A 57,671-nucleotide genomic window follows, 5' to 3' on the forward strand; every position below is an offset into this window, starting at 1 on the left:
ATCACCTGTATATCTCAGCCATGCAGAGTTTAAATCTCTTACATCGCTGTTAAGTAAAAAAAAGTCATTTCTCACTACAAATCTCTTTCCCAGCTCTTGATTCCATTTGGCCAAATGCTGGGTACCTGCAAGAATATCGCCCCGGTTTCTAAGATTGAAACGATAGCTGAAACTGTTTTTGATATCCTTGATAAGCTCCACTTGGGAAGTCAAAATCCTTTCCTCTCCGGATTGCTGCATGTCCTCCTGGGTCAAACTCCAATCTCTGTCAAATTCTATATACCTGAGCCGGTCTATAAAACTAAAATGATTGGAATTGTATTCCAATTCTGTCAGAGCTCCAAACTTATAGCCGTTTAACTTATCAAAAGACCTGTTTGCTGACAAGACTCCTGATTTGATGGCAAAGCCATTATTGTCTAGATTGTCTATAGTAGAAAAAAGATTTTGATCTACGTTGGAAAATGCCACCTCGGTGTAAACCTGCTCATAATCACTTAGCTTGACTCTAGTTCCTGCAGTAAACATTTGTTTTTTGTTGGGTGCGGGTATCGGAGAGAGAATGGAATAATTACCCTGAGGTTCACCATTTACCATGGGTATGAAGACGTACACTGGCCCATTTGCAATCTGTCTGTCCCTGATGTAATTGCCATTTCCCTGCCCGACCTCGCTGAAAGATACTGCAAAATGAGCTACTTCAGGATCCGTACTGTATTCAAAATAGGTGATGGGATTACCATTACCATCCAAATCCTGGACTTTCCTGTATAGAATCCTATTTGGATCAAAAGCAATACTATCGACTCTTGGGACGGAGGCGGCATCTAAGTCATCCCCTACAGATGCCAGCAATTGTTTGTCTGCATCAGAAAACTCAAAGAAAAGTGGTCTGTTTCTGTTATCCTGTTCCCTGTAAAAATTCATATACACAGACACATGATCTGTCTCCTGAATATGATTGGCAGTGAGAATAGACCTTGAAAAATTTCTTTCAGCATATTCAAAATCAATCCTGATCCGGGTATATTGGGTGATGAGAACATTGGGTGTAAAAGTAATTTCTCCTTGATTGTAGTCAATCACATAATCATAATTGAACCCCCTTTGCAGCTGTCTACCATCATAAAACACCCTTTCGGAGTTTGCCATTACAATGACAAAACGCTCATTTTGTGGTCCTGGTATCCGATAAGGCCCTAACGTCCCCTCACTGACTTCCAAAACAATTGAAGCAAATTTACCTTTTGCCACGGAGGCAGCCCCTTGGGTGGAAGCTTTCCATTTTTCTCCTAATTTGTATTTTGTTGTCACCTGAGCACCTTGCACGTTTTTGTAATAACGCAAAAACTCCGATTGCCTTTGCTGTAACACGACATCTCCCGCTGCTAGATTAAAATCATCATTGTATAATTCCACCAAAACATTATCAAAATCTTGCAACTGTTGGGTATTTCCTTCTGGTTGAAAAGGTACATTCTGGTCAGAAATGCTCGCACGGATATTTAGGTTTTCAGCCAACTGTCCGTTCATTTGAAGGTTGAGAGAAGAATTCACAAAAAGATTTTGGGTATTTCCGAATGATATTCCCCTGGTCAGGTTCCCGGATTTATTCAGGTTGGTACTCGGGAAAAGCTCCTCTCTAAAATCAAAGGTAGGAAGGGCCTTGACTCGATTGTCTCTAAATAATGCCATTGAATCATAATCTTCCAATAAGGTCCTATTTGATATTGTCTGATGAAAACTATAGGGGAAAGTCCTATAACAAACCAAAATGGAATCCGTAAATGTGGAATTTTCAAATTGAATGCTGAGATACCCCGAACTGAGATGGTATGAAAAAGAATAGGTTTTTTGATTTTTGTCCATCACCCTGATACTTTCTTCCAATACACTCAGTGAATCAAGTAGAAATGGCTCGTGAAAAACATCCGCTTGTACCCACCTGCAGGTTTCAGATTGCGCATAAGTGCTTATCCTAAAACCAGTTGTCAAAAACAATAGAACAACCAAGTATCCAAACCTATACATATTGAACTGCATATAACCTTGCTAAGGTAATATTTTAAGCAAAAAGATTATCTATAGGCAGATGTTTCTAAAAAAAGACAGGAACTCTTTTTATAAGACCAAATTAAAAGCCAGGAAAAAAGAAGTTCCTTTTCCCTCAACGGTTTCAAACCATATTCTTCCTCCTTCTGTTTCCACCCCCCTTTTAGCAATGGCCAAACCAAGTCCTGAACCTTCTGATTTTGTACTGAAGTTTGGCATGAATATTTTGTCTCTCAGTTCCATTGGAATTCCTTTGCCATTGTCCCGGATTTCAAGCACCACTTGATCTTCAATTATTCTAAGAAAGACATGAATAATCGATTTTTTCTGATGGTCTGAGGCTTGAAAACCATTGATGATCAAATTGGCTATGATCCTGCCGAAAAGTTGCTTATCTCCCAATACAGTCAAAGACGTTTCTTCCGTCAAATCCCCAAAGATGATTTTCTCATTTTCCCTGTTCTTGAAAAGCTCCAAGGTGCCCAAAACCACTGCCTTGAAATCCATCAGTTCTTTTTTAGGCTGTGGCATCTTGGCAAAATTAGAAAAAGATGTGGCAATATCGCTCAGTGTGTCTACCTGATGGATTAAAGTCTCAATGGGCTGTTTGAGTTTTATGGGATCATTCAAATTTCCTTCTGCCTGAAGTCTCAACAAATGCTGAAGGGTCAATTTCATTGGTGTTAAAGGGTTTTTGATTTCGTGGGCGACCTGCTTGGCCATTTCCCTCCATGCAGATTCCTTCTCGGTATCTGCCAGTTCTTTTTTACTGGCCTCCAATTTAAAGAGCATGTTGTTGTATTCATTTACCAAAAGGCCGATTTCATCATTGGCAGGCCAGTACATGGGCTCGTTGTTTTCCAAGCCTGTTACTTTCAACTTTTGAGTAAGCAGCTTAAAAGGAAACGTAAGGTTTTTGGAAACGAAGTAAGAAATAAACAGAAACAATATAAAAACCAGCACAAAAATATTGATGATATTACTCAATACATCTGCAATCAACAGGTCAAGTTCGGTTTCTGATTCGAAAAAAGGCACCGCTAAAATAGCCTGTACTTCTTGCCCATCATTAGATCGAATAGCCGCATATACAGATTTAAAATTGAGGGTTCCAATGGTTTCTTCCAATAGGATCAGGTTATTTTGACCTTCTACCAATTCCACCATCGCTTTGGGATTGATATAAGGGGTCATCACTTTTTTATCAAAAATATTGGGTTGAGAGGTACTGATGAGAAAACCCTTGTTGTTATATAAGTTGATATCTGTATTGGCATTTCCCGATAAATTATTCATGGATTCCTCTAACTCATCCCTCCCCAAAAGACCGGTCAATTGCTTTTCAATCACATTGGAAAGATTGTCCTTGACAAGTGATGCCTTTTGTAGGTATTGCCTATGTAGCTCCTCCTGATAAGAATTGGTAAACAAACCGACAATGATCAGACTTATAATCAGAATAGGAAAAAAGAAAGCAAAGTTGAGATAGAGTTGAAGTTTGGTGGCATAGGTGAAATCAAAAGACCCCATCTTTCGAGAAAAGGTAACGATCAAAAGGCTTATTAGCGTAAAGGCTATAAATCCCAAAAAAAACAGGGAAATATCTGCTAGGATATAATAAAAAGGATAAACAGGTGAGGAAACAATGATTGCCCTATCATTTTCTCTTACCCCAATATGATGGAATTTATTTCGGTAGACACCCTTCACATATAATCCGGGTTGCTCTAAGACATTTTTCAGATCAGCAGCCCTATAATTGAACAATCCAACACCATACTGCAACTCGCCTTCCTCATAAACTGCAAAATCATATTTTTTTTGATTTAAGCTCCCTACATATTTCTCATCCATCAATAGCTTAGGAAAAACAGAACCTGCCAGAACCCTTAATTGTTGTAATTCCAAAAACACAGTCCCTATATAAACACCTTCTTTTGACAATGGAATAAAAGCAAAATACTGATTTCCATTTCCTTCTTTTCCTTGATGGATAAAATAAAGATTCCTGACTGAGGTTACGTAATCACTTTTTATATAATTTTTTCTTAATTCATCCAATTCATTTACTTCACCTCTATCCAGCACATTGTCTCCTTTTGCATTGAATACTCTTATTTTGAGCGCGTATTGGTCAAAATAATTATCCATGTGAATCTTGCGAATCTTTTTTTCAATAGATTCTTTCTGCAATAAAGGTTCCACTAGTGATGTTTTAATGAAAATATCTTCACTTACCCTTTCCATTATATCGGCAAGGAAAAATTCGGCAAGTATGTCGTTCTCTATCATTTGCTGAGATCCAAAACTTAGTTTGGACTGAAAATTCCTGCTTAAATAAACTTGATGTGATGCAATGCCTGTAATGATTGCAGCAATCAAACATCCAAAAAAGAAGGTCAGAAATGTGTTCAGACCAATTTTAAAAATATGTCGGTATAAATTAAAATGGATAGCTGCAACCAGTAAAATAAAGTGTGCCATATAAGCAGCTGCCCACATCCAGTTCAAATAGCCAAGTATAGCCAAAAACGGTATAGAAAAGTATATCAGTGTTAGAATAGCTTTAGTTTTGGAAACAGAATTATCATAAAAAATAAGACTCAGAATCAATACAGTAAACATAAAATAACCCGCACCTCCAATAAATACTATCAATAAACTTATGAATTTGAACCAATCCAAGGTTGGGAGACTCAAAATATTTAGGTCCCATTGAGAATTGCTCAGAATGTCAATATACAAACCGTAAAACACCAACAACAAGGCGGTGGAAGCCAAATAGGACAGAATTAAAAACCAAAGGCTATTATAACGGATTTTTCTTGCTCCCAACCAGATTTTAAATTCTTGTCCAGTAATATAAGTCAATAACATCCCAAAAATAATGGCAAGGCAGATAATGTTGATAAAGAGATCTCCGAGACTGGGATTAAAATATGAAGAAGCATAGCCTGTTGGATCAAATAGATCAAAATCAAAATAGTCCCTAGGAAAACGAAATAAAAGCATCAAAGCCCTTACAATGAACAATACAAGGCCAGCATAAAAAATTGATCTTAATTTCTCTCCTTTCCGCCAAAACACCAACACTATTTCTCTGGTCAAAATCAGGACCAAGATCAATAAAGAAAAGAAAAATATCAGAATCGCTAATTTGTTAGATTGTTCTATCGGTAGGTAATCCGGATCAAAATAAACTGAAAAAAGAAATTCCCCTTTTGATCCCAAGACTTCTTTGAACCCTTCCTCTCTATTTTCAGATAAATCAACCAGACCATTGCCAAAAACGAATTTGTTGAATCCGGATTGTAAAAATTCATTTTGAATATCTCTTTTAAAGTATAGAGGGTATAGATGTACCAGCCAATAGCCTCTATTATTTCTGGAAAACCTCCTGATTTTGGAATAATAAATACCAAAGCGGTCTTCAAGAATATGTTGATTCATCTTTGGATCTACAAGTTCAAAATCCGGCATAAAAGAAAAATCAGACCAATATACCAATTCACCTGATTCAGTAAAAATGTAGTAAGGTTGGTTGGATGCAATGTTAAGGTTGGTGAATGAAACTGCCTCATCGGGCCTGTTGGCCATTAAAAGGTCAATATAATCTTCATTAAACTGAAAATCGATTTTTTGGATTTTTTCGGAAATGGGCTGAACAAATTTTTCAGTGTCATCCTGCCTTGAAAATATAAAATTTGCAGCCAAAAAAACTCCAAGACTGATTAAGGCAATAAAAAGAGGAACACGTTTTATTTTATGCATAACCATAAGTTAAGCAAAAAGCAAAATCCATACCCAGACTTGGCATTTATTTTAATATTTTTCTCCGTGGAAAATGAACTTGGATTTTCTTTTTTTAGCATTTCTGTACCAGAAAAATCCAATAATTGCTGCAATCAAATATGGCATAGAAAAAAGATACAAAATTCCCAAGTTTAATCCCGCTCCAATGCTTGTTTCTCCGTTGCTGACATTATTTTCAATGGATGCCCGGCACATGGCACATTGCGCATATATAGGTACCTCAACAACAATAAATAAAACAATAATAAGAATGGATTTTAAGATCAGTTTCATACTTAGGAAAACGTCAGGTTTTCTTGAATAGTTTAGAAATTGTAGTAAGGACTTATCATCAGGTACACCAGCACACCAGTAACCGTTACATACAACCAAATAGGAAATGCAAACTTAACAACTTTTCTGTGTTTTTCCCTTTGATCAGTATGTCCATAATAATAGGCAAGAAGTATCGGAAACAAAGCGACGGCAGCTAAGATGATATGGGTAATCAAAATAAAATAATATATATTTTTAATCAAGCCCTCACCTCCAAATGAAGTGCTTTCTGCGGTAGCATGGTAAATCACATATGAAACCAAGAAAATCGCTCCCAATCCAAATGCCGTGGTCATCGATGCTCTGTGAAGTTCAATATTCCCCTTTTTTATGAAAATCACCCCAAAGATCAAGGCAATAGTAGCAGCCGTATTGATTACGGCATTTAGATGAGGTAAAAAATAAACCCAATCACTTGCCACATCAAATTTAGAAGGCATGAAAAGTAGTACGGCAACGACAACAGGTACTGCGACTGCTATTAAAGTTATCCATCTGATGATGCCCTTATCAGCTGTTTGAGCAAAGGAACTATTCTTTTCCATGTAATAATATTTTTGTTTCTAAAATCAATTTATCAACTTCTTCTCTATTGGTCCCACTATAATATCCCCTGATCCGCCCTACTTCGTCAACCAACACAAATTTATCACTATGAATAAATTCTTCCGGATCGCCCATACCATCCAATGTAGGGAGTATAAATCCACATCGAGCCAGATTATATATTTCTGATTTATCACCTGTCAGGAAAAACCATTTATCGGGTGTGGCTAAGTGCTTTTGTGCATAAGATGCAAGTACCTCAGGTGTGTCAAATTCAGGATCTATGGAAATCGAATAAATCTGAACATCCTCTTCATTTCTGAAAGCGTCATCTACCCTTTCCATTTCGGTAGACATCACAGGGCAGATGCTTGGGCAGGAAGTAAAAAAGAAATCAACGATAGTTATTTTACCTTCCATTTCAGATTTACCTCTTTCTTTGTTTTCTTGGGTGACCAACCTAAATTCAGGAATATAATGTTGACCTGACGCTTCAACCACACACTCACTGAACGGGTTTTCAATGCCATTCTCATACAGTATTGGTATATCATATCTGTTACTGCCAAATGTTTTCAGGAAAACAATAATCAGAACAGGCACCATCAGGATACATAACAATACCAAACCTTGTAAAATCCTAACTTCTTTCATCTTTCTTTTAATATAAACAAAAAAGTAGGCCAGAGTTCTCGACTCGGACCTACTTTTTTTAATTGAATCAATAATTTTTTACCATCTCAAAAGGAAGATATCACTTCCTTCTCTCATCAATGCGATGACCAACCACACTAAGAATATCAATGGGACTATGATGGAATAAAACAAAGGCTTTGCTTCGTCTCCAAGGTGCATAAATTCCATCATGATATATTTTGCCTTCCAAATGGTAAGCGCAATAAAGATCGCATATAGTAAAATACCTCTTGGAAGTGTGAAAGCAAAAACAAATTCAACAAGAGTCAATAACAACAGAATTCCTGCTGTTTTCCAAATTTTCTTTATTTTCGCTTCATCGCGCGGTTCAACCTCAAGTGCAGATTTATTTTCTTGCATTGCCATATTTTAAGACTTTTAATTTTAAATCAAATAGAAAAGGGTAAATACAAACACCCAAACCAGGTCCACAAAGTGCCAATATAGACCAATTTTTTCAACCATCTCATAGTGGCCTCTTTTTTCATAAACTCCTACTGCCGCTTGATAAAAACATAAAAAGAGAAGGAAAACACCAAGTGTTACGTGGAAACCATGGAAACCTGTAATGAAAAAGAATAATTGGGCAAAAGCAGCTGGTCCATATTCATTGACTGAAAGATTGGCGCCATATACAGCTTCTGTAACAACTCTTCCTAAATTATTGACATAAGTAATCACAGAACCACCATCAGTACCGTGGATAAAGTGGGACCATTCCCAGGCCTGACAACTTAAAAAAGTAATACCTCCTAAAAGTGTCCAAAGCAACCATTTGACTACATCGTTTTTATCATTTCTATGTCCAGCCTCTACAGCCAAAACCATGGTTACAGAACTCATGATCAAAATAAATGTCATTAATCCTACAAAGGCCAGTGGAATATGGACACCATGAATAAATGGAATCGCATCAAATACCAATTCCGGAACAGGCCAATATTCATTTGAACCAACGAAGGATTCAACAGGACCTGCATATACAGGAAAACTCACCCTTATTGATATGTAGGTAATCAATAATGCAGCAAAAGTAAAGATATCAGAAAGTAGGAAAAACCACATCATTAGTTTTCCATAACTTGCCTTGAGCGGTTCATTTCCACCTCCCCAGACACCTCTTTTGGGGCTTACCCCGATAGCAGTTGCAGACGTTGACATATAGTTTATTTAATTAAAATTTAATTTAATGATTCAATAATAAGAACATAAACAGGTAAAGCCAAAGCCCACCAAGAAAATGCCAGTAGGTCACGCACATTTCCATGGTATGCATGTTTTTGGAATGTACCTGATATCTAAAGGACGAAATTAATACAATAATTAGAAATATCACACCACTGACCAAGTGTAATCCATGCAATCCAGTGAAAACATAAAGAAATGAACCTGCAGGGTTACCTACAAAGAAAACATCTCTATCTACCAAAGCTGCCCAACTGTACCACTGACCTATGAGAAATGCTACTCCAAGTATTGAGGTAAGAATCATTCCAAGCCTAATTTTTGAAAGATCATCTTTTTTTGCAGCCATGTAGGCCCAATGTAATGTTATACTGCTCAGAATTATAATGGCTGAATTATACCAGAATATGTCAGGCAAATCAAATTCCAACCAATTCCCCTCTGACTGTCTCACTATGTATGCACTCGTCAATGATGCAAAGATCATAACGACTGTAACAATAAAGAGCCATAAGGCAAATTTCTTGGGGTGCATAGCAATTGGTTGCTCAGCGCCCTCTATATATGCATATTTTTCTTCCATGACTAAACTTTATCTAATAAATAAGCTATTTGAACAATCGGAAGATACAAGAATGATCCAAACATAATCTTTAAGGCTGACTTTCTCGAACAATCTTTCATCAATGAGAAAGTCTGTGCCAAGAACAAAACCCCGCATATTGTAGCAACAATTCCTGAATTCAAACCCGTTAATCCAAAATAGGTAGGTAACAAACCCAATGGGATTAAAAACAAGGTATATATCATTATTTGAATAGCTGTATTCAAATCTTTCTTCCCTCCGCTAGGAAGCAATTTGAAGCCGGCTCTTTTGTAATCTTCATCACTCACCCATGCAATTGCCCAAAAATGAGGAAATTGCCATATAAATTGAATTCCAAATATTATTAATGCTTCATGCGAAATTGCACCAGTTGCAGCAGTCCATCCTAATAATGGTGGCATGGCACCAGGAATGGCGCCAACAAACACTGCTATAGGTCCGACTCTTTTGAGCGGCGTGTAAACAAATACATAGAGTATCATGCTCACAATCCCAAGTATTGTGGTTAAGGGATTGGTAAAAATCCATAAAATGGAAATACCTAAGAAAGCAATCAGAGAAGTAAACCAGTATGCTTCTTTTAGGGATATCTGATTTAAAGGCAAGGGACGGTTTTCTGTCCTTTTCATTAATTTATCATAATCACGCTCCCATATTTCATTTGCAGCTCCAGATGCTCCACTGATTAGGAAGCCCCCGACCATCAAGGCAAAAAACTTGCCCCATGAAAAGACTACTCCGGAATCACCTAATATAAAACCAAAAACAGCGGAGAAAGTCACCAAAGCTGAAAGTCGAAACTTAATCAACTCAAAGTAAATCTTAGATCTTAAGACCAAGAAATCCAGTAATGTGTCTTCTGTTAAATTTAAAGTTCTCATGAACCTATTTTTTCAATTTTTAACTTTTTTTGATCACTCAATTGAAGTAGTATGACAAATTGAATCCCAATGATCAATGTTCCCATAAGTAGATGGATCGGCTGAAGGAAAGCAGGTATGGCAAAATATGCCATTCCGACGCCGCTCATTATTTCAATCACCAAAACCAAGATCAATATTTGCGACCATTTGAATACCCTAGCTTGTCTCATTGAGTATTTGTATATTTTATAGATAAACAACAAATGTACACCAAGTATTAACAATGAATATGACCTGTGAATAAGAAAAGGCAATCCCAAATGACTCACCCATTCGCCTCTTAGCAAATTACCAAATTCAAATGCTATTCTATCTACACCTTCTCTTACTTGCGTCCCCAATACAATTTGAATAACCATCAACAAGAATGCAAATAGTAGTATTCCAAAGAGTCTATTTGGCTTTTCTGTCATCTTTTGCACCGTGTAAGCCAAACGATGGGATCGGTAATGGACATATAATAAGAGACAGACAATCAACAATGCAAGCACCATGTGCAGGGTAATCATCCATGTCAACAAATTGGTCGAAACCACAATTGAGCCTATCCATGCCTGAAACAGGACAAGAACCATATTGAAGAAGGCAAGAATTGGAATAACTTTATCTTGATTCCACAATGATATTGATCTGAATAAAGTAAGAAACACCAATATTCCAATCACAGCACCAATCAGCCTATTGATATATTCAATCCAAGTTTTTACAGGGTTAAATTCCTCTTCAATGAGAATACTTTTATCATTTTGGATTTCTGAAGCCTTTTCATGAAACCCTAAACTTTCCAATTGAGCTATAAACTTTTCATTTTTCTCAATCCTTTTGGCCAAGTAGATGTCCTGATAATCATTTGGGAGCTGATTCACACTTGTAGGTGGAATCCAGCTCCCAAAGCATTTAGGCCAGTCAGGACATCCCATTCCGGAACCTGTACTACGTACAATCCCTCCGACCAGTATCAGAAAATAAACAGCTATCACAGTGATCAATGAGATCCTGCGAAAGCTGTTTATAGCATTAAGATTCTTTTGATTCATCGGCTACTAATACGGCCTCTTCATCTGCAATGATTTCTTTTTCAAGTTTTACCAATTCCTGTTCATGTGGCAAATTAGATTCAGGAGTAGCAGATAGGGGTACTGTTTGTGGAATGAAATCATCCTTAGCACCTGGCTTTGAATAATCATAAGGCCATCTGTAAACGGCAGGTATTTCTCCAGGCCAGTTTCCATGTCCAGGATGAAGTGGTGTAGTCCATTCAAGCGTATTGGATCTCCAAGGATTTAGAGACGCCACCCTTCCCTTGTACATGGAATAAAAGAAATTGAAAAGGAAAATAAGCTGTGCACCAAAAGTAATTATTGCTGCTACAGATACAAACATATTCAAGTCCGTATACATATTTGAGAATTCGAACCCAGTCCAAGAGTAATATCTCCTTGGAAATCCTGCAATACCTATATAATGCATTGGAAAGAATACTAGGTATACTCCAATAAAGGTCAACCAGAAGTGGACATAACCAAGTCTGGCATCCATCATTCGACCAAACATTTTTGGGAACCAATGATAAACTCCTGCCATCAGACCAAAGAAGGATGCAGAACCCATTACCAAGTGAAAGTGGGCCACTACGAAATATGTATCGTGCAGTTGAATATCAATGGCAGAATTACCCAGAAATATACCTGTCAAACCACCCGAAATAAAGAAAGATACCAAACCAATAGAGAACAACATACCAGGAGTAAATATTAAGTTACCTCTCCATAGGGTAGTAAGATAGTTGAATACTTTTACTGCTGAGGGAATCGCGATAATCAATGTCAAAAACATAAAGATTGAACCCAAGAAAGGATTTAATCCTGATACAAACATGTGGTGCGCCCAAACTACAAAGGATAAAATGGTGATGCCCAACATAGAGATAATCATCGCCTTGTACCCAAATATTGGTTTTCTGGAATTGGTTGCTATGACTTCAGATGTAATACCCAACGCAGGTAACAAAACTATATAAACTTCAGGGTGGCCCAAGAACCAGAATAGGTGCTGATATAAAACCGGACTACCACCTGTATTTGGTAAAGCTTCGCCTCCTATGTATATGTCAGATAGGTAAAAACTCGTACCGAAACTCCTATCAAACACCAAAAGAAGAGCGGCAGAGAATAATACTGGGAAAGACAAAAGACCAATAACGGCAGTTAAGAAAAATGCCCAAATTGTCAAAGGAAGTTTTGAAAAGGACATTCCTTTAGTTCTTAAATTGATTACCGTAGTAATGTAATTAATGCCTCCCAATAAAGAAGAAGCGATAAAGAATGTCATAGCAATCAACCACAGAGTCATCCCAAGACCAGATCCTGGCATGGCTTGTTCTAATGCTGAAAGAGGTGGATACACTACCCATCCGCCTGAGGCAGGGCCTGTTTCAATAAACAGAGAGATGAACATGATCAGACCTGACAGAAAAAAGAACCAGTAAGACAACATATTCATAAAACCCGATGCCATGTCTCTAGCTCCAATCTGAAGTGGAATCAAGAAATTGGAAAACGTACCACTTAAACCTGCAGTCAACACAAAAAATACCATTATGGTACCATGCATTGTAACTAGGGCCAAGTAAAATTCAGGATCTAGTCTCCCATCCGGAGTAATCCAACCTCTTAAGATAGGTCTCAGCCATTCTAGATCCATATCAGGAAACCCAAGCTGAAGCCTGAAAATAAGAGATAAGAGCCCACCTATAATAGCCCAAAACATCCCGGTAATCAAAAATTGTTTACCGATCATTTTATGGTCTTGTGAGAAAATATACTTAGTGATGAAATTTTCGTGGTGTTCATGATCATGGTGATCATGCGAAGCTTCATTGTGTGTAGCTGTGTGAGCTGTTGCCATAATAATGATAATTTAATTACTTATGTTCGCTGATGGTAATGTCAGCTAATTCTTTTAGTTCAATTGGAAGGTCTGCAACAAGAGATGGGTTATTAACAATATAAGGTTTTTGTTCTGATAGCCATTTCTTGAATTCAGCAGGCTCAACAACCCTTAATTCCTTTCGCATTGCGTTGTGGCCACGACCGCATATTTCTGTACATGCAATTTCATAGACAAATTCAGGATCGTTAAGTTCTGCCCTCATTTCTTCTGTCGTTTTAGTGGGGGTAAACCAAAATCTCGTCGGCATACCTGGAACTGCGTCCATTTTCAAACGCATGTGAGGTGCAAAGACTGAATGCAGCACATCTCTGGCTCTTATTCTGAACAAAACAGGCTCTCCTTTTGGAATAACGACTACAGGGGATGAGAAATCATCAAATGAATTTTTGTCAGTAAAATCTATACCTGAAATATTGGATGCATTAGTCAGACGATAGTCATTTTCACCCAAAACATTATCCAAACCAGGATATCTCACTTCCCAAGCAAATTGATATCCCATCAATTCAACTACATGTGAATTTTCAGGTGCGGGTTTTGTAATGTCTGACCATGCCTTCCATCCACCAATAACCAATGCAGCAAGAACAAAAGCAGGAACAATCGTCCATATGAGCTCAAGCTTGTTATTATCAGGATAGAAATCTGCTTTCCTGCCCTCTTTAAATTGATACTTATAAGGAAACCAAAATAAAAGCACGTGTGTAATCAAAAAAACGATTCCGGTAATCGCCATAGTAATCCAGAATAACTGATCTGTAATGACACCATGCTCTGATGCAATTGGCAGCTGATAATTGTTATATTCTTTTATCGAATACCAAATCATCCATGTACCAGCTACAACCATGAAAACAATAAACAAGAAGGCATTCACTTTATTACTTCCTGATGCAATTTTTTTGTCACTGCCTTTGACTACAGAAACAAGTGTTTGGATCCTGTATACCATCCATATGATGAATAGTAATAAGACAATACCTACTATAATTAGAAATCCGTACATAACTTTAAACTTTTCGGATAATTAAATGTGATGATGATAACTTTCCTCCAACATTGGATGATTTTTGGCAATCAGATTACCTTTTGCAAGATTACTCATGAGAACAAAAGCAAAGGCTGAGGCATAAACCAGTAACATTCCTATTTCCATTAACCCAAATCCTCCATTCTGACCTAGCGTACCTGGCTGAACCATCAAGAAGAAATCGAACCAGTGACCTAAGATAATCAATGAACAAACTAATTTCAGGAATACACCCAACCTTTTTGCATCTCTAGTCATAAGAACAAGGAAAGGTAATACAAAGTTTAACCCTAGATTTACAAAAATGTACGGGCTGTACACATCACTCTGAAGTCTTTCTACAAAGTAAAATGTCTCTTCAGGAATGTGGGCGTAATAAATCAAAAGGAACTGTGAAAACCAGATATAAGTCCAGAAGATTGAGAAGGCAAAAACGAATTTACCTAAATCATGGATATGATTTTCATTCACCATTTCAAGATAACCCTGACCTTTCAAATACAAGGTGACAAGTGTGATTGCAGATAAACCAGCTACAAACCAAGAAGCAAATACATACCAGCCAAACATGGTTGAGAACCAGTGAGTATCTATGGAAAGAACCCAATCCCAAGCAGCAATAGAAGATGAAACCGCAAAGAAAATAAGAAACAGTGCAGACCATTTTCTCATTCTATAGAAATACTCGTTACCTCCCTGAATATCCTGCTCGAAGGAAAGTGTTTTCAATTTGTTGAAAAAGAAAACCCAAAAACCAAAGAACGCTACCATTCTGACAATAAAGAACAAAGGAAATGTTCCTTTTTCCATTGGCCAATAGAAATATGAGCCTTTACCATCGATGATCGGATCGTACTCAGGTCCTGTTTTGTCAAATAAATAACTGTGAGTCCAATGAAATAAATCATGATTGAACAGAAAAAAACTAACGAGCATCAAAACAGCAGCAATTGGAAGCCAATTCCCGAAAGCCAAGAATACTCTAAGCAAAGGTGTTGACCATCCTGCCTGTGCAGCATATTGGATTGCGAAGAAGAAAACTCCGATGACTGCAATTCCTGTGAAATAGACATTATTGATCCAGATATTGGCATATAACCTATGGTACCAATGAAAGGCATGACCTGCTTCATCACCATGACCTTGGTCATGTCCACCGAACATGGCAGCAATGATTCCTGCTATAAGAATCACAGCACCTATGCCTAAAACAATAAATATAGATTTTTTCAGCCCCGCTGAAAACTCATATTTTTGATCCAAATTATAATTTGTGTTACTGTGTGCCATGTTTATTGTTTCTGAATTTCTTGTTTAACATAGTGAACAATCTTCCAGATTCTTTCTTGGGGAATCTGTGAACCATGAGCACCCATCCTTCCTTTGCCTTTCATGATTACATGAAAGATGTGTCCTTCAGGTAAGTTTATATATGCGCCACCCTTCAGGTTGGCAACACCACCAATAACCTCTCCTGCTTTACCATCACCCTCACCCCCGGCACCATGACAAGCGACACAATATTGGGCGTATAATACCTTACCTTCACCCAAGACCTTATCTGAAAATTCGACCGGATTTTCTATTTCGGCCGCTGCTTCCAGTTCAAAGGCTTTAAGTCTGTAAGGTAAATAACCATCCTTGGTTCTAGGAACTGTGTTGGCAACAGGTTCCCTCATATTCATTCTATGAGGATTATTTGAATTACTGTTGTAAAATTCGCCTCTACCGTCCTCTCTGGAAGAAAGCCAGCTTCCCTCATCTTCATTGATGATTTGGGTCAAAGGCTCATAAGGGACAGAATTGTACATTTGAGGAGCAAACTCGTAACCAGGATCATCTCCTGAGGCTCCACAGGATGCCAATCCAAATGAAAGCCCTGCTATAGCAATGATATATATCGAATGTCTGATTTTCATATCTTTCATTTTCCTATTCGAAACTTTTTTTATTAATCTCAGATGCATCGGCAGACTTCAGCACATCACTTAACATTTCTTCGCCGAAATTAGCGTTTACAGCTAGATCAATGGCAATTACATGCTTATCATCGGTAATTCTAAGGTCAAAGATTTTAGGTTGTCCCCAAGGCTTAAGATTACTTGAAACCAAAAAGACACCCACCATTCCAAATGCGGACAACAAAACTGTCATCTCAAATGTGACAGGAATAAAAGATGGGAAAGCGGCAAAATCTTTACCACCTATAATCATTGGCCAATCAAATTTCATCATGTAAAACTGCATGGTCAGCGCCAAGATGGTTCCAAGCAATCCAAAAATGAATGCTGCAATCGGTAACTTACTTCTATTGTATCCCAAGACCTCATCTAACCCGTGAACAGGGAATGGTGAATAAACTTCATGAATCTTGACTCCTGCTTTTCTGATTTTGCTCACTGCATTCATCAAAACATCCTCATCTTCATAGACACCTAGGATAAAATTTTTATCTCTTTCCATGTTATTAATTATTTACTTTTTTAGAAGATGATTTTAAGATTGATTTCACTTCAAACATGTTGATTACCGGGAAAAACTTCGCAAAAAGGAAGAATAAGGTAAAGAACAATCCGAAAGTGAAAAGATAAACTCCAACATCTGCCCAAGTCGGATAGAACATCGCCCATGATGATGGTAGGAAATCTCTATGCAGGGACGTCACTATAATTACAAATCTTTCAAACCACATTCCTATGTTCACAACCAATGAAAGTATAAAGGTAGCCACAATAGAAGTTCTGATTTTTTTGAACCAGAAAAGCTGTGGAGAGATCACATTACAAGTCATCATAGTCCAATAAGCCCAGAAATAAGGACCGAAAGCCCTATTGACAAATGCATACTGTTCAGCAGCAACTCCTGAGTACCAAGCCATAAAAAACTCAGTAATGTAGGCAATACCTACTATGGAACCTGTGATGATGATTACAATATTCATCAGTTCAATATGGCCAATTGTGATATAATCCTCTAAGTGAAATACCTTTCTTGTAACGATCATGAGTGTCAACACCATGGCGAAACCGGAGAAAATTGCTCCCGCTACAAAGTATGGCGGGAAAATTGTCGTGTGCCAACCTGGAATAACCGATGTAGCAAAGTCAAAAGATACAATTGTATGCACTGAAAGCACTAGTGGGGTAGCCAAACCTGCCAAAATTAATGCAACTGATTCAAATCTACTCCAAGTTCTTGCAGCCCCGTCCCATCCAAGAGCCAAAGCACCATAAATTGACTTTCTAATCCCTGTGGCACGGTCTCTAATAGTAGCGAAGTCAGGTACTAAACTGACATACCAGAAAACCAGCGAAACAGAGAAATAGGTAGAAATTGCAAAAACGTCCCATAACAGAGGTGAGTTAAAATTAACCCATAATGAACCAAAGGTATTTGGCAAGGGAAGCGCCCAATAAGCTCCCAACCAAGGCCTTCCCATGTGAATAATTGGGAAAATTGCAGCACAGATAACCGCAAATATGGTCATCGCCTCTGCAGCCCTGTTAATCGCCATTCTCCATTTTTGTCTGAACAATAATAGTACTGCTGAAATCAAAGTACCGGCGTGACCGATACCCACCCACCAAACAAAATTAGTAATGTCCCATGCCCAACCAACTGTTTTGTTAAGACCCCACATTCCAATGCCTTCCCAGAGTGTTGCTGCCAAGGCAATGAATCCCAATGCCAATGCTCCAACGGAAACAAGGAAAGCGAGCAACCAAGACATACTTGGCTTGCCCTCCACTTGTCTGGAAATGTCATGTGTGACGTCTTTTAAGGTTTTACCGCCGGTAATCAGCGGATCGCGTACGGATGAAGTAACCTGCATATCTTATAAAATTATTTTATTTACGCTTCTGATTTATCCTTATTTCTAATTTTGGTGAAGTACCACACATTCGGGCTCACATTAAGATACTCTATCACATGGTAAGCTCTTTCTTCATTGACTTCTTTCAAAGCTGAGATAGTTTCTTCCTGGATTTTAAGCATCTTGGTAATCTTACTGCTGGTATCATTCATATCTCCAAATACTATGGCATCTGTTGGACATGCTGCAGCACAAGCGGTGTTGATTTCACCATCCTGAACTTTCCTGCCCTCTCTTTTTGCAGTAAGTTTTCCAGATTGAATCCTTTGAACACACATAGAGCATTTTTCAATAACCCCTCTTGCTCTAACAGTAACATCCGGATTCAAGACCATTTTACCCATATCATCATTTTGAGCGACGTTGACGGCTGCAAAATCCTTGTTGTCATGGTATTTGAACCAGTTGAATCTTCTTACTTTATAAGGACAGTTGTTGGCACAATACCTTGTTCCAATACACCTGTTATAGGTCATTTGATTTAGACCTTCTGATGAATGTGTAGTTGCGGCAACCGGGCACACCGTCTCACATGGTGCATTATTACAATGCTGACACATCATAGGTTGAAAAGTCACCTCGGGATTTTCAGCAGCGACTTCCAATTCTTTATTAGAAGAAGCTCCTTCAGGTGAACTGTAATAACGGTCTATCCTGATCCAGGCCATTTCTCTTCTGTTCAGCACTTCCTGCTTACCAACAACAGCCACATTATTTTCAACTTGACAAGCCACAGTACATGCGCCACAGCCAATACAAGAATTCATATCTATAGCCAAGCCCCAATGATGCTGACTATATTGGTGGCCTTTCCATAAAGAAATTTTGGAAGGCTTTACAAATTCACCTTCAAAATAAACTTCAGGATGATGTCTTCCCGCAGAAGCATTTTTCTGATATTCTCCCAAAGTAGCTTCTTGGATAACAAATTCTCTACCCATGTAAGTCTCATGGGTCTGAGTTTGGGCTATTTTATATGTATCTGACAACAATTCAACTCCGATATTTTCTGTGAGGTTGAAGTCGACAAAGCCTTTAGAGCTATCCAATAATTCATAAGCATTCACACCAACACCATTTCCAACTCTACCTGCATTGGTACGTCCATAGCCCAATGCCAATCCAACTGTACCATATGCTTGCCCAGGTTGAACCATAATTGGAACTACGATGGACTTATTGCCTACAGTTACCTTTGCCTTTCTTGTTGCCCCTTCGGACATCTTAAGTTCATTTTCATGTGCCCATTTCTGGGAAACAGTCAAATAATTATCCCAGGTTGCTTTCGAGATGGGGTCAGACATTTCCTGCAACCATGGGTTGTTGGCAAATGTACCGTTTCCAATACCTACTTTTGCATAGACGGATAATTCAATTTGATCATTGGAAGCTTTGTATGTTTTGGCTACGGCTGAAGCCGCTGATGAGATATCAGCAAAACCTGTGACAGCTGAAGATTCTGAAGAAACAGAATAAACACCATTGAAAAGCGACCTGTCCCAGAATTCCTGAAAATTAGTGATCTCAGATTGTGTTGCAAAAAAATTGGATTCCCAGTTTCCCTGTAGGAAGTCGTAGTAGTTTGTACCTGCATCCGCCCAAGCCAAGAAAGAATCTTGTGCCTGCCTTGTGTCAAATAATGGTGAAATTACAGGTTGGGACAAACTATATTCTCCAGTTTTTGGATTAAAATCATTCCAGGATTCCAAATAGTGATGATCCGGGGCAATGTATTGTACCAAAGATGCTGTTTCGTCCTTGGTACCATTGGTAGCAACAGAAACCTTTACTTTTGATAAACCTTCTGCTATTTCTGCACCTCTCGGAAAATCATAAACAGGATTACAATTATAGAAAATCACTCCTCCAACTCTTCCTCCATTAAGATCGGACACGAATTGATTCATCCTGGTATCGTCTCCTTTTCTAAAATAAGATGGCTTAGAAAAATCTACTGTTGTACCATTGTTTTGAAGCAAATCATTGATCGCATTGATGACAATCTGAACATTCGGATCATTTGATCCTGAAACCACAAGAGACTTTCCTCTATTGGCCCAAAGCTCTTTCGCAGCTCTATCCAGGTTTTCAATTTCAACAGCTGCTGCTGAAACTGTAGGTCCCCCTGCTAGTTTTGCCAAAGCATTATATAAGGATAAGACTGCCAAACCACTTTGAGATGGTTTGATCGGTGTCCTGTAATCAGCGTTGGCGCCTGTCAATGATAGCGTAGATTCAAATTGGAAATGACGGGACATGACCGGTTTCTCCTTTGAGATTTTCCTTCCTTTACTGTATTGCTTGGCGAACTCAATCGGGGAGATCCAGGTACCCAAGAAGTCAGCAGCAAAACTGACGATGACGCTTGCCTTATCAAAATTGTAACTTGGAAGTCCGTCAACCCCGTAGGTAGTTTTAGCAGCACTGATGATTCCGAAATTGGACATCGGATCATAGGTTACGATCTCAGCTCCAAAAATTTCGGAAAATTGATCTAAGGCCTGCTGAGTTGAAGGAGAAAGGATAGTATTGCTTACAACCCTGATAGAACCTGCTGAAGCCAATTTGGATTTCAAATCAGCATCAAATGCAGACCATTCCACTTTCTCACCATTAATATGAGGACCAGTTAACCTTTCCCTATCATAAAGTGTAAGTACAGACGCTTCTACAATTGCACTGACGCCTCCTTTGTTGATAGGTGAAAGCTCATTTCCATCAATTTTTATAGGTCTGCCTTCACGTGTCTTGACTACTACTGATGCGTAGTCACCACCCGATGAAAAGGTTGATGCATAATAATTAGGTATGGAGGGATTGATATCTACCGGTTTGTTGACATAGGGAATGGCTTTTCGCACCGGAGCTTCACAGGCAGCCAAAGAAGCTGCTGCCAAACTGAATCCCATTAACTTCAGAAAATCCCTTCTTGAAGGCCCTTCTTCTCCATTGAGAGAGGATGGCATTTCGGGAAATTCTCTATCTGCATTTTTGACAAACTCAGGATCGTTGGTTAGTTCTTCCAACCCTTTCCAGTAGGTCTTTTTATTTTCTTTCATTGTATATTCAAGAAAAGTAAGTTCTGAATTGATTTAAATTAATAGTGGCACTTTGCACATTCCAAACCGCCAATGTCTTTGACTTTCAAAGCATTTTTTGATTCTGAATGAAGCTGAACCAATTTATCATAATATTCATTGCCTTGCGATTTGATATCAGTCTGTCTGTGACAGTCGATACACCAGCCCATTGTCAGAGAACTGTGTTGATAGACAACTTCCATTTCTTCAATTGGACCATGACAAGTCTGGCACTCCAACCCTCCAACAGCTACGTGTTGGGCATGATTAAAGTATGCCAAGTCAGGAAGATTATGGATTCTTACCCATTCTATAGGTTGGTTGTTATCAACAGCATTATAAATTTTCTGGATTTCGGTAGAAATACCTTCTTTGCCTCCAACATTTTGAATATGAGCGTGACAGTTCATACAAATATTTGCAGATGGGATATTAGCAGATTTTCCAATCTCCACCCCAGTGTGGCAATATTGACAGGCTACCTCATATTGACCTGCATGAAGTTGATGTGAGAAAGCAATAGGTTGTGCAGGTGCATATCCTTGCTGAACTCCAATTGTATATAATTGATCTATTCCCGACTTGGCAACAAAAGCAATAACCAGAGTTGTCATAATAATAATAAAAGCGTCAGAGCGCAATATTTTTTTAAAATCAAATTTCTGATTGACAAATTCCTCATCAACTTCATCCAATTTTTGACTTGAAAGATATTTGGTCAGGATTGAAATGATCAAACCTAATACGACCAAAATCAATAGTAAAACAATTACAAGGACAGCCAAGATGATGGTAAGGTATTCACTTGGAATTCCTCCTCCTGTCCCAACTTGTCCACCTTCAACGCCACCTGCTGCTGCGGCGGCTGCAGGGTCAGCTTTATCACCATATTCAATGTAAGACAATAAATTCATTACGTCATCATCAGATAGAAACTCATGCGCAGGCATGGCCAACTGATTGAATTCATTGTAAATAGCAACTGCTTCAGCATCACCGGTTGCGATGAATGCCTGTGAATTTCTTATAAACTTCTTGTTCCATTCAATGGAATGCCTGTCCGTAACTCCTCTAAGCGCAGGACCTATATTCTTTTGGTCAAGTCTGTGACAGGTCCTACAGTTGGCATTGAAAATAGATTTTCCTGCCGCTATTGCCTCTTCACTGTCAGAAACATCGGGATTAACCGCATAGACCTGTGTACTCATCGAAAGGAGAAACACAAGTAACAATGTGCTTAACCTTAAAGGAACACTTAATAATGAGCGTTTGATCGTCATATTTATTACTTATTAAACAGTTTATTGCACGTTTTTTGATAAACATTGCAAATGTACTACCCCAATTCTATTTTTCAAACTTGAAGTAAATAGATGAACTTATGCTATTAATGGTTTCCATTTAATTGTAAATGATTGTTTTACAAGTTATTATACAACCAATCATCCGTCTATTTTTAATTTAGAATCAATATAAATAAAGGAATGTTTGGGTTAGTTTTAATTTAATAGAAATGTGTATTTGAAACCAAAGCAAAATTAGGTGGTTCAAAGGATTTCAATTCAGTTCAAAATCAATTTTTTGTTCGAAAAATAATTAAAGAGATTTTTGAAATAGGGAAAATTTAGTTTACTTTGCTGATCAAATGGTCGAGTGACCGAGTGCTAGGTAGGGGTTCGCAAGACCTTTTACGGTGGTTCAAGTCCACCCTCGACCTCAAGATTGAGAACGCTTAATATCACCCCATATCCAACGTTCTTATTTTAAAGTAATCACAATTGCCTATTATTCATAAGGTAATTGGATTAATAGTTGTTCAAAATATCTTTGGCCCAAGATAATTTTGTTAATAAAATCTAGATAGCGAGTTAGGGGATGACAATTAAGAGTTCCTCTTGCATTGTTTTGAACATTGTTGGTACTGAGGACCGGTTTATTCTAGATCTTTAAATTCAGGATCGTCTCAAACCGGTAAAAGGTGAAATACTTTAGAATCTTAAAACTGCATATGAAAAATAAACGTATGGCATTAGAGTTATTAGATTAAAAAGATAGTGTTCCAGTCATAGGAATATCCTCATGGTCGGGTGGCCGAGTGTAAGGCGAGGGTTCGCAAGACCCTTTACGGTGGTTCGAATCCACCCCCGACCTCTAAAGCGCTTTTTTTAAAGCGCTTTTTTTATGTCCTACATAATCCATTTCAGGATAATTGATTGTTAAAAAGGAGTTGAATCAAAATTTAGTCTTATTACGTTTGCTTAAAAACTGAATATACCTACATTTGCATTCCGATTTCAAAAGGTCGCGTGGCCGAGTGGCTAGGCAGAGGTCTGCAAAACCTTGTACAGCGGTTCGAATCCGCTCGCGACCTCAATAAAAACAAAGAAACCCTCTTCTCATTCTTCAAAGAGGGTTTCTTTGTTTTTAAATGGTATTTAAATAAAATCTTATTTTTTAATATTCACGTGTTGTTCAATGCAAGTCCGTCTATCCCTTGCTATGCTCCATTAAAAATTGATCGATTTGAAATTAGGGGGATAAACGGTATTTTAATTTTTCACTGGATACAAAACAATATGACTGTAAAAGCCCAACTTGATTTAAATGGAAAGCGTGTACAGGTGGAAGTGGATGAAGATGAACCGCTTTTGTATGTGTTGAGGGAAGAGTTTGGACTTAATGGTCCAAAATTTGGTTGTGGCTTGCAACAGTGCGGAAGTTGTATGGTGTTGGTGGATGGGGAAGCTGTTCCTTCATGCATCCAACCATGTAAATCATTTGAAGGAAAAAAAATCGAAACCATTGAAGGGTTAAACACAATCAATGGCCTGCACCCTTTACAGGAAGCATTTTTTGAAGAACAGGCAGCCCAATGTGGCTATTGCCTTAATGGCATGATGATAGCCGGATTGGGATTGTTACGATCCAATCCCAAACCTAGCGACAATGAAATAAGGGAAGCCCTTGAGCCTGTAATCTGTCGCTGTGGCACACATACCCGATTCATTTCTGCTATTAAAAAAGCCTCCCAGAAATCCGCCAAATTTTAAAATATGAAACTGACCACGACCAATAGAAGGACATTTCTCAAAACTTCCGGTCAGCTGCTGATTGGATTCAATCTTTTACCTTTGGCCTTTTGTCAAACCAAGGAGACAGAGAATATTTTGATCGATAATTATAGCGGTATCCCTGAAAGACCACATATTGACAGAAACCTGATCGATTCCTGGATAAGATTGGATGCGGATGGCCATGTAACTATTCTGACCGGCAAACAGGAATTGGGGCAAGGGATAAGAACCGCCTTGATACAGATCGCAGCTGAGGAATTGGATGTTGACCTCGAAATATGCCATATCATCAATGGGGATACAGGGCAGACTGCCAATGAAGGTTATACAGCAGGAAGCAATTCAGTAGAAGGCAGCGGCAAAGCCATCCGGCAGGCTGCAGCGGAGGCAAGGCTGGTTTTATTGAAATTGGCAAGCGAAAAATGGGGGACGGAAATCACAGGCTTACAGGTCAAAAACGGTGTTATTCAAGGTGGCCCTGATCAAAAAATATCCTATTGGGAATTGTTGGAGGGAAAATACTTGGAAGAAAAGATAAGCAGTGAAGCTCCCGTGAAAGATCATAAAGACCATGTGCATGTAGGAAAAGCAATTCGCAGAGATGATATCAGTAAATTGGTAAAAGGAGAACCACACTTTGTCCATGACCTGAGATTGCCTGATATGGTTCATGCCCGTGTTCTTCACCCTCCGGTCTACAATGCAAAGCTAGTTTCTATAGACCTTGACAATATAAAAGATCAAGTAGGGATTTTGAAGGTAATTGAAGATGGGAGTTTTGTAGCCATTATCGCAAAAAGAGACTTTCAGGCAGTCAAAGCATGGCAGCAGCTGAAGGAAAGCAGTAAATGGGACAGCTCGAAATTAGGTCCTTTGTCAGAAGCACTTTTTGAAGATATGAAAGCAAATGCCAATCCTCCCCAAATGGTTGAAGACAGCCCGGGAATTTTAGGAAAAATCAATTCCTCTTCGAAAAAAATAAAAGCTGATTATCAAAGGCCTTACCACATGCATGCTTCCACTGGTCCCTCCTGCGCAGTGGCAAAATGGGATGATGATTACTTGACTGTTTGGTCCCCAACCCAGGGAGTTTATCCCCTCCAAAATTCCCTAGCTGATCTTTTTGGGTTGGAAAAAGAAAAAATCAGATGTATTGGCATGCCCGGATCGGGCTGCTACGGCCATAACGGTGCCGATGATGTCTCGGCAGAAGCAGCACTGATTGCCAAACATTATCCCGGGAGACCTGTTCGCCTGCAATGGATGCGGGAGGATGAACACCAATGGGAACCCTATGGTTCTGCCATGGCCATTCAGTTGGAAGCAGGTATGGATGAAAGTGGTAAGATTCTGGCTTGGGATACAAATATTTGGTCTGATACGCACAGCACCAGACCAAATGGCAAGGCGGGTCATTATGTTTCAGCAAGGCATTTAAAAGATCCTTTTGAATTTCAAAAAGGAGGTTTTTCGGGAGGATCCTACCGAAATGCTACACCATTATATAATATCCCTGATAAAAGATTGCAGTTGCACAATTATGATGGGCCATTACGGACTTCTGCCTTAAGGGGACTTGGAGCTTATGGGAATATTTTTGCTTTGGAATCCTTTATGGATGAACTGGCCACTGAGGTAGAAATCGATCCTATTGCCTTTAGAATCAAAAACCTGGACGATGACCGGGCTATAGCTGTCCTTGAAACTTTAGCCTCCAAAACAGGATGGGATTCCAAAGGGAAAAAACCAGGTAAAGGTTATGGCGTGGCTTTTTCAAAATACAAAAATTCAGCCTCATATTTTGCTGTTTTGGCTGAGGTGGAAATCAACAAAGCTGAAAAATCATTTAAACTGACCAAAATGACCGGAGTGATAGATTCCGGGCAGTGCATCAATCCGGATGGGTTGAAAAACCAAACCGAAGGCGGCATGGTCCAATCCGCAAGTTGGACCTTGTTGGAATCTGTTCAGTTTGATGAAAATGGCATTTTGAGCAAGGATTGGAGTTCCTATCCCATCATGAGGTTTATGGAGGTGCCCGAAATTGAAGTCCATATCATCAACAGACCTGAACTTCCGCCAATGGGCGCAGGGGAAGCGGCACAGGGACCGGTGGCTGCGGCGATAGCGAATGCGGTTTTTGATGGGACTGAGACAAGGGTAAGGGAATTGCCAATAAAAGCAGAAAAAGTGGATTGGGGGAATGTATAAGAATTTATATAAAGATCTAAAACTTATACCCCACACCAAATTGAACACCAAGTTCTGTCAAAATATGCTTAGAATTTTCAGGCCTGATAAAGGGAATAGCTGAATGCTTTTTAAAATTCGGAAAAAGGGAAAATGAAAGATTGCCGGTTCCGTATTTGCCTCCCAACTCCAATAAGTATCCTATTCCACTTTGATCAGAAAAGTTGTTTTCTGTAAGCTGAAAATCCACCAATGGTCCCCCGGATAAAAACAGATAATTGAAGAAATTGTATTCCAATAAAACAGGAACTGATATCAATTGAAACCTTTGGGAATACTGTGTTAAAGTATGATTGGCAGGATTGGCATTGAAGTCAATCAGACTATTGGAATAATTAAACCCTAATCCCACTCTGGTATTTTCTAAAACCTGACTATAAAAAATGACACCACATTCAACAAAATTCCTTGTTTGGATGCTACCTTCTCCAAACATCGGGACTTGTCTATTGATGAAAGCCTTTGATGTACCCGCAAACACTTTTAGTTCATTTACATTTTGGCAATACGTCCCTAAACTGGTTAAAAACAATCCTATAGACAATATGTACTTTTTAGTCATATAGAAAGAAATTTATGTTTCATTTGCCTATACGCAAGTCGAATGAGAAACGCGACAATTCTAAATATTTACTAAACTAATCCTTCGAGGTTTTAAAAAACTTAAAGGATTGGACAAAAAAGCATCAAATAGATGATATTTATCTTTTGACCAATTGAAGTTTAAAAAAGGTGATGTAATCATGTTCTTCTCCAAGATAATCATCATCTCTTAAGGCATAGAATGGCTTGTCTAGTTCTTCTATATTGAGTATTAATTTGATTTTTGAAGGAACAATCATCTCATTGGACCAACCATATCCATACCTGTAGATTTTGAGATAATTGGTAATGAATTCCGGATACCGGAAAAAATTTTCTCTTTCCTTTAAGTTGTTGTTCGTAAAAGTATCTTCGTCAATTCCACCATGATATGTGACAATGATATGGTTCGAATCTGAATATATGCCTCGGATTTGTGCTTCAAACATTTTTATCATTTCTCGATATGTCACAGGAGTGTTTTGTCCTGGGAATAATTTAAAATCGGTTGGCTCCATATCAATACTTCTTTGCCAGGTAATACTATCCCCTAAAGCATATACATGCAAAATGGGCTCATTGGAAAAGGTGAAATACAAGCTGTCGTTTTCTATGGTGAAATTTATGTTGGGCCGATTAAAAAAATCATCACTGCTAAATTTTGATGTCGGAGGTGTATTAACAACTGGTTTTGATGTTTCTGTATTTAAATCATACAATTCCAAAAGAGGGTAATCTCTATAAAAATGGTCAATATAAGGACTGATACCATTGCGTCCTGGATACCATAACAGCAATTTTTCTTTCCAAACAGCAATATTTCTTCTGTTGTAGGCACCGCCTCTAGCTTCACCCATAAAGGGCATTTCCAAACTTTCTTTTAAATTAAGGTCGCCATCGAAATGATAAATATTATTAAATGAAGTCGTTCCAAAGAATTCTCCTTTATGTTCAAGTAAAGTCTCCAAGCGCATTACTGACCCAGGTCCTTCTTTAGGAAATTCTTTTTTTACAAGAATATTTCCTGTTGAGTCAAACTTAATCAAAGTACTATTTGAAATGTCTTTAATCAGACCTATTCCATTATTAAAAATCCCTTCTCTGATATCAGCCAAATAATCCACCTGAATAGAATCCAATATCACAAGTTCCCACTCGTTTGAGTCAGCTGTGTTTTGGGAATATATTTCTCGCTCTGAGCAACTAAAGATTAATGCTCCAATCAATAATATTATAATCCGAATTTTCATACCTGATTTTTAACCTAATTCATAAGTGTAATTTCAAATTGCAGATTAATTTACTTTTTTTTAGTTTTTCAAAAAAACTTCAGGGCTGTTAAAAAGGCAAAATCCTTCGAGGTTTTAAAAACCTCAAAGGATAAAAAAAAGTGCCCACCTACCGGCAGACACTTTTCTTATTTTTCATTGACGCTACCCAATCTTATGTCTCACGTCTTATATCTCACGTCTTACTTCTTCCCGCCTTCCATCTTTTCCTTCAACTCAGCCAAAGCGCCGATATCACCCAAAGTGGATTTATCAGCTGCGGCATCAGCAGCAGGTGCAGCAGCTTTCTTGGCAGCTTTTTTAGGAGCAGCAGCCGGTTTGGCTTCTTCTCTAAATGTAGCAGTATGGGAAAGGACAATTCTCTTGTCATCTTTGGAGAATTCAGTTACCCTGAAATCCAAAGACTCACCAACTTCTACTGAAGAACCGTCTGCTTTTTCCAAATTCTTGGAAGTTGCAAATCCTTCCAATCCGTAAGGGAGTTCAAGAACAGCACCTTTGTCGTTTTTGGAAACCACGGTACACTTGTGGTCAGAACCTACGGGGAATACAGTTTCGAAAGTATCCCATGGATTTTCTTCCAATTGCTTGTGACCAAGGGCCAATCTTCTGTTGTCCACATCAAGTTCCAATACAGCAACATCCAATTCATCACCTACTTTTACAAATTCAGCAGGATGTTTGATTTTCTTGGTCCAAGAAAGGTCAGATACGTGAACCAAGCCATCGATACCTTCTTCCAATTCCAGGAACAAGCCAAAGTTGGTCAGGTTTCTTACCACTCCTTTGTGTTTGGTCCCAATGCCGTATTTAGAAGACATATCACCCTTAGTCCAAGGATCTTCAGTCAATTGCTTGATACCCAAAGACATTTTTCTTTCGTCTTTGTCCAAAGTCAATACAACAGCTTCGATCTCATCACCTACTTTCACAAAGTCAGCAGGATTTCTCAAGTGCTGTGACCAGCTCATTTCAGAAACGTGGATCAAACCTTCAACACCGGCTGCCAATTCAAGGAATGCTCCGTAATCTGCTACGTTTACAATCTTGCCTTTAACTTTAGAACCGATTTCAAGGTCAGCAGAAAGCGCATCCCAAGGATGAGAAGTCAACTGCTTCATACCCAAGGAAATTCTCTTTTTGTCATCATCGAAATCAAGTACAACAATCTGAACTTTGTCGTCAAGGTTAAGTACTTCTTCCGGATGATTGATTCTTCCCCACGAGATATCAGTAATGTGAAGCAAACCATCTACACCACCCAAATCGATGAATACACCGAAGTTGGTCATGTTTTTGATCACACCTTCCAATACCTGACCTTTCTCAAGGTTGTTCAATATTTCAGCTTTTTGTTTCTCAAGATCTTTTTCGATCAAGACTTTGTGAGAAACAACTACGTTATCATTGGTGTGGTTGATTTTAACCACTTTCACTTCCATTTTCTTACCTACATAGATATCAAAATCCCTGATAGGCTTCACGTCAATCTGGGAACCCGGCAAGAAGGCTTCAACACCGTAGATATCTACGATCAGACCACCTTTGGTTCTTCTTTTGACAAGACCTTCGATGACACTGTCATTTGCCAAAGCATCTTCGATATCGCTCCATGCACGGACCATTCTGGCTTTCTTTCTTGAAAGCACCAATTGACCCAATGAATTTTCCTGCTCTTCGATGAACAATTCCACTTCATCACCGATTTTAAGATCAGGAAGATCACGGAATTCGGATACTGGCACCAAACCATCGGATTTGAAACCGATATTGATGATCACGTCCTTGTCATTGATACCTACTACAGTTCCTTTGATGACTTCTTTTTCGGTGATTTCATTCAAAGTGCCGGCATACATGGCTTCCATTTCAGCACGCTGATCTTTGGAATAGCCTTCGCCAAAACCTTTAGTGGAGAAATTGTCCCAGTTAAACTCTTTTTGATTAGACATATTGTGTAATGACCCTGTTTATCAACAACCCTAGGATCATGTGGGCTGAGGTTTTTAGTATTAGATAAAATCCCTGAGAATCAGTCCCTGAGACCCCGTTCACCCGAACGGACTGCAAAGGTAGGGTTTTTTGGGAAAAGTGAAATATTTAGATTGAAAAATACATATTTAATAGTAACCTCTACTTCGCCAATTATCCTATTTTCTATAATTGGCAGGACGGGAGACCGAAGTCGGAAGACCTATGAACCGGACATTAAAGTCTCCTACAAATAATTATATCGTACTACCATTTTATTGGCATATCTGCCTACTTACTTATTCATTTATCTTTTAATCCTTGAATGAAGTCAATAATATTGCAAAAAAAGAAACCCCTGAAATCGCTCCAGGGGTTGTTTGCAAACAGAGAGTTAGTAAATTGATTTAAAATTGCCCAAAATTAATCAATTAATCAGATTATGAAAATCTTCCAGTGGATTTATACGCTGTATGCAGCTTTGTTATTTATTGTTCTGATGCTGATTTTAGGATTGTTTATTGTTTTCCCTCTTTTGGTAAGTTCAAGAGGAGGGAAAATCTCTTTTATATTTATTCGAATGTGGGCGGCTTTTTGGTCTTTTTTGGCAGGAATAAGATATCAAGTTCACGGGAGGGAATATATCGAACCAAATCAGCCTTATATCTACATTTTCAATCATCGGTCATTTATCGATGCGCCAGTCATTCCCATGGCCATCCACCAAGAAGTCCGGGCTATAGGCAAAAAAGAACTTTCCAAAATCCCCATTTTTGGTTTTATCGTATCCCGTGTGGCTGTTTGGGTGGACAGAAAAGATGCAGCATCAAGAAAAGCATCAGTAGAGAAACTATTAAAAATTTTAGAAAAAGGCATTTCAATAGTAGTAGCACCTGAAGGAACAAGAAACGATTCCGGTCAGGCCCTATTATCTTTTCAAAAAGGTGCTTTTAGGATTGCAGCTGAAACCGGCATACCCATCATGCCTATGGCAGTGATCGGTGCGGATAGGGTAATGAAACGAGGCTCTATATTAATGAGACCAGGAATAATCCATATTTATTTTTCCTCACCCATCAAAACGACCTCGTACTCGGGAGAGGAAGGATACAATAGATTGGCTGAAAAATGTTTTAATAGGTTGGAGGCTATGATTTTGACGCACGAGTAAGAAGCAATTAATTTTCACCCATTCGGGTGTATTTTCCAGGTTACTAATTGCGGACTTTTGGTTTATTCAATAACCAAAAAAATAAATAAAATGGAAACTGCAATTATTCTTCAAAAAAGCCAAGTGGCAACTTCAGTAGAAAAAGCCGAAACGAAAGTTACCAAAACAAAAAAATATGGTTTCTACGCCAAAAAAAGATGCTTCCTGCTTTACGGATTGATGATAGGCGGAATTGGTCTTATATTGTTAAGCAAATTTATCCTCGGTACTTTAATCTTACTTTTTTCCGCAGGATTACTTTTCTTATTAAAAGACCTTGATGAAGCGCTAACTTTAGATCTGAATTTTAGTCCAAGTGATGAGGTAAACCATGATTTAAAAAAGGATCTGGATTTTTAAAAACCTAATCTCAACGTAAGGTAAAGAAATCTCAAAAGTCTAACTCAGCTATTCATAATGCCTCTGGTTGGTTAATCGGAACTGTTTATGCATGAAAAAAAACAACAAAAAAGCAGATGTTAATGCTTTTGTAAACATTGCTATCAATCAGCATTTAAATCTCTGGGAAATTTCATCAGAATTGATCTCTATGGAATGTCAGCTTAGGGAATCTTTTGAAAAAAACAGCGAATTGAAGAAAGTTGATTCTAAAATCCAATGGAATGGATTTTGGCAAAATTTGAAAAATTGGTTAAAATGAAAGTAAAATTATCATTCCCAATATAAATTTAAACAATTCATTAATTAAATTTATACATCATGCTTTTCTGAGATATGAGATATGTTTTTTCACTTTTCTTTTCATGTATATATTTTGTTGGATATAGCCAGGACAATTCTAAATTGGATAGTCTGATCAATCAACTTGATGGTACTTTAAATTCTTTTGAAAGGATAGAAATACTATGGGAAGCCGCCGAGCTTTCCTTGGAAGTAGATGTTACTCAAACCAAAAGATTCACATCTGAATTGATGGAAATTCCTAAGATCCAGAATGATTCCAGTTCGTTGATAAAAGCTTTAAAAATCCAAGCAACCGCGGAACGTTGGTTGGGAAATTATATGCAAAGTATTAGAGAGTTTTCCCAATGCTATGATTATTACAAGCATCACCAAGATACGGCCAATTGGGTTTTTTCCTGTTCATATTTAGGTGCAATGAACAATTTTATGGGCTACCAAGAGGAAGCCCAAAAATATTTATTTGAAAAATATGATTTATTGAAAACTAAGGGTGAGACAACTGAGTTGGCAGGAGCGGTAAATGGTATCGCTATTTTTTATGCCAATTTGGGGCAAAATGAAAAGGCACTTTCAAGATATCAGGAAGCTTTATCATTGTATGAAACCGCAGAGGATATTCTTGGACAGGCAAGTGTCCATGCTAACTTAGGTCTGTTATTGATGGGTGAAGGCAAACTGGATGAAGCAGAATTCCATTTGAAGATGCAAGGAATGCTGGATTCATTGGTCATGGATGAAAGAGGGTTAGGGTTTCACTTTGATTTCATGGGTTCCCTCAAACTCCAACAAGGTAAAAAAGAAGAGGCATTGACATATCACCTTACCGGATTGAAGATACGTGAGAACCTTCCAAGTTTATACAACATAGGAGAATCTAGGGCAAGCTTAGCGAATGTCTTATATGAATTGGGTCGTTATAATGAGGCAATAGAACAGGCAAATAAACTATTGGAATCAAAAAATGAAACCCAATCCCTAAGTCATCAAGAACGGGCTTACGCAGTTTTGGCAGAATCATTTGAAGCTTTAGGTGATTACAGAATGGCTCTTGAAAACTATAAGAATCTGAAAATAATGTCAGATTCAATTTTTAACAGTGACATGATTGATGTGATTGCAGAAAAGGATGCAAAATTTGAATTGGTAGAACAAAAAAACAGAATCGCCCTTTTGGATACAGAAAATTTGGCATCAAAAACTATTATTGCTCAAAAAAACAAAACCATACTTTTCATTGTGCTTGGTTTAAGTTTGGTATCGGCTTTAACAGTCATTCTTTATCTTTTAGGAAGAAAATACCTAAATCAGAAAAAACATCTCGGAAAATTGGTAACCGAAAAAGACATCCTTCTTAGAGAAATACACCATCGGGTAAAAAACAATCTTCAGTTGGTTTCAAGTTTATTGACCTTACAGGGAAAATCTATGGATAATGAAATGGCCTTACAAGCCATCAATGAAGGTAAAAACCGAGTCAGGTCAATGGCCCTAATTCATCAGGACCTTTACCAAAAAGAAAATCTGACGAGCGTCAATGTGGAAACTTACCTCAAAAAACTCTGCAAAGAACTGTTCAATACTTACAATATTCACAAAGAACAAGTCAAACTTAAACTTGATATTGATAACATCAATTTGGATGTTGATACCTTGGTCCCTTTAGGTTTAATAATCAATGAATTGATAACCAATAGCCTTAAATATGCTTTTCCTGACGGCAGGGAAGGATTTCTTGAAATAACCTTGAAGGAAAATCAAAAAAAACTAATTCTTAAAATCACAGATGATGGAGTAGGATTTGACCCTTCAATAGTTCGTGAAAATTCCTTCGGACAAAACCTTGTCAAATCTTTAATCAATCAACTTGACGGAGAATTAACCCATAAAAATGATAATGGCACTTCCATAAAAATGACCTTCAAGGACTATTCCATAAATCCCAACTAAATCACACGAATAATAGCCTTTTCAAAATGAAAGTTATAAACCCATGAAGAAGATTTTGATTATAGAAGATGAAGCCATCATTGCTGAAGAAATCAAATATATAATTGAGTCTTTGGGACATGAAGTAATAGGCATTATCATGAATGGAGACAAAGCCATCAATCTCTTACCAAGTATCAATGCTGATCTGATTTTACTTGACATTCAGATCAAAGGTTCAGTTTCTGGAATTGAACTAGCTCATCTAATCCGAAAAAAGTATCACACACCATTTGTATTTTTGACTGCATTTTCAGATGCGGGTACGCTGGAAAAAGTCAAAGAAACGCTACCCTATGGATACATTGTAAAACCCTTTGATGAAACGGATATAAAAGTTGCTATAGAACTTGCACTTTATAAATTCAGCATGGAGACTGCGGATATTCAATTCGATAAAGCTTTAGTAGAGAAAAAATTCAATATCACTTTGTCTGAAAGAGAATATGGAATCCTTAAATTTTTCCGTGAAGGACTTTCATACCAGGACGTTGCAGATAAACTTTTTCTCAGCATCAACACTGTCAAAAGCTATCAAAAAAGATTGTATCAAATTTTTGAGGTCAATTCCAAAGTAGAGCTTATCAAAAAAATCGGATGAGTTATTCTAAGCTGGTAGCTTCGGTTCTCTTAGTATTGAGACTTTGGCTCAACCTACACAACAACCAGTGCTACAATCGCTGAACTCAGAGGGTCCAACGGTACAACCGTTGGACAACCAAACAACGCCTACTTCTCAGCCATCACCTTCTTGATATACGCCACACTCTGTGGAATCTGCTGCACTGACCTGGAAGACTCGTCTTCAATAATCAGGTATTTAGTGCCGACTTTTTGGGCTTGCTTGATAAGGCCATGGATATCAACATCACCTGTGCCAAGCACTACATTGGTCTCCACATCTCCCCTACCATCTGTACTCCCAGGAGTGCCATGTGCACGGTCTTTCAAATGTAAAAGGGGAAATTTCTTTGGATACTTTTTCATAATGGCCAGCGGATCACCACCTCCCATTTGAACCCAATAGACATCCATGTTGAAATCGTAGTTTTTGGCGTTTTTGAGCATTTCATCGAAAAGCACTCCTTTGCCATAAGGCTTGAACTCGTAACCATGAGGATGATAACAAAGAGTGATTCCTGCATCTTTCAGAATCTTTCCGGCTTTATTGAATACTTCTATTGCCTCCTTGGTTTCCTTGATACTGAACTGACCCGAAGGATGGGGAATCCAGGTACAGGTGGCGAATTTTGCCCCATAGGAATTGGCATTGTCAATGACAGATTGGGGATTATCCCTCAAGGCTTCATATCCTGCCCCAACGGCAACAATTGAAAGTCCTAATCCTGAAAGGAAAGCTTTGTACTCCTCTTTTTCCATACCGTAAGTGCCTCCACCTTCCAGGTATTTGATACCCATACCGGGAATCAAAGCATGGGTTCCTTTGGCATCCTGTTTCATTTCATTTCGCAGGCTGTACAATTGCAGGGCAATTTCCTGGGCTTTTATTTGGCCAGCAGAAAGTATCATGACGGCCATTAAAAAAGTTTTTGTTAGATTTTTCATAGGATCATTTTGGGTTTGAATTTAAATATAGGCATAACTCAACAATTTTTGCTTTTGAATTTTGACCAACGGACATTATCGATTTTAGAATTATCTGATAATAATGCTAAATTGCCTTGACAGTTTTAATTCAAATATATGCCCAGCAATCGTAGGAATTTTCTCAAACTAACCGCACTGACAGGACTTGCCATGACCATCAAACCCAATTTATCCTTTTCCAATGACAATGACACCATTTTAGGACATGGTGATTTCAAATACAAAGTTGATTCATCTTGGGGAAATCTTGACCCAAGTAAAACACCCGTTGTCAATTGCCATGAAATGGTCATGGATAAAAAGGGCCGTTTGATTATGGTGACAGATGAAGCAAAAAACAACATCATCATCTATGACCAATCTGGAAAACTATTGGATTCATGGACCTTGAATTTACCTTCCGCTCATGGATTGAGCTTGGTCAATGAAGGCGGTGAGGAATTTTTATGGATCGTAGACAATGGAGGAAGGGTGATCAAAACCGATTTGAAAGGAAAAATCATTACTGAAATCTCCTCCCCCTTAAACAATGGAATTTATTCCGAAAAAATGAGATGGGTGCCCACTGAAACCTGTGTAGCACCAAATGGAGACCTGTATATCACTGATGGATACGGTTCCCAATTTGTATTGCAATATGATTCAAAAGGCAATTTTATTCGAAAGTTCGGGGGAGATGGACATGGGGACGCACAATTCAAAACAGTACACGGCATTGCGGTAGACCAACGTAAAGGCGGAACCCCTACCCTGTTGTGTACTTCCAGGGGACATAATTCCTTCAAAAGATTTACAATGGAAGGGGAATATTTGGAAACTATTTTTCTGCCAGGAGCATTTGTCTGCCGTCCGGTTATCCATGGCAAAAACCTCTATGCAGGAGTTTGCTGGTCACGGGCAAAATATTTGGAGCAGATGGACAATTCGGGATTTGTCACCATTCTTGATGAAAATGACAAGGTGGTGTCCAATCCGGGAGGAACAGCTCCTAAATACATTGACGGGGAGTTGCAATTGATGATTCAGAAAGAGCCGGTTTTCAAACATTGCCATGATGTCTGCATTGACCAGGATGAAAACATCTATGTCTGTCAGTGGAATGCTTCCAAAACTTATCCGATTAAGTTGACGAGGATCTAATTGAAGAGACTGGATATTAACCTTGCAAAAAGTAGAACTGGATATTTATTGATATTTGATATTTGTTGATATTATTGATAACTGCTTTCAGCAGAATGGTTGGATATTTTTAGATATTGATTTAAAACCAAGCGTGGATGCTTGGTTTTATTGTTAGAGGGCAATTAGGTATTTATTTAATTGTTGGAGATCAATGGAGCAATTTGATCTACTGAGGTGACTCCAGCGGGGAGTTCGGTGATTTTAAGATTTCTGAAATGTATGGGAGCCCCTTCTGATTCGAGACAGATATATCCTTTTTTTTGGCTGGACTGACTGATGCCATTGACAAACTTCCCATTAACTGATAATTTGATAACACCATCCACACAGACTACCACATAGGTATTCCACTGCCCTTTGCCCAAGCAGCGGTTTTCGATGGATTTGCTCCTTGTTCCTCTTGGATTATCAGGTACGGTAGTCACTCCCCCAACTCCAAACAATTCACCGTGCACATAGGCTATGGGCGGCAAAACCCCATCTTTTTTATTTTGATTGACCCAATCCAATTCCAACATCTGAACTTCAACCCCGTCAGGTAGTCGGTTATCACCTGGAACTGCACTGCTCCATACAAATGTCCCTGAATTACCCCCTGCCTCCATGTGCTTCCACTCTATGTACATGATGAAATTTTCGTACTGCTTTTCTGACCGGATTACCCCAATCGGTAAACCTTTGCAAACCAGTTCATCTCCTTCAAAATACCAGGTTTCTTTTTCAGTATTTACATTGAACCATTTCAGGGGAATTTCTTCAGGTTTCTTATCGCTGACCAAAGACTCCAATCCTTGAGATTTGCCGAATTCAAATAAAAACTCCTGGCCTGAAACATGAGTATGGATTAGAAAAAAAACTGCAATGATGGCAAAAGGGAACTTAAATTTCATTTTTCTAAATTTAAAATTCTGAGGGTTTCAAAATAATGATCATAAAACTTTGGTCTTGCCGGGAATTGCCACTTGCGGAACCGGCCATTCCAAATCCCAACGGTATTCATCCAAAGCAGGGCCAAGGACCTGTTTGGAATTTATGGCTTGCTCCCAAGTGATCGTCTGTCCTGAATACCCTACCATTCTCCCTAAAATGGCCAACATGGTACTGTTTGCCATCAAATCTCCTTCATTCATTGGCTTCCCAGCTCGGATTGCAGCGAATAATTCCTCATGTTGGGTTTCATAGGGATTGTTTTTTTCGCCTTCATAATCCCATAGGCTATCATTTTGAATTCTATGTGTCTGCCTGCCTATATCGACTACGGCACTTCCATTCTTACCAAACACTTCGGCTTTATTGACATTGGAACATCCCTGTTGCTGCCTGCTGAAATGAATCCCTTTCGCACCGTTTTCATATTCATATTCAATGGCGAAGTGATCATAGATATTTCCCCATTTCTCTTCGGTCCTTGATTGTCGGCCTCCAGTACCGGTGGCTTTTACAGGTAGCTTATCGCCAAATGCCCAAGACATCATATCCAAGCTATGGACCATCATTTCCACAATATAATCTCCGGAAAGCCAATCATAGTAATACCAATTTCTCAATTGATACTCCATTTCGGTCCATGAAGGCTGTTTTTCCTTATACCACAATCCGCCACCGTTTCTGACTGTCAATACCGACATCACTTCCCCGATTTCCCCACTATTGATTTTTTCAAACAAAGCTCTTTTGGGGAAATCATACCTAAAAGTAAAGCCTGAAACAACATTCAGCCCTTTTTCTTTAGCCAACTTTGCCGTTTCCAATACACTTCTAACGCCGGGAGCATCAACCGCCACAGGCTTTTCACAAAACACATGCTTTCCTGCCTGAACGGCTGATTTGAAGTGACCTGGCCTGAAAGCCGGCGGGGTGGTCAGGATAACCACATCGACATCGGAGTCCAGCACCTTTTGGTAAGCATCGAATCCGATGAATTTATGATCCTCAGCCACCTGAACCTGTAGCGGATTGACCTGAATGAGGGCATTGTAAGACTCATCCAAATAATCAGAAAATATATCCGCCATACAGGTCAGCATAGCATTTGGATCTGCTTTTAGCGCCTGTGCGGCTGCCCCTGTACCTCTGCCCCCACAACCGATCAAACCTACTTTTAGAATATCGTCTTTCATGCCAAAACTATTGTTGATATTAAAAACCAAAGGAAGTGCCGCACTACCTACCAAGGCCTTCCCAGTAGTTTTGAGAAAGGTTCTTCGTTTTTTGTTTTCGGGATTGTCTTTTGAATATTCCATATTGAGGGTATTTGATTTTGACGTACAGCAAAATTTAATTTTTATCTGGAAACAGAAAATTAACCCATCTCAAGAAACTGAAATCAAAGGGTTGTCTCTTATTGGGATCTTTGGATAATAAGTTTTTCATATTAACTGTGGATTTATTGTTTATATAATTTAATCACATTTTATACTCTTGACTTATCTGACTGAGGATCAAATACCATATTCAATTTTAAATTGCTTTACTATGCAAAAAATATAATTTTTTACATCACTGAATCACCGGGAGAAAAACTGGTAAAACCAACTGGCAATTCATGATTTCTACTGACCGTTTGAATAAAGAAAGCATTTTAAACGCAAAAATCAAAAGAGGATTTTCTATCTTGGAATATCCGAACGATGTATGGTATCCACCCAATAACCTCCCACCTATGAAAAGCCCAAAAAACAACAGAAGAACATTTATTAAAAAAACCCTAGCCGGGACAACAGCCCTTTCCTTAGGAGGAATTCTTCCCGGATTCAGCCCCAAAAGTTATGCGAAAATCTTGGGTGCAAATGAGCGGATCAAAGTGTCAGTTATGGGTGTAAACAGCCGAGGCAATGCCTTGGCCCAGAATTTTGCCATGCAACCCAATGCTGAAGTACTGCATATTTGTGATGTCGATAGCATTGCGGCTGAAAAATGTATTACTGCGGTTACAAAAATCCAGGACAAACAACCAAAAGCCACTCCGGATTTCAGAAAAAGCCTTGAAGATAAAGATGTGGATATGTTGGTGGTCGCTGCACCGGACCACTGGCATGCACCGGCAGCCATCTTGGCCTGCAAGGCCGGTAAAGATGTTTATTTGGAAAAACCATCAAGTCATAATCCTCATGAAGGAGAAATTCTGGTTCAGGCTGCCCATAAATACAAAAGAGTCATTCAGATGGGCAACCAAAGACGTTCCTGGCCCAATGTGGCTGCTGCGATCAAGGAAGTTCATGATGGAGCAATAGGAAGGGCCTATTACGCCAAAACCTGGTATACAAATAACAGGGGCCCGATTGGAATCGGAAAGAAAGTTTCGGTGCCCGAGCACCTAGATTACGAGCTTTGGCAGGGACCCGCGCCTAGGGAAGATTACAGAGACAATATCATTCACTACAACTGGCATTGGTTCTGGAATTGGGGCACAGGTGAAGCCCTCAACAACGGAACCCACATGGTGGATCTAGCCAGATGGGGACTTGGCGTGGAATTCCCTACTAAGGTCACCTCATCCGGTGGAAGGTACCGATACCAAGATGACTGGGAAACACCCGACACCCAAATGATCAGTTTGGAGTTTGATAACAATTCTCTGATTACCTGGGAAGGGAGAAGTTGCAACGGTATCAATAATGAAGGTTCCAGCGTGGGAGTCATTTTTTATGGAGAAGAGGGGTCGGTCAATATCGGAGGAGGAAATGCTTATGCTATCTACGATCTGAAAAACAAATTGGTCAAAGAGGTGAAATATAACCGCACGGTGGATGCCAGAAATCTTTCTGACCCCACGCAGGAACTGGATGCCATCCATATCCAAAATATGTTTGATGCGATCAGAAAAGGAACAGCTTTGGCAGCAGAAATCAATGGTGGACAGACCAGCACCCTTTTGGTCCAATTGGGAAATATTGCGCAGCGTTCAGGAGAGACCCTAAACATAGACGCAAAAAACGGCCATATTCTTAACAGTAAGGAAGCTTCAAAATACTGGAGCAGGGAATACCAACCAGGTTGGGAACCTACAGTTTGATTTAAAAGATCATAGGATGAATCCAAAGCAAATTGATATTTGTCGATATTAATAAATATTGGTTGATATCAGCCCTTAGCAAGCGTGTTGGATATAAATTGATATTATGCCTGAGCCCTCAACTTAGGCTTTATTTTAACCCTACTTTATCAAATTAAAATGGAATTAAGGTCTACATTTCGATTCAATAATTGTTCTGAGTCAAGCAAAGCTAATTCAGGTGAAATTTGGTTGGCTTCAATATCCCTTTAGGGATAAAATATAGGTAGTAGAAAGAGTTTGATTATTGTGGGTTTCCGTGCCTTTAGGTACGGGATATGTTGTACCTGCCTACCGGACAAGTTGGCCTAAAGGCACATATACCGTTCGATTGATCGTTTAATTTTACCCATATGGTGTCCCTAAAGGGACTTTAGCCAATTTTAGAATTATAGTAATGAAGAATTTCAAATGAGGATTCCTTAACATGACAAATTAGGGTTAAAGTACTTGCAAAATTCCGTAAATCCATATTATTAAATGAAGTTAACCGACTTAGACCTTATTATTATAGGACTGTTTTTCCTTTTGATGCTGGCCATTGGGATTTATGCCTATTTCAAAAACAGAAGCGCTGAAGATTATTTTGTGGCAGGGGGCAATTTACCCTGGTGGCTTTCCGGAATTTCCCATCACGTATCCGGCTACAGTGGTGCTGTATTCGTGGCCTATGCTGCTTTGGCATATACCCATGGTGTATCTATATATTTTTGGTGGGCTTTGACTATTGGTACAACTATCCTTGCCAGCGCCCGGGTTTTTCCGGTGTTATGGGTAAGGTTGAGGAAACAATTTCAGATTCAATCCCCTTTGGAATTCCTGGAAAAACGCTACAATCTCCTTACCCAACAGATTATGGCCTGGAGCGGGGTCTTATTGAAGTTGTTTGATATCGGGGCCAAGTGGGCAGCAATTGCCATTTTACTCAATGTATTTACAGGAATCAGTCTCCCTGTTGGCATACTGATATCAGGCGGGATTTCACTTCTTTACATTACTTTCGGTGGACTTTGGGCGGTGGTAATCACAGATTTCACCCAATTCATTGTACAACTGTTGGCAGGTATCGTGATGTTTGTGGCTGTGTTGCAATACATGGACGGGTTTGAAAGTCTATTCACCATTTGGGATCAGCTTCCTGCCGAAAACAGTCAACCTTTCAATGAACCGTACGGGGCAGGTTTTGCCCTGGCCTTTCTATTTATCAATTTCCTGTCTTACAACGGGGGGCAATGGAATTTGGCTACAAGATATATTTCATCACCTTCCGAAAATCAGGCCATCAAAGCAGCCAGGCTTTCCGGGATATTGTACCTGATCTGGCCTTTGATTTTATTTTTCCCCATGTGGGCAGCTCCGATTTTATTACCTGATTTGCTTGACCCAAGTCAATCTTATGGAGAATTGACCCTTCTGTTGTTACCATCTGGTTTGGTGGGATTGGTCATCGCTTCCTTGTTTGCCAATACTATGTCCATGACTTCCTCTGATATCAATACCATTGCAGCTGTGATTACTAGGGATATTTTGCCTACGTTTTCAAAAAAACTCGGTCATGGCAAATCTTCATTGGCATTCGCCAGAATTACCACATTCATTTTCACCAGCATGACCATTCTTATTGCACTCCAATATGAATACTTTGGAGGAATACTGGGTTTGATCATTTCCTGGTTTGGAGCTTTGGTAGGCCCGATTGCGATCCCGATGCTATTTGGTTTAATTCCTGCTTTCAGATCTTGCGGACCGATAGCAGCCATTGGATCTATATTTTCAGGTTTGTTGACATTTATTTTGACCAAAAACATTGAAATCAGTAGTTTGGCTTTACAGGTCAGTTTACCTTTGATTGTGTCGGCCATTGCCTATATAGGCATCGGATTGATCCAATTTAAAAGGGTTCCGGAAAACGTCAAATCGCTTCTAAAATCCATAAGTCAAGAATAAATATGGAAGTAAATGTTTTCGATTCGAGGAAGGAAATGGGTGAGGCTGCAGCAAAAGCTGTGGCGTCAAAAATCCTTGAATTACTTTCCAAGAAAGAATCCATAAGGATGGTCTTTGCGGCGGCACCGTCCCAAAATGAGTTTCTGGAATCTTTGGTCAACATCAAGGGTATCCCCTGGAACAGGATCATAGCATTTCATATGGATGAGTATCTTGGACTTCCAAAAGAACATCCCGCGCTTTTTGCCAATTTTCTCAAAAATAAAATATTTGATCAAATCCCATTTAAGGAAATACACTTAATTGACGGCAACAATGATCCCGAGGAAGAATGTCTCCGGTATTCTGCCATTATTGAGGAATCACCTGTTGACATGGTGTGTATGGGGATTGGGGAAAACGGACATATTGCTTTCAATGATCCTCCTGTAGCAGCATTCGATGATCCTGCTACAGTAAAAAAAGTAGCACTTGATGCAGCATGCCGGCAGCAACAGGTAAATGATGGCTGTTTTCCAAATCTGGAAGAAGTCCCGAACCATGCTCTGACCTTGACCGTGCCATCACTTTTGAATGCCTCCTTTATCAGTTGTGTGGTACCGGATAAAAACAAAAAGGATGCGCTGCAAAAGTCCCTTTATGGCATTATCGAAACCCAATGCCCTGCTTCCATTTTGAGGATACATGGGAATTGCCATTTGTTTACAGACAAAGATGCCTATACACAAGCACTTCGACTCCATTTGGAAAAAGAAATCATTGGAAAGGACCTGTTTACCGGATATTATACCTTGTTCAACTCCCAAAATCAACTCATTGAAACCCGTATCAAACCTATACCAAATGAATCGGGTGCACTTCCTTTTTTTGCACCGGGATTGGTGGACTTGCAGGTAAATGGAGTCAATGGGATTGATTTCAACGAAGAAGGAATTACAGTTGCGGAAATATTAACAGCCACCCAATACCTGCTTGGCAAGGGAGTGATTGCATTTTTCCCAACCCTTATCACCAATGACCGGAATAAAATCCTTCAAATCCTCAAAACCTTCCGTCAGGCAATTTCCCAACACCCTTTGATTGCTTCCTGTGTGGGAGGCATTCACCTGGAAGGTCCATTTATATCCCCACTTGATGGGGCAAGAGGTGCACATGATGCAAAATACATTCAAACCCCAAACTGGAAATTGATCGAAGAATTTCAGAAAGCTTCAGGTGGATTGATAAAATTGATCACACTGGCGCCGGAATTAGAAGGGGCAATGGACTTGATCAAAAAATGTCATGAATCAGGAATTAAGGTTGCCATTGGGCATAGCCTCGCATCGTCTGGGGAAATCACTAAGGCTGCAGAAGCCGGCACAAGTCTTTCCACCCATTTGGGCAATGCTGTTCCTATGGTCCTTCCCCGTCATCCCAATATGCTTTGGGATCAATTGGCCCATGATGGGTTGTATGCCAGTCTGATTGCAGATGGTTTTCATTTGGGGGAATCTTTTCTGAAAGTGGTTTTGAAAACCAAAGGTGAAAAAGTTTTTTTGGTCAGTGACAGTACGATGTTTTGTGGCATGGAAGCCGGAGAGTATAGCACTCATATTGGTGAACAAGTGATTCTGGAACCAAATGGGAAACTGGCATTAAAGCATGGAAATGGCCTATTGGCAGGAGCAAGTAAATGTTTATTGGAAGGAGTACAATATCTAATTGACAAGAAATTGAAATCCCTTTTAGATGCCTGGAAAATGGGGTCAATTATTCCCAAGACCTTTGCGGATTTGGAACAACGAAATGATGTGGTAGTTTTTTCTTTGGAAGGGGAAAGTCAGATTCAAGTTCAAAATGTGATAAAAGACGGAATCATTGTTTTTTCCCAACAGAAATAAATAAATCTAGGTAACCTCTTTTACTTGTTACTTTTTCAAATTGATTGATATCGTTTATTTATTTTAGACTAGAGGGATTTTTTTATTTGTAAAGGAGAACATTTACAACCCCTGCAGTATTTTACTCCATTTGATATATCCTCCTTTCGGACAGCTGCAATCTGCCAATAAATACTTCGATCCTCTTCTGGCACCGGTTTTCATCGTGCCATATACTGAACCTCCATCCAAAAAATACTCACTGCCATCCGAACCGGATTGGGAGAGTTCCTGACTTCGGGTCAGCAGATCCAAAACAAAAACATCTTGCCCTGTTTCCGCCTCCACCAATGTCATTGCCACTACCGAAGTACTATTTAAAGGTACTCTTGGTGTGGGGTAGATGGAATTGGCTTTATCAGGTTCCAACATGTCAAATCCATCTGATGCACGGTAAGATTTCAATTCCAGCTTCAACAGATATTTTACACCTAAGACTTGATGCATTTTTTCGGTTTCATTCTTTTTGATATTTCCGGCAATCATTTCATAATCCCAATCTTCAAGGAGTTCCAAACGGATATCCGGGTATTTATCAAACTGTTTCTTAATAATCGAATACAATTTCTCTTCTTCTCTAACCAACAAATCAGGGATTTGAATATCCAACAATACAAGCTCTTCTTGCTGCCAACAGACTTTGCAATACTGCTTCTTCTGGAACTTGGTATTCTTGCAGGAGAAAAGTGAAAAGATAAGAAGAAGTATAAGGTATTTACGCATCATTTGAAACCTAGATCCTGACATCCGAATGGACTTAATTCAAATTGAACCCTATGTTGATTTCAGGATTGAGGGGAAAGAAACCCCGGTTTCCATTCGGATCGAAATAAAGAATCGGCCCTAAGCTGAACAGTAAATTTATTTTCCCATAATCCCTTTGCAGGCCCCAAGTCGGCCCTACTGCAAAGAAATGGTTGCTTGTCCTGTTAAAACTAGAAGCCTCCTCCGGCCCAGGACCTGTGTAGAGTAATCTTAATGCCAGAAAATTCCCAGAATTTTGTCGTACAGCTTTATTCTTAGCCAGTCTTTTTTCGAAGTTGTAAAAATATCTGGCCTGAACATCCACAAACATGGCAAACAAATATTGAAAACCATCATCGGCTGCCAAGGTTAGATTCGGATAGGAATAATTATATCCAAAACCTAAACTAGCATCCAGAGTGGTCTTTGACCCTGTGGCTTTTTCATAGGAAATTGCAGGGTTTAAAACATTTATTTTTAGTACATCTTCAGTCTGTGCAGATGAAAATCCTGAAATCAGAAATAAAATTGAGAAAACAAAAATTTTATATTGTTTCATAATAGAAAAGTAAAAGTCTTTAAAATTCCACCAAATGATAATTTTAACCTTAAAAATCAATTAATAAACCTAACTTCAAAAATATCTGACTAAGAAAATATTTCAAAAACATATAATGGATTGATTTTCAATTGGAAATATATCAATGTGGGTTTAATAATTGCACAATTAAGGATTGTCGTGAATTTAAAAATATTGTCGTTTAATTTACTTTTTATAAAATAATGTCGTATTTTTGTCGTGAATAAATAAATTTGCGACAATGGTTAATGTATCCACAAAAAGAGATCTTCTGGTTATCAAAGGGATTATAGAGAGATTCCCTTATGGTGCTTCCATTGAGGATATCCTGCAAGGTGATGGGGTGGATTTGGAACTAAGGACTTTACAACGTCGACTCAAGACATTGAAGGAGGAAGGAGAAATTTATACCTCTGGTGGATCAAAGTCCACCAAATACCATATTTCTCATAGGCTAAGTCTTGTCATGGAAAGAGAGCAGGAAAAGCTTATCCGTCCCAAGAAAGAGGGGATCTCAATTTCCAAAGAAGGGAAAGGAATCATCAGCTATTTATCAAAACCGCTTTCGGATAGAAAAAAGTTGGGGTACAATTTGAACCTTCTGAAATCATACAGACCAAATTTTGATGCTTACCTGACTTATGATGAAATCCACAAATTGACTGTTTTGGGTCAGACCAATAATAAAAATCAACCTGCCGGGACCCATGCCAAGGAAATCCTGAACAGGTTGTTGATTGACCTGTCCTGGAACTCAAGCAGGTTGGAAGGAAATACCTATTCTTTATTGGATACCCAAAGGTTGATTGAATTGGGTGAGTCGGCTGAGGGCAAATCACTGGAGGAGGCCCAAATGATCATCAATCACAAGGATGCGATTGAGTTTTTGGTTGAGTTGGGCGATGATCTTGATTTCAACAAGTATATCCTGTTGAATCTCCATGCATTGCTAGCGGATAACCTGATGCGTGACCCTGATTCAATCGGAAGGTTGAGGTCCATTCCGGTTGGTATTTATCAATCGGCTTATACGCCGCTGTCCATACCACAATTGATAGCGGAGCAGTTTGATCTGATTTTGGAAAAAGCAAAAGCCATAGAGAATCCCTTTGAACAGGCATTCTTTATGATGGTGCACCTTCCCTATTTGCAGCCTTTTGATGATGTCAATAAAAGGACTTCCCGATTGGCTGCGAACATACCCTTGTTCAAGCATAACCTTTCACCGATTTCCTTTGTGGAAGTTCCCAATGAACTTTACACGCAGGGGATTCTTGGGGTTTATGAATTGAATCAAATGGATCTGTTGAAGGACATCTTTATGTGGGCTTATGAAAAATCGGCGGTCCGCTATGCAGCGATTCGACAGAATGTCAGCGAACCGGATCCTTTCAGGACCAAATACAGGGATGAAATCAAAAGTCTGATTACTGAGATCATCTCAGCAAATCTGAGTCCCAAAGAAGGTTCAGGATTGATCAAATCAAAAGCAGCAAAGCTTGCGAAAGAAGACCGTAACAAGTTTGCCGAATTTGTGGAAGGTGAATTACTTTCCATTCACGAAGGGAGTTTTGCAAGGTTCAGGGTTTCGCTTTCTGAATTTAAGGTTTGGAAGGAAAATTGGCCAAGGAAGGTTTAATCTTTCCTTGGCCTTTTAATTATTTTAGAATTGAGTTTGGCCAAATTAAACTGGTAGATATATTCCATACCTAAAGGCACGGCTGATTGCCATAAATGATCTTTTCTACCCATATTAAGTCCCTAAAGGGACAATAGCACCAACTACTCTAATCACTATTTTTTTCCTATACCTATCCGAATTGTTTAAACTTAATGTTGTTTAAATTCTTCATTTCCAATCTGCCTGAATCGTACTAACCTTAAGCCTAATCCCAAACTTCTCTCAATTTCACACTTTTCCCTCCCAACCTTTTGCTTTCATCTGCGGCTTCCATAAAAGCCAAAATTTCAAGGGTTTCTTCCGGTTGTACCGGAACAGTTCCGGTTTCAAAATATTTTACAATTTCCACTAAAAGGGGTTCATATCCTGCATAAGGTCCCAAGACTATATTTCCTGATTCGGTGAATGCCATTCCTCCATAATCATGTTTGCCGGATCGTGTTCCTCTGAATGTCCCTATCCGACCATCCTTCCATGTTCCGACTACGACATCGGTATCTTTGGTACTGACCCTTACTACAGATTCACAGCCTGTTCCCATCACCGTAAATAATGTCTCTACACCATGAATGCCATACCAGAACAAATCCGGATGTGTAGGTTCCAATTCTGCCGGACTAAAGGCGCTTGCCCCCACAACTGTTTTTTTATCGATTTTATCTATTCCGGTGATATACCTTAATGACGAGGAAGAAAAAACCGGAATCTTGAATTTTTCAGCTGCCTCAAAAATCGCTATCGCATCTTTCAAGGATGCTGTCATGGGTTTATCAATAAACATACGCTTTCCGGCCTTAAAAACCTCCATTGCCTGTTCCAAATGGAGTTTACCGTCATTGGTTTCCAATAAGACCACATCAACCCTATCCATAAGTTCAGCAATGGAACTCACTATTTCAATTCCTATTTTTTTGATCTCCTCGGTATAGCCGGGGATTCTATCCATGCTGGATTTGATATCCCTGCTTCCAAAAGGAAAGGCCGCCACCACATGATAACCCAAGTAATCTTTGGAATCTTTATGCCCGTTCAGCACTTTGGTAAAGGCTATGCTATGGGAGGTGTCAAGACCAATAATCCCGACTTTTTTTCCCTTAGGATCGTATATTTCATCAGAAGAAAATCCGAGGGAATTCCCATAAATCCCTAAACCGATACCGGCAATTGAGGATGTTTTTAAAAATAATCTTCTTGAATTCAGACTTCTATTTTTCATAAGGCTGGTATTTTGAAATGGAAAATTTTGAACGAATTTATTTAAATTTATGGATTAAAACCCTAATCACTATGAGACATGTAAGCGTTGGCTGGTTCGAGATTCCGGTCGAAAATATGGAAAGAGCGATGGCTTTTTACGAAGCCGTGTTTGATTGTAAATTGGATCGTCATCAAATGGGACCCATCGACATGGCATGGTTTCCTTGGGATGAAAGCAAGCAGGGTGCGGGAGGAAGTCTTGTGAAAGCTGAAGGATACTACAAACCGAGTGCTGAGGGCATCAAAATATATTTTTCATCTGAAGACGTTAGTGTAGAGCTCAATAAAATTGAGAAAGCCGGCGGGAAGATCATTCAATCCAAAACAGAAATTGCACCAAATATCGGATTCATGGCTCTGTTTCATGATTGTGAAGGAAATGAAATCGCCCTTCATTCAAATAAATAAGACAAATAAGCCTCAGATGACTTTTGTTTAGGGCTTATTTTTACCATGCCAATAAAGAAAAAATATCAGAGGAGGCTTGGGTCAATGATCTGGAGCGGTTATTTGAATTTAATTCTCAAAAAAAAATCCCATTAAATAGGAGGTTAGTAAACAGGCAGTAAAATAACAAACGAAGCACCTTCACCATTTTTCTTTTCCAAGAGCAAAGAGCCATTATGTCCGTGGGTAATGATTTCATAGCTTAAGCTAAGACCGAGTCCTGTACCTTCTCCTGTAGGTTTGGTAGTAAAAAAGGGCTCAAAAATTTTTTCCTGATTCTCACTTGGTACTCCCGGTCCATTATCTGAAATCCTGATTCCTACCTTATCCCCCTCCATAAATGTGGAAATAGAAACCTCAGGTTCAAATCCTTCTGGGTTGTTTTTGGTTTTTTCCCAAACCGCATCAAATGCATTTCCAATAATATTGATTAGAACCTGACCAATCTCTTGGGCCGATATTTTGACTTTCTTAAGGTTTGGCTGGAAATCTTTTTTGATTGCCGAGAAAAATCCTGGATTATGAGCCCCTTTACTGTTGTAGGTTAGATCGATGTATTTTTCGACAAGATTATTGATTTCAATTATTTCAAAAGTTGATTTCCCCAGACGCGTATGCTGCATCATTGACCTTACAATTGCATCTGCTCTTTTTCCATGGTTCTCGATTAAACCTGCATTAGTTTTTAGGTTTTCCATCAAATAGTCGATTTCAACCTGATTATTATCCCTGATTGCTTGGGTCAATTCATCAATTAATTCACTGGAAAGCGAAGCGAAATTGTTGACAAAATTGAGCGGGTTCTTTATTTCATGGGCGATACCAGTCGCAAGCCTTCCCAAAGAAGCCATTTTCTCTGCCTGGATGAGCTGGTTTTGGGCGGACTTTAGTTCCTGATAGGCTTTTTCCAATTCCTGTATTTTCTCCAATTCTACCGCTTTCTTTTCATTGTCGGCTTTAAGTGCCTGGGCTTGGGCTTCCGATGCTAATGACTTGGCTATCGCAGCTTCTGCATGGAGTTCGGCTTCCCGTAATTTGGCAATTTCCCGCTCTTTTGTTAAAACCCGTTTCCTTTGGATTCTGTCTAAAGAAAAAATAACCCCACTGAAAATGAATAGTAAAATCAAAAATGCCCACCACCGGAGCCACCAAATGGGCTTCACCAAAAAGGTATATATCATTGGCTCCGAGGATTCTACACCACTGTCATTGATAGCCACCACCTCTAGTGTATAGGATTTGGACCAAAAAAAAGCGGGCAAATTGGTATATCTAAGGCGCTTTTGATTTGTCTCAGGAGACCACTCATTGTCGTAACCTACAAGTCTGGTTTTGTATTTTACACCTGATATATTTGAAAAACTAAGGGCAGAATATTCAAAAATTGCTTCATTTCGGCCCTCGGTTCTGTATGATATCAAGGCCGAGGTTAGCACCACTACAGGTGGAACGTTATTTTTTCTATCCAACAGTGGGTTATAAATTGATAGGCCATTGAAAGTACCATAATAAACAAGTCCTTCATCATTTACTTTTACAGAACCATAAAGCCAAACCTCATTTGCAATCAATCCATCCTGTTTGGTCACTTGGTTGAGAACTTCCCCAGTGTCCATATCAACTTCCGCAAGACCGCTATTAGTACCTACCCAGAGATTTTGAGTATTAGGTGCCACGGCAAAACTAACCGCATTGTTAGCGGGCAATCCATTTTCTTTAGTGATATGATTCAAAATGGCCCCTGTATCTTGATCAAGTTGCAGAAGGCCTTCTTGAGTACCAACCCACATTTTACCGTTTTTCCACAATAATTTTTCAATATGATTAGTTGGAGCGCCATTTTGGGTTGACCAGAACTGCTCAAAAAGTTTAGACTCACCTTCAAAATCAGTATTTTCAGAAAGATATTCTATTGTTATTTTTTTGGTACTTCTGTAGATTCCTTTGTCTACAGTACCAACCCAAATGTGTCCATTTCCATCAATAGCTATCGATTTATTTAATACAGGAGGAAGCCCTGATTCAATACCAAAGTCATACATTTTCCCTGAAACAATTCCTACTACACTCCTTAATCCAGCAAACCAAATTGAGCTTATATCTTCTGTCTCAGTGGATCCCTTAATGACCAATTTTTCGGAAGCAATAATGGGTGGACTGTTGGGAATAGTAAACAGTATTCCAGTTTTCCCATTGATAGTGATTATTTTGAGTTCAACTGCATCTTTTAAAACCAGTTTCGGATCGAATACCAACCCATTCAAACCTTGTGTGGTAGCTATCCAAATTCTACCCTCGAGATCTAATTCAAGACCGTTTACCCAATCTCCAGTTAAACCATCTGCCTGGGTAATATAGGTTGATGTCCCGTCTTCGGAGATACATGAGACACCCCCCTCGGTTCCAACCAAAACCCGAAAAGGATAAGAACTGGCAGGATCCATAAGTATAGAGTTTACCTTAGCGGAGGGTAAAATGGGCTTTTCTCCAGCTATAGAACGGGTACTAAAATTTTCAAAAGCATTGAAATTAAACCTGAGCTTAGAAATACCTCCCGATTGGGCAATCCATACATTTCCTTCCCTGTCTTTGCTTACATTAAAAACATTATCGCTTAATAACCCATTTGACCGAGTAAAAAGACCAATTATTTCCCCTGTTTGATCATTGAATCTGATAATCCCATTGACTCCGCTCACTGCCCAAACACTACCTTCAGTCACAGTTGCAAGACTAGCAATATTGGATTGCTTTAATTGAGCAATTTTTAAAGGATTGCTAAATTCATTTTGGAAAAGCAGTACTTCTCCATTTTGCCTGTAAGCCCAAATTTTACCTTTCTCATCTTCCAGAATGGAAGCGAAATTTTGATCTTCAGAGTTTTTGCCGGAAGAATAAAGCAATTGGATTTTATTGCCTGATATCCGGACAAGTTGGCCTCCACCTATCCCCGCCAATATTCCTCTCTTTCCTGAAAAAACTGTGGTAATCTGCTGAGGCGTATTGCCTTTCTTTTCGATGTTTAAAGTATCTACTTCTAAATTGCTTTTTTCATTGATCAGATATTTCAAAAACCCCTTACCAACAGTGCCAACCCAAACAATCCCACTGCTATCTACCGCTATTTGATTGAGATTGACGATTTCGGAGTAGAGGGATTTACCTTCAAATTCCGAGGTAAAAGACAACCTCCGCCCATTTTTATAATTAGATACGGGCTCTTTTGATACCACCAGCCCAGAATTGGATGTTACCCAAAGATAGCCTAATTTATCTTCTACTACCTGAAAAACCCCAAGGTCCTTTACGCCATCCTTTTGCCCATACAGATCCTTTTTGGTTCCATCAAAACGAACCAAACCAGAGGAATGAATTGCCATCCATATGAATCCCTCACTGTCTTGAAAAACATTTGTAACCATTGCTGATGGCAATGGATTCAATTCATTGTCAGGAGTATAATGAACAAAGGGCAGCTCTTGGGCTGCCACTTTGAAACTATACATGAATAAAAAAGAAACGGCTAGAGAAAAACGGAAATTCATCGAATGAATATAATCAATTACATTAATTAATTCCTGATTCCTCCGGTCCCATTAAATGCACGAAGTGTATTTGTGGTGTCAACCAACCTTGAATTCATTGTTCTTGAACCTTTAACTTGGGTATTTGATTTTCTGTCATTGGGGTTTTCTGAACAAATACCAAGCTCTTCACATCCGATGGCTTCAGAATGAATCAATAATGCTTGATTATAATTATCCCATATTATTAGAACTCCATTATTATCTTTAAGCGCTCCTCTTTGGCTGACTACGTTAAGTTCTGCTGTAAGCAATTCTTTAAGGAACATTTCTATGTCAGACTTTCCTGTTGGTTCCAAAATTTCTAATGCTGTTTTGATTTTTCTGCTTCCAAATTGAAAAGGTTCAGTCAACAAGAGTTTCTCAATTTGCTTGAGAAATTCTAAAATTTCAGCCTCAGTATAATCGCCCTTAGATGTTCCACAATATTTTAACTGATCGACCCAATAATCAGCACATTCAGCGGTCCCTTCTACAATTCCTTCTTCCAATTCACGGGTCATTTTTTCTGAATCTATTTCGAATCCAAAATTGATGCAAGACCCATCTGTCTCATCAGTACAAAAGTGCACGCTCGATGGGGTCGTTGATTTATAACTCTGGTTGAGCAATTCGTCTGCGGTTTCAACATTGTATTCACCTTCCAAAACTTGGAAAGAAAAAGAACCATCTTCAAGGGTCATTACTGATCCTAAAATTTTATTTGTTTTTTTGTCCCTCAAAAATATTTCAGTTTCAGGAATTCCTGATTCAGAGTTTTGTTTGATTCCGTCTGCATTGGCATCAATAAAAATGCTTCCACAAATATCTGTCACGCCTTCGCAAGGGCCCATTATTTTACATTTTTCTCTTTTGCCATTCCTGGTGATGCTGCTTTCGATAACCCCAAGAGGCACATCGCCAAGGAAAGTCATTGAAAAGCTCTTACTTTCATCTTTTCCGATTACTATACTCCACGTGATCCCTTTTGAATCCAATTTAGAAGATTGGACCGGTTCCCAAGAGGTAGGAATTCCGGCACAAGAAGGAACCTGAAGAAAAAATTTCTCTAAATCAGAAGATTTTCCGGTGCCGCTTACTTTATAGTGGAATGTGGTACTTGTGACTCCATCTATTTTTTCTACATTTCTTCCGACAAATTCCACATCATAGTTATTGATCCTTGCCTTTTCAAATTCTCCAAGCTGATTTGCAAAGTATCCTGGCAGTTCGGCCCTAAAATCCTCGACATTTACTTTTCTAAATTCCGCGTCAATTTTTTCAGAAACCACCTCTTGATTAGAATACTGACAGCTTGCCAAGAATAAAATTGAGATGAATAACAGGAGCGATGAATTAAGAGATTTTTTCATAATTTATGTATCGAATTGGTCAAAAATCAAGAATTTCAATTAATTAAGTAGACTAAAAGAATGAGGATCTTTTTTTACTTAAATTATCAAATAATTACATCCAAATATCTTAGTCCAAAAACTCTCTAAGAAAACAATTAAAAGCTTATGAATAACACTTTTGTCAGGATGTAATTCATTTTTTTTTGGAAATTACATATTTTTTTTGATAAAATAGCAAAAACCCCAGCCAAAATATCGTGAAAAGTACTTATCAACAAATTCAATTTGCATTTAAAAATAAATAACTGATTTATTAATATTTAAAAATTAAATATTTTAATTATTTTAATAATTAAAATACTTTTTATAATAATTAAAAATAAATAATAATATGCATTAATATTCTGTTTCCAATAACTTTTAGCAACAAAATATGAACTGATCAGATGGATCTGTTATGATAAAAACCCTAATCGAAATTAAATCTCAGTTCATTAAATCCTCTATTTCTTCAGCGACTATGGGGATATTCCTCATTAGATCAAAATACCCGTCTTTCAAAATAACAATATTATTTTCCAACCTCACTCCCAAACCTTCTCCCTGTATATAAATCCCAGGCTCAACTGTAAAGACCATACCCGCTGTGATGGGTTCATGCATGGTGCCCACATCATGGACATCCAATCCCAAGTGATGTGAAGTACCATGCATAAAATATTTTTTATATGCCGGGGTTTTGGGATCCTGATTTTTGATGTCAGTTTGGTCTATTAAGCCCAGTTCAAGTAACTCTGACTGCATCATCAAACCCACCTCTTTGTGGTAATCCTGAATACTGATTCCTGGCCGTAAAATATTCATGGCGCCTCTTTTAACCCGCAATACGGCATTATAGACCTCCTTTTGCCTTTTTGTAAACCTCCCATTAACTGGAATGGTCCTGGTCATATCTGCATTATAATTCCCATACTCCGCCCCGACATCCATAAGTATCAAATCCCCATCTTTACAGACTTCCTTGTTTTCAATGTAATGCAGTACACAAGCATTGGCTCCACCGGCTATGATGGGTTCATAGGCGAAACCTCTACTGCGATTGCGGATAAACTCATGGATAAACTCAGCTTCAATCTCATATTCAGTTACGCCTGGCTTTACAAAAGAAAGGATCCTTCTGAAACCTTTTTCTGTAATATCACAAGCGATCTGCATTTGGTCTGTTTCTTCCTTTTCCTTCACTGCCCTCAAAGCATGCATTATCGGAGCCACACGATGATAGTGGTGTAGTGGGTACCTTTTTTTGCAGGTTTCTATAAATCTGGCATCTCTGGTTTCGACTACAACAGCAGCACGAAGGTGTTCATTGGTGTTCAGGAATACATTATCGCTTAGCGACATCAATGTATTCAACACGCCATCAAAATTGGAAATCCATTGGATATTTTCAATACCTGAAGTGGCCAATGCTTCCTCTTTGGTATATTTATGGCCTTCCCAAATAGCGATATGCTCGCTGGTTTCGCGTAAAAACAGCACTTCTCGTAGATTAGGGTCAGGGAAGTCCGGACAAACCACCAATACAGATTCCTCTTGATCAATTCCTGTGAGGTAAAAAATATCATTATTCTGTCGGAAACGTACCGTTCCATCTGCATTGGTTGGCAAAATATCATTGGAATGAAATACTGCCAAAGATTTTGGAAGGAGTTTTTCTTTTAATTTTTGACGGTTTTTGATGTAAAAGTCCTGTGATAAAGGTGTGTATCTCATAATGTGTCCTGATATTTGGTCTTAAAGAAGAATGAAATTAGCATAATAGATATTGAACCAAAAATACCATTTATCAATTGGGTAAAAAAACACTTCAATAAGTCTTTTATTTTTGTACTTTGAGGCTAGGAAAAATTAAGCATGCAATATAACTTAAAGGAACTTCCCAATGGTATCCGAATAGTACATCAGGAAGTCACCCATACCCGGATGGTACATTGTGGTTTTGTACTGAACATTGGAAGTAGGGATGAATCGAAAGAACAGGAAGGCTTGGCGCATTTCTGGGAACATATGGCTTTCAAAGGGACCAAAAAAAGAAAAGCCTATCATATCATCAACCGTTTGGAATCCCTTGGGGGAGAATTGAACGCCTATACTACCAAGGAAAAAATCTGTTTTTATTCAAGTACTTTGAAAGAACACTTCCCGAAAGCTGCTGAGCTTTTATGCGATATAACTTTTAACAGTACTTTTCCAAAAAAACAGATTGACAAGGAGAGACAGGTCATATTGGAGGAAATGGCCATGTATCGGGACTCGCCTGATGATTCCATACAGGATGACTTTGATGAGATGATTTTTGAGGGACATGCTTTGGGCAGAAATATATTGGGGACTGAGCAAACAGTGGCCAACTTTACCCAAGATGACTTTTTTGAGTTTCTTTCTTCCCGCCTAGATACCACGCAGATAGTTTTCTCGGTAATCGGAAATATATCATTCAAAAAAGTATTGCTACAGGTTGAGTCTTTTCTGGCTGAAATCCCGATAAAAAGGAGTCTTTATGTCAGAAGCGGATTCACCAATTATCAACCAAAGATTAAAATCGTTGAAAAGGAAATTACACAGGCCCATTGTGCCATTGGAAAACCTGCATTTTCATTTTATGATCCCAGGAGATTTCAATTGTACCTGCTCAACAATATCCTTGGTGGCCCAAGTATGAACTCCCGTTTGAATCTTTCCTTAAGGGAAAAACATGGCTATGTCTATAGTGTGGAATCCCATTATCAAGCCTACTCTGACACAGGTTTTGTAGGGGTATATTTTGGCACTGAACAGAAAACTGCAAACCGGGCCAAAAAGGTTGTGCTGAAAGAAATGGAAAAATTGAGGCTCAAAAAGTTGGGAACCATGCAGCTCCACATGGCCAAAGAACAAGCTATTGGACAAATGGCAATGGCTGAAGAAAATTATGCTGCTTTGATGTTGGTTTTTGCCAAAAACTTGTTGGATAAGGGGAAAATTGACTCCTTGGATACTATCTTTGGCATTATCAGGGAAACGACCTCAGAAGATTTGATGGATATTGCCAATGAAGTTTATAGCCCTGACCAATTGAGTTACCTGAATTATACACCTGCTTGAAAATGGATTTTCTTTTACCCAAACTATTAGCATATTGTGAAGACCAC

At 38.8% G+C, this 57,671-nt stretch carries 45 protein-coding genes and 2 tRNA genes (2 of these 47 cut by a window edge); 17 read left to right on the forward strand and 30 right to left on the reverse strand.

The genetic code is table 11. The features are described from left to right. The 18 genes from HMJ38_RS09490 to HMJ38_RS09575 all read right to left on the reverse strand — a co-directional run. A protein-coding gene (locus HMJ38_RS09490; RefSeq protein ID WP_228779984.1) for a hypothetical protein crosses the window boundary here: on the reverse strand, positions 1 to 2,043 show its 5' portion. Its footprint begins 1,446 nt before the window's first position; the window shows 2,043 of its 3,489 coding nt (coding positions 1-2,043); it begins with the start codon at positions 2,041 to 2,043; the stop codon falls past the left edge of the window. Positions 2,044 to 2,121: 78 nt separating this feature from the next. Next, positions 2,122 to 5,823 (reverse strand): ATP-binding protein, encoded by a 3,702-nt coding sequence (locus HMJ38_RS09495; protein ID WP_194974152.1) that lies wholly within the window; start codon positions 5,821 to 5,823, stop codon positions 2,122 to 2,124. Between the two features lie 51 nt (positions 5,824 to 5,874). Further along, on the reverse strand, positions 5,875 to 6,138 hold the full coding sequence (locus HMJ38_RS09500) for a hypothetical protein (RefSeq protein WP_194974153.1): 264 nt from the start codon (positions 6,136 to 6,138) through the stop codon (positions 5,875 to 5,877). Positions 6,139 to 6,170: 32 nt separating this feature from the next. Then, complete coding sequence (locus HMJ38_RS09505) at positions 6,171 to 6,725, reverse strand: DUF420 domain-containing protein (protein WP_194974154.1); 555 nt, start codon at positions 6,723 to 6,725, stop codon at positions 6,171 to 6,173. Further along, positions 6,712 to 7,380, reverse strand: a complete 669-nt coding sequence (locus HMJ38_RS09510) for an SCO family protein (protein WP_194974155.1) — start codon at positions 7,378 to 7,380, stop codon at positions 6,712 to 6,714. Before HMJ38_RS09510 ends, HMJ38_RS09505 begins: the two co-directional genes overlap by 14 nt. Before the next feature lie 78 nt (positions 7,381 to 7,458). Beyond that, the gene (locus HMJ38_RS09515) at positions 7,459 to 7,788 is read right to left on the reverse strand and encodes a cytochrome C oxidase subunit IV family protein (protein WP_194974156.1); all 330 of its coding nucleotides are present in this window, start codon (positions 7,786 to 7,788) and stop codon (positions 7,459 to 7,461) included. Between the two features lie 18 nt (positions 7,789 to 7,806). Next, the gene (locus HMJ38_RS09520) at positions 7,807 to 8,583 is read right to left on the reverse strand and encodes a cytochrome c oxidase subunit 3 (RefSeq protein WP_194974157.1); all 777 of its coding nucleotides are present in this window, start codon (positions 8,581 to 8,583) and stop codon (positions 7,807 to 7,809) included. Between the two features lie 25 nt (positions 8,584 to 8,608). Further along, a complete protein-coding gene (locus HMJ38_RS09525; RefSeq protein ID WP_194974158.1) occupies positions 8,609 to 9,190 on the reverse strand; it encodes a cytochrome c oxidase subunit 3 in 582 nt (193 codons plus the stop codon). A gap of 2 nt (positions 9,191 to 9,192) precedes the next feature. Then, positions 9,193 to 10,095, reverse strand: coding sequence for a heme o synthase (gene cyoE, locus HMJ38_RS09530; RefSeq protein ID WP_194974159.1), 903 nt, complete (start codon positions 10,093 to 10,095; stop codon positions 9,193 to 9,195). Further along, positions 10,092 to 11,174, reverse strand: a complete 1,083-nt coding sequence (locus HMJ38_RS09535) for a COX15/CtaA family protein (protein WP_194974160.1) — start codon at positions 11,172 to 11,174, stop codon at positions 10,092 to 10,094. The genes cyoE and HMJ38_RS09535 overlap by 4 nt, the downstream gene beginning before the upstream one ends. Further along, positions 11,155 to 13,044 carry a cytochrome c oxidase subunit I gene (locus HMJ38_RS09540; protein WP_194974161.1) on the reverse strand — a complete coding sequence of 630 codons (1,890 nt, stop codon included), beginning with the start codon at positions 13,042 to 13,044 and terminating at the stop codon, positions 11,155 to 11,157. Before HMJ38_RS09540 ends, HMJ38_RS09535 begins: the two co-directional genes overlap by 20 nt. 16 nt (positions 13,045 to 13,060) lie before the next feature. After that, the gene (locus HMJ38_RS09545; RefSeq protein WP_194974162.1) at positions 13,061 to 14,095 is read right to left on the reverse strand and encodes a cytochrome c oxidase subunit II; all 1,035 of its coding nucleotides are present in this window, start codon (positions 14,093 to 14,095) and stop codon (positions 13,061 to 13,063) included. A 21-nt stretch (positions 14,096 to 14,116) separates the two neighbouring features. Beyond that, the gene (locus HMJ38_RS09550; protein ID WP_194974163.1) at positions 14,117 to 15,409 is read right to left on the reverse strand and encodes a quinol:cytochrome C oxidoreductase; all 1,293 of its coding nucleotides are present in this window, start codon (positions 15,407 to 15,409) and stop codon (positions 14,117 to 14,119) included. A 2-nt stretch (positions 15,410 to 15,411) separates the two neighbouring features. After that, positions 15,412 to 16,038 (reverse strand): c-type cytochrome, encoded by a 627-nt coding sequence (locus HMJ38_RS09555; protein WP_194974164.1) that lies wholly within the window; start codon positions 16,036 to 16,038, stop codon positions 15,412 to 15,414. Between the two features lie 13 nt (positions 16,039 to 16,051). Next, the gene (locus HMJ38_RS09560; protein WP_194974165.1) at positions 16,052 to 16,582 is read right to left on the reverse strand and encodes a DUF3341 domain-containing protein; all 531 of its coding nucleotides are present in this window, start codon (positions 16,580 to 16,582) and stop codon (positions 16,052 to 16,054) included. A 4-nt stretch (positions 16,583 to 16,586) separates the two neighbouring features. Then, on the reverse strand, positions 16,587 to 17,951 hold the full coding sequence (gene nrfD / locus HMJ38_RS09565; RefSeq protein WP_194974166.1) for an NrfD/PsrC family molybdoenzyme membrane anchor subunit: 1,365 nt from the start codon (positions 17,949 to 17,951) through the stop codon (positions 16,587 to 16,589). Between the two features lie 20 nt (positions 17,952 to 17,971). Beyond that, positions 17,972 to 21,052, reverse strand: a complete 3,081-nt coding sequence (locus tag HMJ38_RS09570) for a TAT-variant-translocated molybdopterin oxidoreductase (protein WP_194974167.1) — start codon at positions 21,050 to 21,052, stop codon at positions 17,972 to 17,974. Positions 21,053 to 21,090: 38 nt separating this feature from the next. Next, positions 21,091 to 22,353, reverse strand: a complete 1,263-nt coding sequence (locus tag HMJ38_RS09575) for a c-type cytochrome (protein WP_194974168.1) — start codon at positions 22,351 to 22,353, stop codon at positions 21,091 to 21,093. 801 nt (positions 22,354 to 23,154) lie between these two features. On the opposite strand from HMJ38_RS09575, the gene HMJ38_RS09580 reads away from it, so the two are divergent. The 4 genes from HMJ38_RS09580 to HMJ38_RS09595 all read left to right on the forward strand — a co-directional run bounded on the left by HMJ38_RS09580 (position 23,155) and on the right by HMJ38_RS09595 (position 26,358). Beyond that, positions 23,155 to 23,224 (forward strand) — tRNA-Cys (locus HMJ38_RS09580). Positions 23,225 to 23,373: 149 nt separating this feature from the next. Then, positions 23,374 to 23,444: transfer RNA gene (locus tag HMJ38_RS09585), tRNA-Cys, on the forward strand. 205 nt (positions 23,445 to 23,649) lie between these two features. Continuing rightward, the gene (locus tag HMJ38_RS09590; protein ID WP_194974169.1) at positions 23,650 to 24,123 is read left to right on the forward strand and encodes a (2Fe-2S)-binding protein; all 474 of its coding nucleotides are present in this window, start codon (positions 23,650 to 23,652) and stop codon (positions 24,121 to 24,123) included. Between the two features lie 3 nt (positions 24,124 to 24,126). Continuing rightward, positions 24,127 to 26,358: a xanthine dehydrogenase family protein molybdopterin-binding subunit gene (locus tag HMJ38_RS09595; protein WP_194974170.1), complete on the forward strand. Its 2,232-nt coding sequence runs from the start codon at positions 24,127 to 24,129 to the stop codon at positions 26,356 to 26,358. A 16-nt stretch (positions 26,359 to 26,374) separates the two neighbouring features. Here HMJ38_RS09595 and HMJ38_RS09600 read toward each other — a convergent pair whose 3' ends face one another. From HMJ38_RS09600 to rpsA, 3 genes are all read right to left on the reverse strand, one after another. Then, the gene (locus tag HMJ38_RS09600; protein WP_194974171.1) at positions 26,375 to 26,959 is read right to left on the reverse strand and encodes an outer membrane beta-barrel protein; all 585 of its coding nucleotides are present in this window, start codon (positions 26,957 to 26,959) and stop codon (positions 26,375 to 26,377) included. Positions 26,960 to 27,098: 139 nt separating this feature from the next. Beyond that, complete coding sequence (locus HMJ38_RS09605; RefSeq protein ID WP_194974172.1) at positions 27,099 to 28,229, reverse strand: hypothetical protein; 1,131 nt, start codon at positions 28,227 to 28,229, stop codon at positions 27,099 to 27,101. A 221-nt stretch (positions 28,230 to 28,450) separates the two neighbouring features. After that, on the reverse strand, positions 28,451 to 30,220 hold the full coding sequence (gene rpsA / locus HMJ38_RS09610; RefSeq protein ID WP_194974173.1) for a 30S ribosomal protein S1: 1,770 nt from the start codon (positions 30,218 to 30,220) through the stop codon (positions 28,451 to 28,453). Between the two features lie 461 nt (positions 30,221 to 30,681). On the opposite strand from rpsA, the gene HMJ38_RS09615 reads away from it, so the two are divergent. The 5 genes from HMJ38_RS09615 to HMJ38_RS09635 all read left to right on the forward strand — a co-directional run bounded on the left by HMJ38_RS09615 (position 30,682) and on the right by HMJ38_RS09635 (position 34,741). After that, a complete protein-coding gene (locus tag HMJ38_RS09615; protein ID WP_194974174.1) occupies positions 30,682 to 31,410 on the forward strand; it encodes a lysophospholipid acyltransferase family protein in 729 nt (242 codons plus the stop codon). Positions 31,411 to 31,500: 90 nt separating this feature from the next. Then, positions 31,501 to 31,809, forward strand: coding sequence for a hypothetical protein (locus tag HMJ38_RS09620; RefSeq protein WP_194974175.1), 309 nt, complete (start codon positions 31,501 to 31,503; stop codon positions 31,807 to 31,809). A 91-nt stretch (positions 31,810 to 31,900) separates the two neighbouring features. Next, positions 31,901 to 32,110 (forward strand): hypothetical protein, encoded by a 210-nt coding sequence (locus tag HMJ38_RS09625; RefSeq protein ID WP_194974176.1) that lies wholly within the window; start codon positions 31,901 to 31,903, stop codon positions 32,108 to 32,110. Between the two features lie 74 nt (positions 32,111 to 32,184). Then, positions 32,185 to 34,101, forward strand: a complete 1,917-nt coding sequence (locus tag HMJ38_RS09630) for a tetratricopeptide repeat-containing sensor histidine kinase (RefSeq protein ID WP_194974177.1) — start codon at positions 32,185 to 32,187, stop codon at positions 34,099 to 34,101. A gap of 43 nt (positions 34,102 to 34,144) precedes the next feature. Then, positions 34,145 to 34,741, forward strand: a complete 597-nt coding sequence (locus HMJ38_RS09635; protein ID WP_194974178.1) for a response regulator transcription factor — start codon at positions 34,145 to 34,147, stop codon at positions 34,739 to 34,741. Positions 34,742 to 34,869: 128 nt separating this feature from the next. Here HMJ38_RS09635 and HMJ38_RS09640 read toward each other — a convergent pair whose 3' ends face one another. After that, positions 34,870 to 35,706 (reverse strand): sugar phosphate isomerase/epimerase family protein, encoded by an 837-nt coding sequence (locus tag HMJ38_RS09640; RefSeq protein ID WP_194974179.1) that lies wholly within the window; start codon positions 35,704 to 35,706, stop codon positions 34,870 to 34,872. A gap of 138 nt (positions 35,707 to 35,844) precedes the next feature. On the opposite strand from HMJ38_RS09640, the gene HMJ38_RS09645 reads away from it, so the two are divergent. After that, entirely contained in the window at positions 35,845 to 36,888 is a 1,044-nt protein-coding gene (locus HMJ38_RS09645; protein ID WP_194974180.1) for a 6-bladed beta-propeller, read from the forward strand. 176 nt (positions 36,889 to 37,064) lie between these two features. On the opposite strand, the gene HMJ38_RS09650 is transcribed toward HMJ38_RS09645, so the two are convergent. After that, positions 37,065 to 37,820, reverse strand: a complete 756-nt coding sequence (locus HMJ38_RS09650) for a 3-keto-disaccharide hydrolase (protein WP_194974181.1) — start codon at positions 37,818 to 37,820, stop codon at positions 37,065 to 37,067. A gap of 39 nt (positions 37,821 to 37,859) precedes the next feature. Beyond that, positions 37,860 to 39,173, reverse strand: coding sequence for a Gfo/Idh/MocA family protein (locus HMJ38_RS09655; RefSeq protein ID WP_194974182.1), 1,314 nt, complete (start codon positions 39,171 to 39,173; stop codon positions 37,860 to 37,862). Between the two features lie 419 nt (positions 39,174 to 39,592). Here HMJ38_RS09655 and HMJ38_RS09660 point away from each other — a divergent pair, with 419 nt between their 5' ends. The 3 genes from HMJ38_RS09660 (at position 39,593) to HMJ38_RS09670 (ending at position 44,814) form a co-directional block, all read left to right on the forward strand. Then, positions 39,593 to 40,945, forward strand: coding sequence for a Gfo/Idh/MocA family protein (locus tag HMJ38_RS09660; RefSeq protein WP_194974183.1), 1,353 nt, complete (start codon positions 39,593 to 39,595; stop codon positions 40,943 to 40,945). 519 nt (positions 40,946 to 41,464) lie between these two features. Next, positions 41,465 to 42,931 carry a sodium:solute symporter family protein gene (locus HMJ38_RS09665; protein ID WP_194974184.1) on the forward strand — a complete coding sequence of 489 codons (1,467 nt, stop codon included), beginning with the start codon at positions 41,465 to 41,467 and terminating at the stop codon, positions 42,929 to 42,931. Positions 42,932 to 42,933: 2 nt separating this feature from the next. After that, on the forward strand, positions 42,934 to 44,814 hold the full coding sequence (locus HMJ38_RS09670) for a 6-phosphogluconolactonase (RefSeq protein ID WP_194974185.1): 1,881 nt from the start codon (positions 42,934 to 42,936) through the stop codon (positions 44,812 to 44,814). 102 nt (positions 44,815 to 44,916) lie between these two features. Here the strand turns inward: HMJ38_RS09670 and HMJ38_RS09675 are convergent, their stop codons facing one another. Continuing rightward, positions 44,917 to 45,600, reverse strand: a complete 684-nt coding sequence (locus tag HMJ38_RS09675; protein ID WP_194974186.1) for a hypothetical protein — start codon at positions 45,598 to 45,600, stop codon at positions 44,917 to 44,919. A 10-nt stretch (positions 45,601 to 45,610) separates the two neighbouring features. Next, a complete protein-coding gene (locus HMJ38_RS09680; RefSeq protein ID WP_194974187.1) occupies positions 45,611 to 46,156 on the reverse strand; it encodes a hypothetical protein in 546 nt (181 codons plus the stop codon). Between the two features lie 262 nt (positions 46,157 to 46,418). Between HMJ38_RS09680 and HMJ38_RS09685 the strand changes: the two genes are divergently transcribed. Further along, the gene (locus tag HMJ38_RS09685) at positions 46,419 to 47,816 is read left to right on the forward strand and encodes a Fic family protein (protein WP_194974188.1); all 1,398 of its coding nucleotides are present in this window, start codon (positions 46,419 to 46,421) and stop codon (positions 47,814 to 47,816) included. 247 nt (positions 47,817 to 48,063) lie between these two features. Here HMJ38_RS09685 and HMJ38_RS09690 read toward each other — a convergent pair whose 3' ends face one another. Continuing rightward, positions 48,064 to 49,074, reverse strand: coding sequence for a Gfo/Idh/MocA family protein (locus HMJ38_RS09690; protein ID WP_194974189.1), 1,011 nt, complete (start codon positions 49,072 to 49,074; stop codon positions 48,064 to 48,066). Between the two features lie 71 nt (positions 49,075 to 49,145). On the opposite strand from HMJ38_RS09690, the gene HMJ38_RS09695 reads away from it, so the two are divergent. Further along, positions 49,146 to 49,523: a VOC family protein gene (locus HMJ38_RS09695; protein WP_194974190.1), complete on the forward strand. Its 378-nt coding sequence runs from the start codon at positions 49,146 to 49,148 to the stop codon at positions 49,521 to 49,523. Between the two features lie 143 nt (positions 49,524 to 49,666). On the opposite strand, the gene HMJ38_RS09700 is transcribed toward HMJ38_RS09695, so the two are convergent. The 3 genes from HMJ38_RS09700 to HMJ38_RS09710 all read right to left on the reverse strand — a co-directional run bounded on the left by HMJ38_RS09700 (position 49,667) and on the right by HMJ38_RS09710 (position 56,253). Beyond that, a complete protein-coding gene (locus tag HMJ38_RS09700) occupies positions 49,667 to 53,068 on the reverse strand; it encodes a sensor histidine kinase (RefSeq protein ID WP_194974191.1) in 3,402 nt (1,133 codons plus the stop codon). Positions 53,069 to 53,133: 65 nt separating this feature from the next. Next, positions 53,134 to 54,498 carry an SdrD B-like domain-containing protein gene (locus tag HMJ38_RS09705; RefSeq protein ID WP_194974192.1) on the reverse strand — a complete coding sequence of 455 codons (1,365 nt, stop codon included), beginning with the start codon at positions 54,496 to 54,498 and terminating at the stop codon, positions 53,134 to 53,136. Between the two features lie 468 nt (positions 54,499 to 54,966). Then, the gene (locus HMJ38_RS09710; RefSeq protein WP_194974193.1) at positions 54,967 to 56,253 is read right to left on the reverse strand and encodes an aminopeptidase P family protein; all 1,287 of its coding nucleotides are present in this window, start codon (positions 56,251 to 56,253) and stop codon (positions 54,967 to 54,969) included. Between the two features lie 141 nt (positions 56,254 to 56,394). On the opposite strand from HMJ38_RS09710, the gene HMJ38_RS09715 reads away from it, so the two are divergent. Together HMJ38_RS09715 and HMJ38_RS09720 are read left to right on the forward strand one after the other, a co-directional pair. Further along, complete coding sequence (locus HMJ38_RS09715; RefSeq protein WP_194974194.1) at positions 56,395 to 57,624, forward strand: M16 family metallopeptidase; 1,230 nt, start codon at positions 56,395 to 56,397, stop codon at positions 57,622 to 57,624. 2 nt (positions 57,625 to 57,626) lie between these two features. Next, positions 57,627 to 57,671 carry the 5' end (the start) of an O-methyltransferase gene (locus tag HMJ38_RS09720; protein WP_194974195.1) on the forward strand. The gene runs 600 nt beyond the window's last position, so only the first 45 of its 645 coding nucleotides appear in the window; its start codon is at positions 57,627 to 57,629; its stop codon lies beyond the right edge, outside the window.

Source organism: Aquiflexum lacus, from assembly GCF_015476655.1.
Taxonomy (GTDB): Bacteria; Bacteroidota; Bacteroidia; order Cytophagales; family Cyclobacteriaceae; genus Aquiflexum; species Aquiflexum lacus.

Coding starts and splice junctions, on each gene's coding strand:
- HMJ38_RS09495 (WP_194974152.1), bottom strand. CDS start 5,823: ATGCATAAAATAAAACGTGTTCCTCTTTTTATTGCCTTAATCAGTCTT.
- HMJ38_RS09500 (WP_194974153.1), bottom strand. CDS start 6,138: ATGAAACTGATCTTAAAATCCATTCTTATTATTGTTTTATTTATTGTT.
- HMJ38_RS09505 (WP_194974154.1), bottom strand. CDS start 6,725: ATGGAAAAGAATAGTTCCTTTGCTCAAACAGCTGATAAGGGCATCATC.
- HMJ38_RS09510 (WP_194974155.1), bottom strand. CDS start 7,380: ATGAAAGAAGTTAGGATTTTACAAGGTTTGGTATTGTTATGTATCCTG.
- HMJ38_RS09515 (WP_194974156.1), bottom strand. CDS start 7,788: ATGGCAATGCAAGAAAATAAATCTGCACTTGAGGTTGAACCGCGCGAT.
- HMJ38_RS09520 (WP_194974157.1), bottom strand. CDS start 8,583: ATGTCAACGTCTGCAACTGCTATCGGGGTAAGCCCCAAAAGAGGTGTC.
- HMJ38_RS09525 (WP_194974158.1), bottom strand. CDS start 9,190: ATGGAAGAAAAATATGCATATATAGAGGGCGCTGAGCAACCAATTGCT.
- cyoE (WP_194974159.1), bottom strand. CDS start 10,095: ATGAGAACTTTAAATTTAACAGAAGACACATTACTGGATTTCTTGGTC.
- HMJ38_RS09535 (WP_194974160.1), bottom strand. CDS start 11,174: ATGAATCAAAAGAATCTTAATGCTATAAACAGCTTTCGCAGGATCTCA.
- HMJ38_RS09540 (WP_194974161.1), bottom strand. CDS start 13,044: ATGGCAACAGCTCACACAGCTACACACAATGAAGCTTCGCATGATCAC.
- HMJ38_RS09545 (WP_194974162.1), bottom strand. CDS start 14,095: ATGTACGGATTTCTAATTATAGTAGGTATTGTCTTATTACTATTCATC.
- HMJ38_RS09550 (WP_194974163.1), bottom strand. CDS start 15,409: ATGGCACACAGTAACACAAATTATAATTTGGATCAAAAATATGAGTTT.
- HMJ38_RS09555 (WP_194974164.1), bottom strand. CDS start 16,038: ATGAAAATCAGACATTCGATATATATCATTGCTATAGCAGGGCTTTCA.
- HMJ38_RS09560 (WP_194974165.1), bottom strand. CDS start 16,582: ATGGAAAGAGATAAAAATTTTATCCTAGGTGTCTATGAAGATGAGGAT.
- nrfD (WP_194974166.1), bottom strand. CDS start 17,951: ATGCAGGTTACTTCATCCGTACGCGATCCGCTGATTACCGGCGGTAAA.
- HMJ38_RS09570 (WP_194974167.1), bottom strand. CDS start 21,052: ATGAAAGAAAATAAAAAGACCTACTGGAAAGGGTTGGAAGAACTAACC.
- HMJ38_RS09575 (WP_194974168.1), bottom strand. CDS start 22,353: ATGACGATCAAACGCTCATTATTAAGTGTTCCTTTAAGGTTAAGCACA.
- HMJ38_RS09590 (WP_194974169.1), top strand. CDS start 23,650: ATGACTGTAAAAGCCCAACTTGATTTAAATGGAAAGCGTGTACAGGTG.
- HMJ38_RS09595 (WP_194974170.1), top strand. CDS start 24,127: ATGAAACTGACCACGACCAATAGAAGGACATTTCTCAAAACTTCCGGT.
- HMJ38_RS09600 (WP_194974171.1), bottom strand. CDS start 26,959: ATGACTAAAAAGTACATATTGTCTATAGGATTGTTTTTAACCAGTTTA.
- HMJ38_RS09605 (WP_194974172.1), bottom strand. CDS start 28,229: ATGAAAATTCGGATTATAATATTATTGATTGGAGCATTAATCTTTAGT.
- rpsA (WP_194974173.1), bottom strand. CDS start 30,220: ATGTCTAATCAAAAAGAGTTTAACTGGGACAATTTCTCCACTAAAGGT.
- HMJ38_RS09615 (WP_194974174.1), top strand. CDS start 30,682: ATGAAAATCTTCCAGTGGATTTATACGCTGTATGCAGCTTTGTTATTT.
- HMJ38_RS09620 (WP_194974175.1), top strand. CDS start 31,501: ATGGAAACTGCAATTATTCTTCAAAAAAGCCAAGTGGCAACTTCAGTA.
- HMJ38_RS09625 (WP_194974176.1), top strand. CDS start 31,901: ATGAAAAAAAACAACAAAAAAGCAGATGTTAATGCTTTTGTAAACATT.
- HMJ38_RS09630 (WP_194974177.1), top strand. CDS start 32,185: ATGAGATATGTTTTTTCACTTTTCTTTTCATGTATATATTTTGTTGGA.
- HMJ38_RS09635 (WP_194974178.1), top strand. CDS start 34,145: ATGAAGAAGATTTTGATTATAGAAGATGAAGCCATCATTGCTGAAGAA.
- HMJ38_RS09640 (WP_194974179.1), bottom strand. CDS start 35,706: ATGAAAAATCTAACAAAAACTTTTTTAATGGCCGTCATGATACTTTCT.
- HMJ38_RS09645 (WP_194974180.1), top strand. CDS start 35,845: ATGCCCAGCAATCGTAGGAATTTTCTCAAACTAACCGCACTGACAGGA.
- HMJ38_RS09650 (WP_194974181.1), bottom strand. CDS start 37,820: ATGAAATTTAAGTTCCCTTTTGCCATCATTGCAGTTTTTTTTCTAATC.
- HMJ38_RS09655 (WP_194974182.1), bottom strand. CDS start 39,173: ATGGAATATTCAAAAGACAATCCCGAAAACAAAAAACGAAGAACCTTT.
- HMJ38_RS09660 (WP_194974183.1), top strand. CDS start 39,593: ATGAAAAGCCCAAAAAACAACAGAAGAACATTTATTAAAAAAACCCTA.
- HMJ38_RS09665 (WP_194974184.1), top strand. CDS start 41,465: ATGAAGTTAACCGACTTAGACCTTATTATTATAGGACTGTTTTTCCTT.
- HMJ38_RS09670 (WP_194974185.1), top strand. CDS start 42,934: ATGGAAGTAAATGTTTTCGATTCGAGGAAGGAAATGGGTGAGGCTGCA.
- HMJ38_RS09675 (WP_194974186.1), bottom strand. CDS start 45,600: ATGTCAGGATCTAGGTTTCAAATGATGCGTAAATACCTTATACTTCTT.
- HMJ38_RS09680 (WP_194974187.1), bottom strand. CDS start 46,156: ATGAAACAATATAAAATTTTTGTTTTCTCAATTTTATTTCTGATTTCA.
- HMJ38_RS09685 (WP_194974188.1), top strand. CDS start 46,419: ATGGTTAATGTATCCACAAAAAGAGATCTTCTGGTTATCAAAGGGATT.
- HMJ38_RS09690 (WP_194974189.1), bottom strand. CDS start 49,074: ATGAAAAATAGAAGTCTGAATTCAAGAAGATTATTTTTAAAAACATCC.
- HMJ38_RS09695 (WP_194974190.1), top strand. CDS start 49,146: ATGAGACATGTAAGCGTTGGCTGGTTCGAGATTCCGGTCGAAAATATG.
- HMJ38_RS09700 (WP_194974191.1), bottom strand. CDS start 53,068: ATGTATAGTTTCAAAGTGGCAGCCCAAGAGCTGCCCTTTGTTCATTAT.
- HMJ38_RS09705 (WP_194974192.1), bottom strand. CDS start 54,498: ATGAAAAAATCTCTTAATTCATCGCTCCTGTTATTCATCTCAATTTTA.
- HMJ38_RS09710 (WP_194974193.1), bottom strand. CDS start 56,253: ATGAGATACACACCTTTATCACAGGACTTTTACATCAAAAACCGTCAA.
- HMJ38_RS09715 (WP_194974194.1), top strand. CDS start 56,395: ATGCAATATAACTTAAAGGAACTTCCCAATGGTATCCGAATAGTACAT.